Raw genomic sequence first — 43,373 nt, 5'->3', positions numbered from 1 at the left:
GCTGCGATCTTTTGATCTTGGAATTCACAATCAAAAGATCGCAGCCTTCGGCAGCTCCTACAGGGATTGTGTGCATTCAGTGGGTTAGAAGAACCCCAGCGGATTGATGTCGTAGCTCACCAGCAGGTTTTTCGTCTGCTGATAGTGATCAAGCATCATCTTGTGGTTTTCCCGGCCAACGCCGGACTTCTTGTAGCCGCCGAACGCGGCGTGCGCCGGGTACAGGTGGTAGCAATTGGTCCATACGCGCCCGGCCTTGATCGCCCGGCCCATGCGGTAGGCGCGGTTGATGTCGCGGGTCCACAGGCCGGCGCCGAGGCCGAACTCGCTGTCGTTGGCAATCGCCAGGGCTTCGGCTTCGTCCTTGAAGGTGGTGACACCCACCACCGGACCGAAGATTTCTTCCTGGAACACGCGCATCTTGTTGTGGCCCTTGAGCAGGGTCGGCTGGATGTAGTAACCGCTGGACAGGTCCCCCTCCAGGCGTTCGGCCGCGCCGCCGGTGAGCAGCTCGGCGCCCTCCTCCTGGGCAATGGTCAGGTACGAGAGGATCTTGTCGTATTGCTGCTCGGACGCCTGGGCGCCGACCATGGTGTCGGTGTCCAGCGGGTTGCCGCGCTTGATCCTGGCGATCTTCTTCATCACCTCGGCCATGAACGGCTCGTAGATCGACTCCTGCACCAGCGCCCGGGACGGACAGGTGCAGACTTCACCCTGGTTGAAGAACGCCAGCACCAGGCCTTCGGCGGCTTTTTCGATGAACGCCGGTTCCGCGTTCATGATGTCTTCGAAGAAGATGTTCGGCGACTTGCCGCCCAGCTCGACGGTGCTCGGGATGATGTTCTCGGCGGCGCAATGCATGATGTGCGCGCCCACCGGGGTCGAACCGGTGAAGGCGATCTTGGCGATGCGCTTGCTGGTGGCCAGGGCCTCGCCGGCTTCGCGACCGAAGCCCTGGACGATGTTGAGTACGCCCGCCGGCAGCAGGTCAGCGATCAGCTCGGCGAACACCATGATCGACAGCGGCGTTTGCTCGGCAGGCTTGAGCACGATGCAGTTGCCGGCGGCGAGCGCCGGGGCGAGTTTCCAGGCGGCCATCAGCAGCGGGAAGTTCCACGGAATGATCTGCCCGACCACACCCAAGGGCTCATGGAAGTGATAGGCCGTGGTCAGCTCGTTGATCTCGGCAGCCCCGCCTTCCTGGGCACGGATGCAGCCGGCGAAGTAACGGAAGTGGTCGGCCGCCAGCGGTACGTCGGCGTTCAGGGTTTCGCGCACGGCCTTGCCGTTGTCCCAGGTTTCGGTGACGGCCAGGACCTCAAGGTTCTGCTCGATGCGGTCGGCGATCTTCAGCAGCACCAGGGAGCGGTCCTGGGCCGAGGTCTTGCCCCAGGCGTCGGCAGCGGCATGGGCGGCGTCGAGGGCCTTGTCGATGTCGGCGGCGCTGGAGCGCGGGAACTCGGCGATCACTTCACCATTGACCGGCGAGGTGTTGGTGAAGTACTCGCCATTGATCGGGGCAACGAACTCGCCACCGATGAAGTTTCCGTAGCGCGGCTTGAAGGTAATGACGGCGCCTGGGGTTCCGGGTTGTGCGTAGATCATGGTGGGCCTCTGTCTGGGTCGATGCCTGTCGTACTGACAGGCGATGAGCCGATACTAGAGAGCCCCGCGTGCCAGACGAATGCGTCGTTGGCAGGAGGGTCTCTCGTTATTTGGTCGTAGGTTTCACACGAATTAATGTGGGAGCGGGCTTGCTCGCGAAGGCGTCGTGTCAGCCACAAAGTTGCTGAATGACACACCGCATTCGCGAGCAAGCCCGCTCCCACAAGGGATCAGTGTTTGGCGACAAGATCCTTGGGCAGCTTGAAGGTCCAGAGCATGCCACCCTGGTTGAAGTCCTTCACCCGCTTGGCCACTTCGCCGCCCCACAGCGGTACCGCGCCGCCCCAGCCGGAGAGCACCGAGACGTACTGTTCGCCGTCCATTTCCCAGGTCACGGGCGAGCCGAGCACGCCGGAGCCGGTCTGGAATTCCCAGACCTTTTCGCCGGTCTTGGCGTTGAACGCCTGCAGGAAGCCTTCAGGCGTGCCGGTGAACACCAGGTTGCCCTTGGTGGTCAGCACCCCGCCCCACAGCGGCGCGTAGTTCTTGTGGCGCCAGACTTCCTTGCCGGTTTTCGGATCGATGGCCCGCAGCACGCCGATGTAGTCTTCGTTCAACGGCTTGATGGTGAAGCCGGCGCCGAGGAATGCCGCGCCTTTCTTGTACGCGATGCCTTCGTTCCAGATGTCCATGCCCCATTCGTTGGACGGCACATAGAACAACCCGGTGTCCCGGTTGTAGGCCATCGGCATCCAGTTTTTCGCACCGAGGAACGCCGGCGCCACGAACACCGAGCTGCCCTTGACTTCCGAACCCGGGGCGCCGGGACGGCTGGCTTCGTTGTAGATCGGCCGGCCGTCCTTATCCAGGCCGGTGGCCCAGGTGATCTTGTCCACGAACGGGAAGCCACGGATGAATTTGCCGTTGGTGCGATCCAGCACGTAGAAGAAACCGTTACGGTCAGCCGTGGCCGCTGCCTTGATCTCCTTGCCGCCTTCGTTGTAGTTGAACGACACCAGCTCGTTCACGCCGTCGTAGTCCCAACCGTCGTGGGGCGTGCTCTGGAAGTGCCATTTGATGGTGCCGTCGTCCGGGTTGAGCGCCAGGCGCGACGAGGAGTAGAGGTTGTCGCCAGGGCGCAGGTGCGAGTTCCAAGGCGCCGGGTTGCCGGTACCGAACAGCAGCAGGTTGGTTTCCGGATCGTAATAGCCGCCAAGCCAAGGGGCTGCACCGCCGGTTTTCCACAGATCGCCCGGCCAGGTCTTGCCCGCCTCGCCGCCGGAGATGCCGTTCTCCACGGCTTTGCCGTCCTTGTAGACATAGCCCATATGGCCTTCGACCGTCGGCCGGGTCCACAGCAGATCACCGTTTTTCGGATCGTAGGCCTCGATCTTGCCCACCACCCCGAACTCGCCACCGGCCACGCCGGTAATCAGCTTGCCATTGATCACCAGCGGCGCGGCACTGATCGAGTAGCCTTCCTTGTGGTCGGCGACTTTCTTGCTCCACACCACCTTGCCGGTGTCCTTGTTCAGCGCCACGAGCTTGGCGTCGAGGGTGCCGAAGATCACCAGGTCGCCATACAGCGCGACGCCACGGTTGATCACGTCGCAGCAAGGGCGGATGTCATCGGGCAGACGCGCATCGTATTGCCAGAGCTTCTTGCCGGTACGCGCATCCACGGCGAAGACCCGGGAGTAGGAACCGGTCATGTACATCACGCCGTCCTTGACCATCGGCTGCGCTTGCTGGCCCCGCTGTTTTTCACCGCCGAAGGAAAACGCCCAGGCCGGGCGCAGCTCCTTGACGTTGTCGACGTTGAGGATATCCAGCGGGCTGTAGCGCTGCCCTTGAACGCCAAGGCCGTTGGTCACGACCTGTTCCGGGTTCTTCGGGTCCTGGAGAATGTCCTGGTCGGAAACCCCGGCCAATGCCTGGCCGGACAACAGCATGGCACTGAGCAGCAGGCTCAGGACGAAGGGCTGGCGACGTGCGGGTTGAGTCATGACGGCTTCCTCTGCGGATTTTTGTTATGTCCGGAAATTTTCCCGGTCTGGTGCAGATTCTTGGGCGCCACCGCCCTGGCAACAATTGCCCGCAATGAGGAGATTGCTAGTTCCTTGGTACAGGGTGGGAGGAGATGAGCAGCGATTTTGTACCCGACACAGCCCCCCCTGTGGGAGCGGGCTTGCTCGCGAAGAGGCCGGCACATTCAACATCGTTGTTGCCTGACACTCCGCCTTCGCGAGCAAGCCCGCTCCCACATTGGATCGGGGTGGGTCAGTTGTTTGCGGGGGAATCCACCCGCGTCATCCGCTCGCGCTCATAGCGCGGATACAGATGACTGACGCTGCGGATCAGTTCATAACGGCTCAGGTTGATCCCGGCGAAGCGTTCGGGGATGGGGCTGCGGATCATCTCGGCCATATCACTGCCATTGGCCGCGCCGTCGCGCATGAGCTGATCGAGCCAGGTCAGGTAATCGCGCATCTGCTCGAAGGGTTGTGGGTCGCTCGACACCGGCCCATGGCCCGGCACGACCTGCGTCCAGGGCAAACCTTGCAGGGTCGCGATGTCCGCCAGCCACACTGACAACCCCGGACTGTTGGGCGTGGTCAGCGCCCGCTGATAAAACACCAGGTCCCCGGCATACAGCACGCCGGTTTGCTGGTCGAGAATAGCCAGATCCGCGCCCGTATGCCCACCCAGGCTCAGCAGACGCAGATCGTGATTCCCAAAACTTTTCACGCCGGGTGTCAGCGTCTGCGTCGGCAACACCACTTCGGTGCCACGCATCCAGTCGCCGACCATCCGGTACATATTCTCGGCCATGGCATCGCCTTGCCGGTGCAACAGCTCGGTGGTGCCGGCCAGGGCGCCGATCGGCACGTCGGTGAAGGCCTGATTGCCCAGCACATGGTCCGGGTGGTGATGGGTCAGCAGGACCTCGATCACCGGTTTGTCGGTGGTGGCGGCAATGGCCTTGCGCATCGCTTCGCCGTAACGCCGGGACGGCCCGGTGTCGATCACCACCACACCGCGTTCAGTGACGATAAACGCGGTGTTGACGATGTTGCCGCCATTGGCCTTGGCGAAATTATCGGGGCTGCCTTCCAGCAGCCAGGTGTCCCGGGCGATCTGCCGGGGCTTGAGTGAGTAGTCGAGATCGGCCAGGGCCGGCAGACTGACGCTTAACACCATCAACAGGATCCAGCGCATGCCACGCTCCTTGGGGTCAGGGGATCGATGCATCGAACTCATTGCCGCTGTTGTCCCGTAGCAACAGACGCGTTTGCCCTGCCCCCTCGATGTCAAAGGCCAGGTTGGGGTTTTCGCTGACCGCCGGAAACAGCTCCAGCCGGGCCAGCACGTGTTGGTTGTGGTCACGCAGCTCGGCATGGTTGATGAAGAATTCCGGAATGCCGCTGACCATGCCGTTGTCCATGGGATGGGCCACCTGCATACGCAAACGGCTGAATCCGTCCCGGGGATAGCGCCCGCCGAGCACTTCGCCGATGTGTTCCTCCCAGCCCGGCTGGGTGCGCACCACACTCGGCGCGGTGCAACCGCCACCTGCGGCGTCAATCAGGGTCGAGCCGACATGCCACAGCCCGTCGCGGGTCAACACCGCCGCGCGCAGGGGCGTGGCCTGTTCGATGCGAATGCGCAACGACAGCCAGGGCAAAACCGAATCCAGCGGCTGGAAGTCGACGATTTTCGGCAACGGATTCAGTTCTGCCCAGGCGAGGATTCTCACCACCTCGCCCTTGAACGCCCGGGCGTCGATTTCCAGCGGCACCTGCCGGGCGTCTTCGGCAAACGGCGGCGCCAGCAGCTTGACCCGTTCATCGAAAACGAACGGCGCATTGCCCAGAAACTGCTGGTGATAGAAAGCCCACATCACCGATGGCACCGGGTCTTTGCCGGGATCGATCGCGCCAGCCTGTGCCGCCAGGCTCAACCAGCAGGCCAACAGACAACTCCCTCGCCATTTCATCGCCTGCTCCTTATTGATACATCTCAGGCGCGTCGTAACGCAGGCCGTAATGGCCGTAGATGGTCTTCACCGTACCCTCGCGGATCAGGCCTTCGAGCGCCTCTTCCACGGCATAGGCCAGTTGCCGGTTGCTTTCGTGCACCGCCATGCCGATTTCCCAGAGCTGCTTGCCCATGTTCGGGTAGGCGTTTTCTGCCAGCGCCAGCTGCGGGTCGGCCGCTTCGTGCACTTGCCAGTCGATTTCGCCGCGCATGGCCATCACCGCGTCGACCTCACCGGCCTTCATCGCGGCAAACGCCTGGGGCACGCCCGGATAGTGATGGGTCTTGCCGGCGAGCATGCCGTTGAACACCGAGGTCAGGTAGAACGACGGCACGCTGTCGACTTCGACACCAATCGGGTGCTGCTCGAACACCGCGACGCTGGCGACCTTGTCCAGCCTTCGGCGGTCATAGGCCACCTGCCATTGTTCGTTCTGGTACGGACCGAACATCACCACATGGCCGTTGACCAGTTCACCGAGCTCGTTGCGCTTCTGCGCGTAGTCGTGGTCGTAGGGCACGCGCATCATCAGGTCGGCCAGTTGCTGGTTGTGCAAGGCACTGGCACGCCAGATGTAATCGCGCAGGTCGTCGTCGAGCTTTTCCCCCGCCGGCGCCCAGATCAGCGTCAGGCGCACGCCGAGCGCCTTGGCCAGGGCTTCGGCCAGCTCGACATCGACACCCTGGGGTTTGCCGGCGCGCTCAAAGCTGTAGGGGGCGAAGTCCTTGTAGACCGCCACCTTCAACTCCCCGGCGGCGATCATTTCATCGTAGTTGCGAACCTGCGCCTGCGCCGCCTGGCAGCACAGCCACAGCGCGCTGATCAACACCGCGAACAGGCGCATGGGTCACTCCTCGACGTGCACAGTGTCCAGATAAGTGCGCACCGCCCACAGGGCTTCCTGGCTCAGGTAGTCGGCCATCTTCGGCATGTACACGCGACCGTCGCGCACCGCGCCATGGCGCACCCGTTCGACGAACCATTCATCGCCCGCCTCTGCGACATCGAGCATGCGCAGGTCGGGGGCGATACCGCCGGACTTGGCCTCCAGGCCATGACAGGCCGCGCAGTTCTGGGTATAGGCCGAAGCGCCGATTTCCACTGCCTTGTCGTGTTCCGGAGCGGTGCGATACGGGTTCACCGCGGCCCAGCCATCGGCATCGAGCTGCACACCGGTATCTTTTATCGGGGTCAGGCCCTGGGTGGCGACGGCCTGTGGCACCACGTTGCCGTGGGCCCAGACGGAACCTGCGCCGATCAAACTGGCCAATAGGCCGGTCACGAGCAAGGCGTTGCGTTTTGTTGTCATTGTCATGCCCTCTGGATTGCACGCAAAACCTCTTGGCAGAGGCTATGGCAGCCATCTTAGAAAGCCCTGCGCCCAGACCCCATGCTGCTTTGGTGGTCGCCACCTACTCCCTTGGTCGTAAGGCGATCGTTGGACACGGGACGCGGGCCCTGGAGCCGGTCGACGCCGATCAGGGTCAGGATCAGCAGAAACGGCAGGAGCAGTGCTTTGACGATACGCATGGTCAATCCCCTCCAGATCAATGGCCGTAGTTGCCCATGCTAGAACCGCGCCGTGTGTGGCGGGCTACTACCTTGGTACTGGCCCTTCGGTACTTTCTGCATATTTTCACTGCCCCTCAGGCTTCCTATGCTGGCGCTAACGGTCATGGAGAGCCTTATGCGCCAGCTTGCCCCTTACGCCCTGATCTACCTGCTGGCGATTGCCTGCGCCGCCGGCCTGGCCACCCAAAGCCAGGCCGCCGATGCCCCTTTGCAGGTGCGGATCGGCTACCTGGGTTATCGCCCCGACCCCGGCCCATTGCTGTCCAACGTCATCCCCGAACCCACCGATGCCGGGCTGCGCGGTGCCGAACTGGCGATCACCGACAGCAACAGCACCGGGCGTTTTCTCAACCACGGCTACAGCCTGGTTAGCGCCAGCGTCGACAGCCCCGAAGCCTTGCTCGAAGCGGCGAAGGCTCAGCACGAACAAGGCCTGCGCCTGTTTGTGGTGAATGCCCCCGCGACCAGCCTGCGCCAATTGAGTGCGGCACTGCCCGACAGTTTGCTGTTCAACGCCGGCAGTGCCGATGACAGCCTGCGCACCACCGCTTGCCTGCCGAACGTGCTGCACACCTTGCCGAGCCGGGCGATGCTCGCCGATGCGCTGGCGCAGTTTCTGGTGTTGCGCAAATGGCAACGGGCGCTGCTGATCGTCGGCCCGACCCCGGACGATCAAGCCTATGCCGCCGCCCTGCGCCGCGGGGCCAAGCGCTTTGGCTTGCAACTGGTGGCGGAAAAACCCTGGAGCTTCGATAACGACCAACGCCGCAGCGCCCAGGCGGATATGCCGCTGTTCACCCAGACCACCGAGTACGACGTGGTACTGGTGGCCGATGAACGCGGCGACTTCGGTGAATACGTGCCCTACCAGACCTGGTACCCGCGCCCGGTCGCCGGCACCCAGGGCCTGACCCCGGTGGGCTGGCACAAGACCGTGGAAACCTACGGCGCCGCACAGTTGCAAAAACGCTTTGAAGCCCTGACCGGGCGCTGGATGAATGACCGCGATTTCGCCGCCTGGATGGCCGTGCGCAGCATCGCCAGCGCCGTGAGCAAATTGCGCCAGGCCGAGCCGATGGCGATCCGCACGCTTGAAATCAGCGACCAGTTGCCCCTCGATGGTTTCAAGGGTCGCAAGCTCAGCTACCGGCCATGGAACGGCCAGTTGCGCCAGCCGATTCTCATCGTCCAGCCCCGGGCGCTGGTCAGCACCTCCCCCCAGGAGGGCTTTCTGCACCCGTTCAACGAGATGGACAGCCTGGGCTACGACAAACCCGAAGTCAGCTGCCGCTTTCCCTGATCCGAACATCACAACAACAAGGAATCCGCCATGCGCCGCACCCTGCTCTCGTGCACCTTGCTGCTCGCCGCTGGCCATGCCGTTGCCAGCACCGCCTGGGTCTCCAACGAAAAGGACAACAGCCTGAGCCTGATCGACCTGCAGACCCTGCAAGTCACCGACACCCTGCCCGTCGGCCAGCGCCCCCGCGGCCTGCTGCTGTCCCACGACAACAAGCTGTTGTACATCTGCGCCAGCGACTCGGACCGGGTCCAGGTGATGGACGTGGCCACACGCAAGATCATCAAGGAACTGCCCTCGGGCAAAGACCCCGAGCAATTCGCCCTGCACCCGAACAATCGCTGGTTGTACGTCTCCAACGAAGACGATGCGCTGGTCACGGTGATCGACACCGAGACCTCCAAGGTGCTCGGCCAGATCGATGTCGGCGTCGAGCCCGAGGGCATGGCCGTCAGCCCTGACGGACAGTGGGCGGTCAACACCAGCGAAACCACCAACATGCTGCACTGGATCGACACCAGCACCCAGACCCTGGCCGACAGCACCCTGGTGGACCAACGTCCGCGCTTCGTCGAATTTTCCCCCGATGGCGCGAAACTCTGGGCCTCGGCGGAAATCGGCGGCACCGTGACCATTCTCGATGTGGCCAGCCGCACCGTGCTCAAGACCCTGAACTTCCAGATCAAGGGCGTGCACCCGGACAAGGTCCAGCCGGTCGGCATCAAGCTCAGCGCCGATGGCAAGTACGGCTTCGTCGCCCTCGGCCCGGCCAATCATGTGGCGGTGATCGATGCCAGGACCTTCGAGATACTCGATTACCTGCTGGTGGGTCGACGGGTCTGGCAGATGGCATTCACCCCGGATCAGAAGCAGTTGCTGGCCACCAACGGCGTCAGCGGCGATGTCTCGGTGATCGATGTCGACAGCCTCAAGGTCAGCAAATCGGTGAAGGTCGGGCGCTATCCCTGGGGCGTGGTGGTGACACCATGAACGCCCTTGAAGTCAGTGACCTGAGCTTTGCCTACGGCGCCCGGGAGGCCCTGCGCAAAGTGAGTTTCAGCCTGGAGCCCGGACGTTTCGCCGCGCTGCTGGGGCCCAACGGCGCCGGCAAGTCGACCCTGATTGCCCTGCTGACCCGGCTCTATGATCTGCAGCACGGCGAGATCCGCGTCGGTGGCTGTTCATTGCGCAGCGCGGCACGCCCGGCACTCAGGCAGTTGGGCGTGGTGTTCCAGCAAAGCACCCTGGACCTGGACCTCAGCGTCGAGCAGAACCTGCGTTATCACGCGGCATTGCATGGCCTGTCCCGGCGCCAGACCGACCTTCGGGTCGACGCCGAACTGGCCCGCCAGGCCCTGACCGAGCGCCGCCGCGAACGGGTGCGCGAACTCAATGGCGGCCATCGTCGCCGGGTGGAAATTGCCCGCGCCCTGTTGCATGAGCCGCGCCTGTTGCTGCTCGATGAAGCCAGTGTCGGCCTCGACCCGGCGAGTCGCCTGGCGCTCAACCAGCACATCCGCAGCCTGTGTCGCGAGGAGCACATCAGCGTGCTCTGGACCACCCACCTGCTCGACGAAGTGCAGCCCAGCGATGACTTGCTGATCCTGCATCAAGGCCGGCTGGTGGCCAGCGGGCAGGCCGATGCCCTGAGCCTGGAGCACGGCGGTGACCTCGGTTCGGCCTTCACCCGCCTGACTACATCGGGAGCTGCCCAATGAACGCTTACTGGCAATGTTTCAGCGGTATCGTGCTGCGCGAATGGCTGCGCTTTGTGCTGCAACGCACCCGATTTCTCAGCGCCCTGGTGCGGCCGTTGCTGTGGTTGCTGGTGTTCGCCGCCGGTTTTCGCGCAGCGCTGGGGATCGCGATCATCGAACCCTACGACACCTACATCCCCTACGAGGTCTACATCATTCCCGGCCTGGCCTGCATGATCCTGCTGTTCAACGGCATGCAGGGGTCTCTGTCGATGGTCTACGACCGCGAGATGGGCAGCATGCGCGTGCTGTTGACCAGCCCCCTGCCGCGTACCTTCCTGCTGTGCAGCAAGCTGCTGGCCACGTCGCTGATTTCGCTGTTGCAGGTGTACGCGTTCCTGGCGATTGCCTGGGTCTACGGCGTGCGGCCACCGGCCATGGGCCTGTTGCTGGCGTTGCCGGCGCTGCTGCTGGTGGCGTTGATGCTCAGCGCACTGGGCCTGTTGCTGTCGAACGCGATCCGCCAGCTGGAGAACTTTGCCGGGGTGATGAATTTCGTGATCTTCCCGCTGTTTTTCCTGTCATCGGCACTGTATCCGCTGTGGAAGATGCGCGAAGCCAGCGAATGGCTGTACTGGCTGTGCGCGGTGAATCCGTTCACCCATGCGGTAGAGCTGGTGCGTTTTGCCCTGTACGAACGCTTCAATCCGCTGGCGCTGGCGGTGTGCACGGGGCTGACGCTGCTGTTCGCGTTGCTCGCCGTACTGACCTTCAACCCGCAGCATGCGGCCTTGCGTAAATCCGGGTAAATACATCCCCCTGTGGGAGCGAGCTTGCTCGCGATAGCGGCGGCACATTCAATAAATGAATTGACTGACATAACGCTATCGCGAGCAAGCTCGCTCCCACAGGGGTTCTTCATTAAGCAGGGGGAAGTTACTACTTTAGTACTGGTTTCCCTGTCTATCGTCGCATTCCCAACGCCCCCCGACTGGCATGTAATAGGTCCATAACTATAAGGACTGTACCCATGCCGCGTGCCCGAGACTGTCTACTGCGCCCTTCTTTCGCCGCCCTGTCGCTGTGCGTCGTACTGGGCGTTGCGCAAGCCGATACCCCGCTCTTCTCAGTTGACGGCTATCGCATCGACCTGTACCGCAGCCCGACGCCGAACCAGTTGCCGGGCGCGACCATCGTCGACACACCTGCCCTGCAATTACTGCTTGAGCAAACCCCGCGTCCGCTGCTGATTGACGTCTACCGCCGTCAGTGGCTGCAAGGGCAATTCATCGAAGACCAGCCCCATGAAAACCTGCCCGGCAGCCATTGGCTGGCCAATACCGGTGACGGTGAGCTGACGCCGCAATGGCAGGACTATTTCGCCGCCAACCTGAAAAAGCTGACCGCCGGCGACCCGACGCAACCGCTGGTCTTCTATTGCCGCTCCGACTGCTGGTTGAGCTGGAATGCGGTCAAGCGCGCAGCCACCATGGGCTATAAGACCCTGTATTGGTATCGCGATGGCCTGGACGCCTGGCAAGCGGCCAATCTTCCGGTTTCGCCAGCCAGGCCCGAACCCTTTCCCTGAGCTTTACGCGTGCGTGTCGATGCCACACCATAATCAAAATAATGAGGTGAAAGGCCATGTACAAAATCCTGATTGCCGACGATCACCCGCTGTTTCGCGAAGCCATCCACAACGTCATCAGCGACGGTTTTGCCGGCAGCGAAGTGATGGAAACCGCCGACCTGGACAGTGCCCTGGCCCTGACCCAGGAACACGACGACCTGGACCTGATCCTGCTCGACCTGAACATGCCCGGCATGCACGGGCTCAATGGCCTGATCAACCTGCGTAACGAAGCGCCGACCATTCCGGTGGTGATTGTCTCCGCCGAACAGGACAAACAGATCGTGCTGCAAGCCATCACCTACGGCGCCGTGGGTTTCATCACCAAGTCTTCACCCCGTGCCCAGATGACCGATGCCATCCAGCAGATTCTCAATGGCAATGTCTACCTGCCCCCGGACATCATCCGCACCGCCAAAAGCAGCACCCACCGGCGGATGAACGACACCCCGAGCTTCCCGCCCGAACTGCTCCAGGCCCTGACCCGCAAGCAACTGCAGGTGCTGGAACGCATGACCAAGGGCGAATCGAACAAGCAGATCGCCTACACCCTGGAAATCGCCGAGACCACGGTCAAGGCCCACGTCTCGGCGATCCTGCGCAAGCTCAACGTGCACAACCGGGTGCAGGCGATCCTGAGTGCCGGGGATATTGATTTCGGGTCTTATCTGCGGCGTTGAGTCGGCAAGACCGCGGCGCGCCCTTCGCGAGCAGGCTCGCTCCCACAGGCACGGTGCTGCCCCTGCTCACGAAAAGGACTTCACATTCACCGAAGATTTCAAGGTCGGCCAAGCAAATGACTCATCGCCGTCTTCAGCTTCATCGGCCGCACCGGCTTGTGCATCAGGGTGTGGCCCAGTTCGCGGATCTGCTGCTTGAGTTCATTGCTGTAGTTGGCCGTGATCATCATCGCCGGGAGCGGTGACGCACGCCGGGCATTGATGCGCGCCACAGCGTCGACACCGTTGCGATCGTTGTCCAGGTGATAATCGGCAATCAGCAAGTCGGCCTCGGCGTTGAAATTGTCCACTTGCCGCGCCAGGTCCTCCTCCGACAGCGCCGTCACCACCCGACACCCCCACCCCTCCAGCAAGGTGCGCATGCCGGCACAGATGGTCGCGTCGTTGTCCAGCACCCATATCCGCGCCCCCCGCAGGCGCTCGAGCATCGGCTCGCTCATCTGCAACGCGAGCTGCGGCTTTGGCGCGGTGGCGCTCAAGGGCACTTCGACCGAAAACATCGAACCCCGGCCCGGCCATGAACGCACATGAATGGGATGCCCGAGGATGCCGGCAATCTTCTCTACGATCGCCAGGCCCAGGCCCAGGCCGCGATCCTGATCGGGTCGCTGCACATCACCGCGCTTGAACTCCTGGAAAATCTCCTCCAGGCGATGCTCGGCAATGCCCATGCCGCTGTCCCAGACTTCGATCGTCAGACACTGATGATGCCGCCGGCAACCGAGCACCACGCGACCACTGTAGGTATAGCGAATCGCATTGCTCAGCAGGTTGCGCAGAATCCGCGCCAGCAGCTGGATGTCACTGCGCACCAGCGCCGAACAGCCAATGAAGTGCAATTGCAGGCCTTCACTGCGCGCCACCTGGGTGTATTCGGCGGCCAGGTTGTCCAGCAGTTCACTGAGGGCGAACGGCGCAATGTCGGCCTTGATCACCCCCGCATCGAGCTTGGAAATATCCACCAGGGTGCCGAGCAGGTTCTCCACGTCTTCCAGGGAATTGCTCACGTTGCGCACCAGAATCTCGCTGGACATCGGCTCGCGCCGTTCCAGCAAGGCACTGGTAAACAGGCGCGCGGCATTCAACGGTTGCAGCAGGTCATGGCTGACGGCGGCGAGGAACTTGGTCTTCGACAGGTTGGCCTGCTCGGCTTCCTGCTTGGCCTCGCGCAAGCGTGACTCCACCAGGCGACGCTCATCGATCTCGCGCAGCAACTGGTCGTTGAGGGTGGTCAATTCCGCTGTGCGCTCGCGTACCCGCAGCTCCAGGTTCTGATACGCCTGATGCAGCGCCTCGGCGGTGCGGCGGCGTTCGGTGATGTCGCGGATCAACACGAAAATCCCCACCACCTCGCCACTGGCCAGACGGTTGGGCACATAGGAGCGCAGCATGTAGCGCTCCTGGTTGTTGACGTTGGTTTCGGCAAACTCGAACGTCACGCTCTCGCCGGCCAGCGCCCTGGCCACGTAGGGCTCCAGCCGCTGGTAATGCTGTTCGCTGTGCACTTCGCGCAGGCTCTGGCCGAGCATCACGCCGCGGGGCCAGCAGTACCACTCTTCGTAGACCTTGTTGGTGAACTCGTAGACCAGGTCGGCATTGAGGTAGGCAATCAATGCCGGCACGTGATCGGTGATCAGGCGAATCCAGTGTTCGCTTTCACTCAGCGCCTCGGCGTGCTGGTAGCGCTCGGTAATGTCGGTGAAGGTGTTGACGAAACCGCCGGTGGGCAACGGATGGGTGCGGATTTCCAGGACCCGGCCATCGTACAGGCGCTGCTCGCATTCGTGCACCGGTCGTCCGTTGCCATCGCGACTGGCCGGGGTCAGCAGGTTCAGCTCACTGTCGGCGATCACCTCGGCAAACGGGCGATGGGCCGCCACCGGCGCCAGGCCGCTCAACTCCAGGAAACGCCGGTTCCACAACTCCAGGATGCCCTCGGCGCTGACCATCGCCACCCCTTGGGACAGGTTGTCGACCGCCCGTTGCAACAGGTGCGATTTCTGCGCCACCGCCTGCTCACGGCGTACGGTTTCGCTGAGTTTGACGTCGGTGATGTCGGTGAACAGGATCACCCGCCCTCCTTCCTGGGTCGGGCGCTCGCTGACTTGCAGCCAGCGCCCGTTCTGCAGGCGGTAAAGCAGGTTTTCGTCGGCATGCCCGCGCGGCTCCTCGGTGAACAGGGCGTTGTTCATCATCAGCCGCTTGACCTCGGTCAGGCGCATGCCGGCGTTGATCCGCACCCGGCTGTTGCTCCAGAACGCCTTGAAGCGACTGTTGAACAGCACGATGCGCTGGTCGGCGTCGAACAGCACGAAGGCGTCGGAAATGCTTTCGATGGCATCGATCAGGTGTTGGTGCGCCGTTTCCGCGCGCAGGCGGGCTTCGCTGAGCAAATGATTGCCGGCCTTGAGTTCGGCCATGGCCTGGTTCAGGGCATCGGTGCGTTCGCGGACTTGCTCGGCCAGCACCACCGAATGCTGGAATGCCGCGTACGGATCGTTGCCCCGGGTTCCCCCGGACTCGACCCGTTCGATCAGCGCGCCATTGATGCGCTGCAGTTTATGGTTTTCCAGGCGCAGCCCGGCCAATTCGGCCTGCAGTTCAGCGATGTCCTGGGGCACGGCCACGGGCAATGGCAACGCCGGTGAAGGTCTGGTTGATGTGCATGCCATTGAACTGTTCTCCATAGGTGTTGAAACCCATCACCCGTTGCTCGCGCAAAAACGAGCCGATCTGATCAAGACTGCCGTCGTCCTCGAGTTCCAGACGCCGCAGGAAACAGTCGCAACCGATGGTCAGCAGCAAATCACCCAGGCGCTCCTGCAACCCCTCGAACAGGCGCTGCAGGTTCGGCAGCATTGGCCCCGGGGTCATGGCGGTGAGGACGATGCCGTTTTCCACGGCGCAGTAGAAACTCAGGCTCAGGTCCGGATGTACCTGCTGGATGGCCCGCACGTAGTACTGCTGGTTGATCCGCACCGCCAACGGGTGCGCGGCGAAGACCCGGTGATCGAGCTGCGCCACCGGCACGCCGATGTGCCGGGCGTACTCCTCGGCGGCAGGCTCCGCATTGAGCTCGAAGACCCGGCGCAAGGTGCTGTCGGCCCCGGTGACCACCAGCTTTTCGGCGCGGGGCAGCACGTGGTGGGTGGTGAACACTTCAAAATCCAGCCAGGTATTGACCAGCACCACCACGGCCGCGCCGCTGTGGAACTCGCCATCGAAGTACACATGGGTATGGGTCAGGTAGTTATCGTCGCCGGCCGAGCCGCCGAAATGCGGAATGTCGCCCAAGGCCGCACTCAAGGCCGCCAGGACCATTTCTTCGCGGCTGGACAGGCCATCGAGCAGGGTCAGGGCAAAGCTGTTGCCCTTGATCGGGGCCAGGGTGTTGCTGCGACAGCCACTGACCAGGCGCTCGACCATTTGCTGGGCGTCGATCAGGCTGAAGTGCTCCATCTGGTCGATCAGCTCGATCGAGATGGAAAAGTGCCGGTGATCGAAACCCACCGCCGTCACGCAATTGCGCCCGTAGCCCAGCGGGGTGATTTCCCCGGCGCTGGTGCAGCCCGCCAGGCGAATGCCGCCAAAGCTTTGCTGCAAGGCCTGGCCCAGCGCCTGCAAGTCGTATTCGGCGGAACAGAAGAACAGCACGAACCCCAGGTGCGGGTGCAACAACTGTCGTGCCAGTTCCTGCGCGACCTGCCGGGCATCGGTGGCCTGGGACATTGCACTGACGACGCCTTCGCTCTGCTGCATCCTTACCTCCCGCAGGTGCGTGTGTATGAGGCACGAGTGTACGAAGTCTCTGGGGGGTGACGAATGCTACTTGGGTAGCGGGTAGCCGCTTCGATGGGATGAGACAAATAAAGCTCCCACACTAGTTTTGGTTATCCGCAGGTGTTGCGTACACCCGGTACCCTGTGGGAGCGAGCTTGCTCGCGATGGGGCCATCACAGCCAACATCCATGTCGCCTGACACCCAGCCATCGCGAGCAAGCTCGCTCCCACAATTATTTGTATTCCAGCCTGCTACCAGGTCAGCACCGCGCCCACGGCAAAGGTGTCGGTGTCTTCGTTCTGCTCGTCGGTGTCGTGGCCGTTGATTTCGAACTGGTTGTACTCGGCCACCAGCTTGAGGTTGTCGTTCACGTCATGGAACAACGCGATGCCGCGGGTCTCGTAATCCGCACCGCTGCCGACCACGCCGTTGCCGTCGTCATTGGTCTTGCCGTAGGACAAGGCCAGGCGGTTCTTGCCCAGTTTGTAGGAGCCCTGCATCAGGTAGCCGTCGCTGTCGACGTTGCGCAGGGTCGGCTCGCCGGCATTGTTGGTGAAAAACGGGTTGATGCCCTTGGCCTGGAAACCGGACCCGGTGAGGGACAAGCCGCCCATCTTCGCCTGCACGCCATAACCGACCCCCTTGGAGGTGACGGTCTCGACCGTGGAATCGGTGTTGTCCGAGGTCTGGTAGCTGCCGTTGACCCAGCTGTAGATCTTTGCCCCGGCCAGGTCGAACTGATAGGTGACTTCGCTCTCGGTACGCGGGTTTTCCTGATAGGCCTTGCCCGTCGGGCTGCTGTCGTTGGTGTCCACCGGGTCCATGATGCCGACCGCCACGCGCAGACCGTCCATCACCGGCGTGCGATAGGTGATCTGCGAGGTCGGGAACGGATACGGGTAACCGGTGCCGATGTTGCCGAACGATACCCCGCCGCCATCCACCAGCCCCAACGTATCGCTGACCTGGCCGTAACCGGCGAGCATTTCGTCGAGCAGGATGTTGGAACGGGCGAACAAGCCGAAGTCCTTGCCGATCAGCACCTCGCCCCACTCCGGGTTGGCCACGGTGCCGAAGAACTGCCGCACATCGATGGCGGTGTCAGTGCCGTTGGTTTGGCTGTCGTTGATGGTGACCCAGAACGAGGCACGGGCGCCGAGCTTGAGATCGTCTACCTGCTTGCCCATGTTGAACCCCAGGTAGTTGGGCAAAAAGCCCATCTTGACCCGTGACTGCCGACGGTCGTACTGATCGCCTGCGCGGTCGACATCGCTGTTTACGTAGAAGGCGTTGATGTAGCCGTCGGTGGAGAACGTGGTCTGGTCCTTGTCGTACAGCATGATATCCGCCTCAGCCATCTGGCTCAGGCCCAGGGCAGACAGGCTGGCGATAAAGGCTGGCAGAAAACGATGCGTGACGTTCTTATTGTTGTGCATGGCGCGCTCCGAAACGGGGGACTGAGTGTCGGAGGCGATTATCGAAACCTGACGGGCGGCGCCATACGCTGCCTTGGGGCTGGTTTTGAGGTGCTTTGGATTGGCTGGCGGCGCGTGACCGCTATGGCGTAAGACCGCTCGTCAGCGAGGCTCGCCACTTAGGGCGTAGGCCTGTGGACCCGACTGGCATCCACAGGAACCGCTACCGGCTAGGCGTTGGCCTTGAGCAACATGTAGGCGGCGACCACCACGCAGATGCTGGCGAACCCGATCTGCAACGCCCGCGCCGGCACCCGGGCGCAGAGCTTGCGGCCGATGATCATGCCGATGATGCTCGCGCCAATGAAGGTGGCGCCCACGCTGTCGATGCGCACGCCGGCATGGAACGCGCCGATCACCCCGATGGCCGAAATCAGGCTGATCACCATCAGCGACGTGGCGATGATTCCGCGCATTTGCACATCGGTCAGTTGCTTGAATGCCGGGACAATCAGGAAGCCGCCGCCCACCCCCAGCAACCCCGAGACCACACCCGTGACCGCTCCGAGCGCGGCGAGGGTCGCGGTGCATTTGGCGGTCCAGGAAAAGCGCCCGGTCTGTTGATCGAGCATGCAGTTTTTCTGGCCCCAGTTGGCGTGCCCGTGGTCGCTCGGGCCTTCGTCCTTGCGTTCACGACGCAACATCCGCCAGGCCACCATGACCATCAGCAGGCTGAACAGGATCATCAGGATTTTTTCCGGCAACTGATGGGCGAAATAAATGCCCACCGGCGAAAACACCGCACCGAGCGCGGCGATCAGCAACGCCGCGCGATACCGCACCAGGCCATGGCGCAATCCATCGATGGCGCCGACCGCCGCCGCACTGCCCACCGCAAACAACGCCACCGGAGCGGCCTGGGTCATGCTCCAGCCCAATCCCAGTACCAGGGCCGGCACCGCGAGAATCCCGCCGCCCGCTCCAGTCAACCCCAATACCAACCCCATCACCACGCCAAACAGACTTGCCAGCAACATAGGGAGTTCTCAGTCGACCCTGGACAGACGCGTCAGCCACTCGCGACCCTTGAGCATACCGTTCCAATAGAACCACGGTAGCAGTGTTGCCTTGAGCCACCACGCCGAGCGGCGCGGCGTCGTCGGGTCAAGGGGAAAGGTCGGCAGCAATTTGCCCGCATAACCGAACTCGGCCAGGATCACCTTGCCCTTCTCCACCGTCAGCGGACAGGAGCCATAGCCGTCGTACTTCAGCGGCAGTGGTTGTTGCTTGCGCAAGGCCAGCAGGTTTTCGGCCACCACCACTATCTGCTTGCGCACCGCCGCGGCGGTTTTTGCATTGGTGGTGCCGCAGATATCACCCAGTGCGAAGACGCCTGGATAACGCGGATGTTGCAGGCTGTGGGGATCGACCTCGCACCAGCCGGCGGCGTCGGCCAGCGGACTCCGGGCGACGAAATCCGGGGCCACCTGAGGCGGAACGACATGCAGCAGGTCAAAGGTTTTTGCCTGGCGGGTGACAGTGCCCTCGGCGTCCTTGACCTCGAACCACGCGGTTTTCGCCGGGCCGTCGACCTTGACCAGATTCGAATTGAATGCCAGCCGGGCGTTGTACTTTTCGATGTACTTCATCAGCGGCGGGACAAAGGTCGCCACGCCGAACAACGCCGCGCCCGCGAGATTGAACTCGACGTCAATGTTGTTCAGCACACCGGTCCTGTTCCAGTGATCACAGGACAGGTACAGCGCTTTTTGAGGCGCTCCCGCACATTTGATCGGCATGGCCGGCTGGGTGAACAGCACCTTGCCGCCGCGCAGTTTCTGCACCTGGTCCCAGGTGTAGGTCGCGTGCCGGTAGCTGTAGTTGGAGGTCACACCGTGCTGGCCGAGGGTCTCCTCCAGGCCTTCGATTTTTTCCCAGGCCAGGCGCAGGCCGGGGCAGACGATCAGGTTCTGATAGCTGACCGTGCGCGCGTCACTGAGGATCAGCCGGCAATGCTCTGGATCGATGCCGGTCACGGCAGCCTGCACCCAATTGACCCCGCGGGGCATCACCGACGCCATCGGCCGCACGGTGTTTTCCATGTTGTAGGCGCCACCGCCGACCAGCGTCCAGGCCGGTTGATAGAAGTGCCGGGAGTCGGGCTCGATCAGGGTGATGTTCAGTTGCGGGTTACGCTTGAGCAGGCTGGCGACAAGGCCTATGCCCGCCGTACCGCCGCCGATCACCACGATATCTGCACTGATGGATGGGCCCCAGTGTTGATCGTTCATTGCTTGTTCCTTTTGCTGCACTGTTACGAGTCAAACTACAAAACCTGTGGGAGCGGGCTTGCTCGCGAAAGCGGTGTGTCAGTAGACATTAACGTGGCTGACACACCGCCTTCGCGAGCAAGCCCGCTCCCACAGGTTCGGTGTGTTGGATAAGATCAAGGTTGAACCCAGCTTTTAAGCACCGCCCCGCAATACAGCCCGGAGAGGGTTTTCATCACCTGGATCACTTCGTGACTGGCGAGACCGTAAAAAATGTACTTGCCTTCACGACGGGTCGCGACCAGTCCTTCATCGCGCAGGATCCCCAGTTGCTGGGACAGGGTCGGTTGGCGCACGCCGGTCATTTTTTCCAGCTCGCCGACGTTGCGCTCGCCCTGGGTCAGCTGGCACAGGATCAACAGGCGATCCTCATTGGCCAGGGCCTTGAGCAGCGCACAGGCCTTGGAGGCCGAGGCGCGCAGTTGGGCGACTTCACATTCGGTCAGACTGGATTGCATTTGCAGGATGCCTTCAACGTCACTTAAGCTGCGAACATTATGTTTTTACATAAAGTGTTGCAACTGACTTTTCCACCCCTGCACAGGTTCGTGTCCATGCCCGCACTGATTGAAGCTTTCCTCGACCCCGCCTCCTCGACCTACAGCTACGTGGTCTACGAGGCCGATGGCGGGCAGTGTGCGATTGTCGACCCCGTGCTCGACTACGACGGTGCGGCCGGGCGTACCGCGACCACCCAGGCTGACAAAATCATCGCCTTCGTCCGCGCCCACACACTGCAAGTGCAATGGCTGCTGGAAACCCACGCCCACGCCGATCACCTGTCCGCCGCGCCCTATCTGCGCGAGCAGCTGGGGGGAAAAATCGCCATCGGCGAGTCGATCAGCAAGGTCCAGGACGTGTTCAAGGCGCTGTTCAATCTGGAGCCATCATTTCGCGTCGACGGTTCGCAGTTCGATCACCTGTTCGCCCCCGACGAATCGTTCATGATCGGCAACCTCAAGGCGACCGCCCTGCATGTGCCCGGCCATACGCCGGCGGACATGGCCTACCTGATCGACGCAGAACAAATCCTCGTTGGCGACACCCTGTTCATGCCCGACGTCGGCACCGCCCGCTGCGATTTCCCCGGCGGCAATGCTCGCCAGTTGTTTGCCTCAATTCGAAAATTGCTGGCCTTCCCTGCCAGCGTGAAGCTCTACGTCTGTCACGACTACCCGCCAGCCGACCGGTCGGCCCACTGCCAGACCACGGTCGGCGAACAACGCAAAAGCAACATTCATGTGCATGACGGGATCGATGAGGCCGCATTCGTCGAGATGCGTACACGGCGTGACGCGGGGCTGGGCATGCCGACGCTGTTGCTGCCGGCGATCCAGGTGAATGTGCGGGCGGGGAACTTGCCGCCAGCCGAGGACAACGGCGTGACCTACCTGAAAATCCCCGTCAATCAGCTCTAACCCCTCTGCGATCTCTTGATTCTGGCGAAAGGTGGATCCCTGAAGATCAAAAGATCGCAGCCTTCGGCAGCTCCTACAGAACGCGATCCTTGATTTCAGTTGCCCAACGTCAGGCCATTGGCCGCACCTGAAAATCCTCATCAATCAGCTATGACCCTGTAGGAGCTGCCGCAGGCTGCGATCTTTTGACTCTGGCGACCGATGGCTCTCTGAAGATCAAAAGATCGCAGCCTTCGGCAGCTCCTACAGAACGCGATCCTTGATTTTCAGTTACCCAACGTCAGGCCATTGGCCGGCAGCGGCAGCGCGGTTTTGTACCTCACTTGCTTGAGGGCAAAGCTCGATCGAATGTTCGCCACCCCCGGCACCTTGGTCAGAAAATCCATCATGAAACGCTCCAGCGACTGGATGGTCGGCACCAGCACCCGGATCAGGTAGTCCGGGTCGCCGGCCATCAGGTAGCACTCCATCACCTCGGGGCGGTCGGAAATCGCCTCTTCGAAATGCTGCAACGCCTCCTCCACCTGTTTCTCCAGGCTGACGTGAATGAACACGTTCACATGCAACCCCAGCAGGTCGGCATCGAGCAGCGTCACTTGCTCGCGGATCACCCCCAGTTCTTCCATGGCCTTGACCCGGTTGAAACACGGCGTCGGTGAGAGGTTCACCGAGCGTGCGAGGTCGGCGTTGGTGATGCGCGCATTCTCCTGAAGGCTGTTGAGAATGCCGATATCGGTACGGTCCAGTTTGCGCATGAGACAAAACCACCTGTTTTTTATGCTTATGCAGGTTTTTTATCTGCAAATGATCTTTAGCGCAACGAAACAGAGAGAAATATTCTTCTTGGGCGGGCCTATGATTGTTGTAGGACAAGATTTCTTCTACCGAACGAAATCTGTCAGCTCACTACAAGAAATTCACAAGATCGAGCGTAGAAGCCATGACCCAAGCGTATGAACCGCTGCGCCTGCACGTCCCCGAACCCTCGGGCCGTCCCGGCTGTAAAACCGACTTCTCCTACCTGCATCTGACCGATGCAGGCACGGTGCGCAAACCCCCAATCGACGTTGAACCGGCTGACACGGCTGACCTGGCCCGTGGCCTGATCCGCGTGCTCGACGACCAGGGCAATGCCCTTGGGCCTTGGGCCGAAAACGTGCCGGTGGAGATCCTGCGCAAGGGCATGCGCGCCATGCTCAAGACCCGCATCTACGACAACCGCATGGTGGTCGCCCAGCGTCAGAAAAAGATGTCGTTCTACATGCAGAGCCTCGGCGAGGAAGCCATCGGCAGCGCCCAGGCCCTGGCCTTGAACATCGACGACATGTGCTTCCCGACCTACCGCCAGCAAAGCATCCTGATGGCCCGCGACGTGCCGCTGGTCGACCTGATCTGCCAGCTGCTGTCCAACGAGCGCGATCCGCTCAAGGGCCGGCAATTGCCGATCATGTACTCGGTCAAGGAGTCCGGTTTCTTCACCATCTCCGGCAACCTCGCCACCCAGTTCATCCAGGGCGTGGGCTGGGGCATGGCCTCGGCGATCAAGGGCGACACCAAAATCGCCTCGGCCTGGATCGGCGACGGCGCTACCGCCGAGTCGGACTTCCACACCGCCCTGACCTTCGCCCACGTGTACCGCGCGCCGGTGATCCTCAACGTGGTCAACAACCAGTGGGCAATCTCCACCTTCCAGGCGATCGCCGGCGGTGAAGCCACCACCTTCGCTGGTCGCGGCGTCGGTTGCGGCATTGCCTCCCTGCGGGTCGACGGCAACGATTTCTACGCGGTCTACGCCGCCTCCGCCTGGGCCGCCGAACGTGCGCGCCGCGGCCTCGGCCCGACCATGATCGAATGGGTCACCTACCGTGCCGGCCCGCACTCGACTTCCGATGATCCGTCGAAGTACCGCCCTGCCGATGACTGGAGCCACTTCCCGCTCGGCGATCCGATTGCGCGCCTCAAGCAGCACCTGATCAAGGTCGGCCAGTGGTCCGAAGAGGAACACACCGCGGTCAGCGCCGAGCTCGAAGCCCAAGTGATCGCCGCACAGAAAGAAGCCGAGCAGTACGGCACTCTCGCCGGTGGCCAGATTCCAAGCGCTGCGACCATGTTCGAAGACGTCTACAAAGAGATGCCGGAGCACTTGAAGCGCCAGCGTCAAGAGTTGGGGATCTGACATGAACGATCACAACAACAATATCGAGCTGGAAACCGCCATGACCACGACCACCATGACCATGATCCAGGCCCTGCGCTCGGCCATGGATGTGATGCTTGAACGTGACGACAACGTCGTGGTCTTCGGCCAGGACGTGGGCTACTTCGGCGGCGTGTTCCGCTGCACCGAAGGCCTGCAGAACAAGTACGGCACCTCCCGGGTGTTCGACGCGCCGATCTCCGAAAGCGGCATCGTCGGTGTCGCCGTGGGCATGGGCGCCTACGGTCTGCGCCCGGTGGCCGAGATCCAGTTCGCCGACTATGTCTACCCGGCCTCCGACCAGATCATTTCCGAAGCCGCCCGCCTGCGTTATCGCTCGGCAGGCGAGTTCACCGCGCCGATGACCCTGCGCATGCCGTGTGGCGGTGGCATCTACGGTGGCCAGACCCACAGCCAGAGCATCGAGGCGATGTTCACCCAGGTCTGCGGTTTGCGCACGGTGATGCCGTCCAACCCGTACGACGCCAAGGGCCTGTTGATCGCCTCCATTGAAAACGATGACCCGGTGATCTTCCTCGAGCCCAAACGCCTGTACAACGGCCCGTTCGACGGTCATCACGACCGCCCGGTAACCCCGTGGTCGAAACACCCTGCCGCGCAAGTGCCGGACGGTTACTACACCGTGCCGCTGGACGTCGCTGCGATCACCCGTCCGGGCAAGGACGTCACCGTGCTGACCTACGGCACCACCGTGTACGTCTCGCAAGTCGCTGCTGAAGAAAGCGGTGTTGACGCCGAAGTCATCGACCTGCGCAGCCTGTGGCCGCTGGACCTGGAAACCATCGTCAAATCGGTGAAAAAGACCGGCCGTTGCGTGGTGGTGCACGAAGCGACCCGTACCTGCGGCTTCGGTGCCGAACTGGTGTCGCTGGTGCAAGAGCATTGCTTCCACCATCTGGAAGCGCCGATCGAACGCGTCACCGGTTGGGACACCCCTTACCCGCACGCGCAAGAGTGGGCGTATTTCCCAGGGCCGTCCCGAGTGGGCGCGGCGTTGAAACGGGTCATGGAGGTCTGAATGGGCACGCACGTCATTAAAATGCCGGACATTGGTGAAGGCATTGCAGAAGTTGAATTGTCGGTCTGGCACGTCAAGGTCGGCGACATGGTCGTCGAGGATCAGGTGCTGGCCGATGTCATGACCGACAAGGCGATGGTCGATATCCCGTCGCCGGTGCATGGCAAGGTGATTGCCCTCGGTGGCCAGCCAGGCGAAGTCATGGCGGTTGGCAGTGTGCTGATCAGCATTGAAGTCGAAGGCGCAGGCAACGTTAAGGAGTCGGCGCAACCGGCTCCTGTGAAAGAAGCGCCAGTCGCGGCACCGAAAGTCGAAGCCGTGGTTGAAAGCAAACCGGTCGCGGCCCCAGCGCCGAAAGCGGCTGTATGCCAGGGCCCGATGGTGGCTCGCGCGGCCGATGAACGTCCGCTGGCCTCCCCGGCCGTGCGCAAGCATGCGCTGGACCTCGGCATTCAGCTGCGCCTGGTGCGTGGCAGCGGCCCAGCCGGTCGCGTGCTGCATGAAGACCTGGACGCCTACCTGGCTCAGGGTCAGTCCAATGCATCGACGGTCAGCAGTGCTTACACCCAACGCACCGATGAACAGCAGATCCCGGTGATCGGCATGCGCCGCAAGATCGCCCAGCGCATGCAGGACGCCACCCAGCGCGCCGCCCACTTCAGCTACGTCGAGGAAATCGACGTCACCGCCGTGGAAGAGCTGCGCGCGCACCTCAACGAAAAACACGGTGCGACTCGCGGCAAGCTGACCTTGCTGCCGTTCCTGGTCCGCGCCATGGTCGTCGCCCTGCGCGACTTCCCGCAGATCAACGCCCGTTATGACGATGAGGCACAGGTCATCACCCGCCTCGGCGCCGTGCATGTCGGTATTGCCACGCAAGCCGATATTGGCCTGATGGTGCCGGTGGTACGTCACGCCGAAGCCCGCAGCCTGTGGGACAGCGCAGCGGAAATCTCGCGCTTGGCCACCGCCGCGCGCAACGGCAAGGCCAGCCGCGATGAGCTGTCCGGCTCGAGCATCACCCTGACCAGCCTCGGCGCTCTGGGCGGCATCGTCAGCACGCCGGTGCTGAACCTGCCGGAAGTGGCGATTGTCGGCGTGAACAAGATCGTCGAACGGCCGATGGTGATCAAAGGCCAGATCGTGGTCCGCAAGATGATGAACCTCTCCAGCTCCTTCGATCACCGCGTGGTCGACGGCATGGACGCGGCGCTCTTCATCCAGGCCATTCGTGGCTTGCTCGAACAACCCGCCACGCTCTTTGTCGATTAAGCATTTGTGGAGAAAGTCATGCAGACACTGAACACCACGCTGCTGATCATCGGCGGCGGTCCTGGCGGTTATGTGACGGCGATCCGTGCCGGCCAGCTGGGCATCCCGACCATCCTGGTGGAAGGCCAATCCCTGGGCGGCACCTGCCTGAACATCGGCTGCATTCCGTCCAAGGCACTGATTCACGTCGCTGAGCAGTTTCATCAGACGCAGCAGCACCATCAGCTTTCGGCCCTGGGCATCAGCGTATCGGCGCCGACCCTCGACATCACCAAGAGCGTCGAATGGAAAGACGGCATCGTCGATCGCCTGACCACCGGCGTTGCCGCGCTGCTGAAAAAGAACAAGGTCCAGGTCGTGCAAGGCTGGGCCAAAGTGATTGACGGTAAAACCGTCGAGGTCGGCGACACACGCATCCTGTGCGAGCACCTGGTGCTGGCCACCGGTTCGAAAAGCGTGAACTTGCCGATGTTGCCGATTGGCGGGCCGATCATCTCGTCCACCGAAGCCCTGGCGCCGACATCCGTGCCCAAGCGCTTGATTGTGGTCGGCGGTGGCTACATCGGTCTGGAGCTGGGCATTGCCTATCGCAAGCTCGGTGTCGAGGTCAGCGTGGTGGAAGCGCAGGAGCGCATCCTGCCGGCCTACGACGCCGAACTGACACAGCCTGTGCACGACGAACTGCGAAAACTCGGTGTAAAGCTTTACTTGAAGCACAGCGTGCAAGGCTTTGATTCAAAAGAAAATACCTTGCAAGTATTGGCCCCGAACGGCGCGACCCTGAACCTGGAAACCGATCAGGTGCTGGTGGCCGTCGGTCGCAAGCCGAACACCCAGGGCTGGAACCTCGAAGCACTGAACCTGGACATGAACGGTTCGTCGATCAAGATCGACAACCGCTGCCAGACCAGCATGCGCAACGTCTATGCCATCGGCGACCTGAGCGGCGAACCGATGCTCGCGCACCGGGCCATGGCCCAGGGCGAGATGGTCGCCGAGCTGATCAGCGGTAAATCACGCGAGTTCAACCCGACTGCCATCGCCGCCGTGTGCTTCACCGACCCGGAACTGGTGGTGGTCGGCAAGACCCCGGACGAGGCCAGGACTGCAGGCCTGGACTGCATCGTGTCGAGCTTCCCGTTCGCCGCCAATGGCCGGGCGATGACCCTGGAGTCGAAAAGCGGCTTCGTGCGTGTGGTCGCCCGTCGGGACAATCATGTGATTGTCGGCTGGCAGGCGGTGGGTGTCGGCGTGTCCGAATTGTCCACGGCGTTCGCGCAAAGCCTGGAAATGGGCGCGCGGCTGGAAGACATCGGCGGCACCATCCATGCGCATCCGACGCTCGGCGAGGCGGTGCAGGAAGCGGCGTTGCGGGCGCTGGGGCATGCGTTGCATCTTTGATTCAAGGCGATTGATGGTGGCTGTAATGGCCTCTTCGCGAGCAGGCTCGCTCCCACAGGGGAATGCATTTCAAATGTGGGAGCGGGCTTGCTCGCGAATTCTCAAGGTCAACGCGAATTATCTGCCGATCAGCCGATAGTCTGGGCTGCGATTTAGCCCAAGAATGAAGTATTGTTGTGCCCATCCGGAAAAACGTCAGAAGCCTTGAACCGTTTCGGCGGTTGTTAAGTGATAGAGGGTGTCATGGGTAACGAAAGCATCAATTGGGACAAGCTGGGTTTTGACTACATCAAGACCGACAAGCGCTATCTGTCGTACTTTCGCAATGGCGAATGGGACAAGGGCACCCTGACCGAAGATAACGTGCTGCACATCAGCGAAGGCTCCACGGCCCTTCACTATGGCCAGCAATGCTTCGAAGGCATGAAGGCCTATCGTTGCAAGGACGGCTCGATCAACCTGTTCCGCCCGGACCAGAACGCCCTGCGCATGCAGCGCAGCTGCGCCCGTCTGCTGATGCCGCAAGTCGACACCGAGCAATTCATCGAAGCCTGCAAGGCCGTGGTTCGCGCCAACGAGCGTTTCATTCCGCCGTACGGCACCGGCGGCGCGCTGTACCTGCGCCCGTTCGTGATCGGCGTGGGTGACAACATCGGCGTGCGTACCGCTCCCGAGTTCATCTTCTCGATCTTCTGCATCCCGGTCGGCGCCTACTTCAAGGGTGGCCTGACCCCGCACAACTTCCAGATTTCCAGCTACGACCGCGCTGCGCCACAAGGCACCGGTGCGGCCAAGGTCGGTGGCAACTACGCCGCCAGCCTGATGCCGGGCTCCAAGGCCAAGAAAGCCCACTTTGCCGACGCCATCTACCTGGATCCGATGACCCACACCAAGATCGAGGAAGTCGGTTCGGCCAACTTCTTCGGGATCACCCACGACAACAAGTTCGTGACCCCGAACTCGCCATCGGTACTGCCGGGCATCACCCGTCTGTCGCTGATCGAGCTGGCCAGGACCCGTCTGGGTCTGGAAGTGGTTGAAGGCGACGTGTTCATCGACAAGCTCTCCGACTTCAAGGAAGCCGGTGCTTGCGGTACTGCGGCGGTGATCACGCCAATTGGCGGCATCGACTACAACGACCACCTGCACGTGTTCCACAGCGAAACCGAAGTCGGCCCGGTCACCCAGAAGCTCTACAAAGAGCTGACCGGCGTGCAAACCGGCGACATCGAAGCGCCAGCGGGCTGGATCGTCAAGGTTTGACCTGACGCCAGACGCACAAAAGCCCCCCATCGGGTGACCGGTGGGGGGCTTTTTCATGGCACCGAATTCAAAAACTACCACCCGCCCCTGTAGGAGCCGGCTTGTAAGCGTATAGCCAACACACGTTCACATGACCGACGGTGTGTGGTTCAGCCCGTCGACGGCATCCAGTATTTGCCGTACCCGATCTGTAACGGACATGTCCCCCTCAAGCTTTAAGACCGCACAAGTAAGCACAGACAGCCATTCCTGATGCCTGGCCAGGCTTCGTCCAGGGACGCCTCCCTCATCATACTGAGCTGCCCAGGCCAGAAACTCCGGCTTTGCTTGACCGAAGCGTTTTGCCTCTCGACGTTTTAGTCTCTCTAACCTGAGTTCAACAGGAAGATAAAGGAACACCACGAGATCAAATTCATTCTCAAGCGGTTGACCCCAGCCCATAACTGATCCGGCAACCACGGCACGGCCATGAGAGCGCATTTCTTGTAGCAAGCGCTCTCCTCGCTGCGTTTTGTCCGCCAGATGCTGATATGGCGGGTTACTCGGCAGCCACAAAAAATCATCTGCTTCCAGGTGAGTTGTGCTCAGTTCCTTTGCTAAAGCATCCGCTAGGGTCGTGGTGCCGGAACCTGCCGCGCCTGTGATCAAGATGTAACGTGCCGTCTCTTTTGTCATTTCGCTTTCAGCCACTCTGAAACGAGTTTGCCATCTCCGATAAATTAACAGTGCCCCACTGATGCGGCAGCAGGCGAGCTATCTCACTCGGCAGCATTGGCAGGCGAGTAAGAACGTCCTTCAGATACGCATACGGATCATGCCCATTCATGCCCGTCCGCGAATGGGCGAATTCCGCTGTTCAGGGATTGGCCGGTGGCTTGATCGACGATCAGTCCAACTGCCCAACCCGTGCAGCATCCGGCCAGAACAACGCCGCCTGCCCCAAACGCACACCCTGCTGATCAACCAGCGTCCACACCTTGCCTTCATGAATCATGAAGGCATTGCCCTGCCGATCCACCCGATAGCCACTGTAGCCATGAGCAATGCCATAGGCCGTGACCTGCTCCAGAAGCGTCTGGCGCATGTCCCGGTCCAGCGGTGATGCACTGAAACGTGAAGGCATGCCGATGAACTGCTCGCGCGGATACTTGAAACTGGCGAGGGCCTGCTCGTTGGCGTAATAAAACAGCGGATCGGCCTCGGTGCCATGGGCCAGCAAAGCAAAAGGCGCGTGAGCATGCAGCCAGGCCAGGCGCTCGTCTTCGCTCAGCGATTGCGGAGCCGGCAAGCGCGCACCGGTCCAGTGCCGGTAAGCGACATCCAGCTGTTGAACCATCTCCAGAAATTCATTGGTTGGCGACATGGGCTTCCTGTAAGGCGGGTGAGTTCAAACACAACACCTGTGGGGGGCGAGCTGGCTCGCGACGGTGGCGTGATATTCAACATCATTTTTGACCGACTTGTCGCTATCGCGAACCAGCTCGCACAAGGACCCGGTACGGAACCGAACGCGGGGTGCCCGGATCACATCAGTATCGACCGCTGTCACGCCAGGGATGCACTGATGAACGACTCACCGGCACTGCGCAGTTTTATCCCGCCCTACATTCTCAACCGCATCATCGCCCACGGCTCAGAACCGCAGCGCACGGCGGCGATGATCACCCTGCATCATGTGCAAAACCTGCTGCCCAATCCCGGGCCACCTTCGCGGCCGCCGGAGCGGGCGATTCTGCCGCCGCCCGGAAAGCCGGGAGTGGCCCAGCGCAGCCTGCACGACGCCCAGAACAAAATGCTGCTGCCGGGGATGCCGGTGCGAATGGAAGGCCAGCCGGCCACAGGCGATGCGGCCGTCGATGAAGCCTACGATGCCCTGGGTGCCAGCTATGATTTCTTCTGGAAGGTGCTGCGCCGCGACTCGATCGATAACAAGGGGTTTGCCTTGGTCGGCAGCGTGCATTATGGCCAGGGATACGAAAACGCCTTCTGGAATGGCGCGCAAATGGTCTTTGGTGATGGTGACGGGGAAATTTTCCAGCGCTTCACCCGCTCGCTGGATGTGGTCGCCCATGAACTGGCCCATGGCGTGACCGAAAGCACGGCCGGGCTGATCTACGCCAACCAGTCCGGCGCCTTGAACGAGTCGCTGTCGGATGTGTTCGGCATCCTCACCAAGCAATTCGTCCTTGGCCACACCGTCGAGCAGGCGGACTGGCTGATCGGGGCTGACTTGCTGACGCCAAAGATCAATGGCAGAGGCCTGCGCTCGATGTCCCATCCGGGCACGGCCTACGACGACCCGCTGCTGGGCAAGGATCCGCAACCGGATCACATGCGTGAATTCGTCATCACCCAGGAGGACAATGGCGGTGTGCACATTAATTCCGGCATCCCCAATCGCGCGTTTTATCTGGCGGCCAGAGCGCTTGGCGGGTTCGCCTGGAAGAAAGCCGGGGTGATCTGGTACGACGCCCTGTGCGACAAACGCCTGAATCCGGACGCCGATTTCGATGCCTTCGCCCGGCTGACCGTCGACCATGCCGCCCAACGCTTCGGTGCGCGAGAAGTCGAGGCCGTGCGTCAGGGCTGGGCTCAAACGGGCATCGAAATCACGGAGACCCTATGAAAACCCTGCCTGCATTGGGCGACGACGCCCGGGTTCGCCTCTCCCGCCAGGGTGGTTTCGCGGCGATTCACGCCTTGAGCCGCCCTCGGGAAATCGAGTTTGCGCAATGCGACATCAGCCAGCGCACCCGCATCTGTTCGGTACTGGAGGGTTGCCTGACCCTGGACAGCACGGTATCCGGGCGTGGCGACCAGCGCTTTTACCAGATAGAGGTGAACTATCGGCTAGGCGAACAGGAAGACCGGATGGTGCTTAAAGTGCCGGAGGACCAGGCACCGGGAGAGCTGGTCCATCTTTGGGACACGGGGCAGTTGCTGTAGATCTCCCCGCCGCGACCGGTCAATCATCCCGCGTCAGCACTTCCAGCAATTCAATTTCGAAGATCAGGTTCGAGTTCGGCGTGATCTTGCCCATGCTGCGTTCGCCATAGGCCAGGTGCGCCGGCACCAGCAACTTGCGCTTGCCACCGACCTGCATGCCCAGGATGCCCTGGTCCCAGCCCTTGATGACCCGCCCGGTGCCGATCACGCACTGGAAGGGTTTGCCACGGCTGTAGGAAGAATCGAATTCGCTCCCGTCCTCCAGCCAGCCACGGTACTGGGTGGTGATCAGCGCGCCTTTTACCGCGGCTTTTCCGTCACCCATCTGAAGATCGATTACCTGAAGCTCGTCATTCATTCAATTCACTCGTATGCTCACTCGCCCTCAAGGGCCTGATGGGCGCCGTTTTCCCAGATTTGCCCGCGATTGGCAACCATTGCCATCTCCGCGCGCTGCGTTTAAAGCGGTTTGCTGAACTAAAATAATCAACTATTACCCGTACGGTTCAACGCCCTGATGGCCATGCCCGAATGATCCTGCTCTGGACCAGCGTCATCCTTGGTTCAATGACGCTTACCCTGATCGTCGCGCTGGTCTGGCGCGAACACTCGCTGCACAAGCAACTGGCGCAGTACCGCGCGATCATCAACAGCCTGTCCGAAGGCCGGAACATCCACCAGGATGGCGACGCCGAGCGCTTCAAGCGCAGCCAGTATTTCGCTCGCATCGGCACCTGGGATTGGGAGGTCGACACCGACCGCCTGTACTGGTCCGACGCGATCTTCGGCATGTTCGGGTTCAAGATCGGCGAAGTGACGCCCTCCTACGCCCTGTTCTGTTCCTGCGTGCACCCTGACGACCGGCAGAGGGTCCGGGCGGGCGAACTGCGTTGCCTGGAAACCGGCGAAAACCATGATGAGGAATACCGCGTGGTCTGGCCCGACGGCACGATCCGCTGGCTGCGGGAAACCGGCAACGTGGTCAAGAATGACCACGACGAAACGATCAAGATGATGGGCGTGGTACGCGACATCACCGAAGAAAAGGCCTCGGCCAACTACCTCAAGCACCTGGCCCATTTCGACCCGCTGACCGGTCTGCCCAATCGCCTGGTGCTCGAAGAGCGCCTGTCCGAAGCGCTGGAGCAGGCGCGCGCCAGCGCCACGCGGGTGGCGCTGGTGTTTGTCGATCTCAATGGCTTCAAGGCCATCAACGACCGTTATGGTCATGCAGCCGGCGACCGCGTGCTGGTCACCACCGCTACACGGCTCAAGCGCATCCTGCGCGGCACCGACACCGTCGCCCGGATCGGTGGCGACGAATTCGTGGTCATCCTCCAGGACTTGCCCCAAGGCAACAGCCTGCAGGACGAAGCGCGCAGCATCTGCCAGAACATCTTCGCCGAGCTCTCCCCGCCCATCACCATTGGCAACGACCAGCGCCACATCGGCACCAGCCTGGGCGTCGCCGTGTTCCCCGATCATGCGCCGAGCATTGACCGCCTGCTGCACATAGCCGACCTGGCGATGTACGAGGCCAAGCGCAGCGGGAACAATCAGTATCGGCTGGGCACCGAGAGCGTGGTGCGGTTGTATAGCCAATAAGGTTGCATCGGCCGACTACGCCGGTTCAGGAAATATTCGCGACTCTTTGCGGTTTGTAGATCAGGCTCTGTACCGATGGGGCAATGATCACCCCGGCAGACAGACAGCCCAACACCCTCCACGACTGGAGACACTCGAGCGGTGCTGATCGTTGTTCCTGCTAAACGCTCACTTTCTTCTTTCTACGCTGGAACCCTGGCGCTTTGACAGCAGGAAACACACCATCCCACTGCGCATCAATGCGCCAGATTCGTTCACTCAAGTCAGGATGACTGGCCAGCAAACGGTCCAGGGACGAAGTCCCGCCCGCGCAGAAGTACAGGTGACTGAACTCGTCTGCCCTGTCTGCGCTCATGTGCGAGCCTTGCGCATGGCCGCCAATTTTTTTCAATGCGCCGGCAATACTGTGTGGGTTACGGGTGTACTGCACCGCGGTGGCATCAGCCAGAAACTCCCGTTGCCGACTTACGGCGGCCTTGATCAGGCTGGCCATAAAACTCCCGGCAAACCCGGCGATGCACAAAACCACGCCGACCAGCAGGGCCACCAGCTTAAGACGGTTGTCACCGTTCTCACGGTTACTGACTCGACTCACTCTCAGCAGTATCAGACTGCCCGCCAGGCCAAGCACCAGCAAGCCGTTGACGGTCGCCAGCATGTGCATGTTCAGGCGCATATCGCCGTTGAAGATGTGGCTGAATTCATGGGCAATCACCCCTTGCAGTTCTTCGCGTGTGAGCAGCGATATCGCCCCCTGCGTCACACCGATCACTGCGTCCTGTGGAGTGAACCCGGCCGCGAAGGCATTGATGCTCTCATCCGGTAGCAGATAGATGGGCGGTACGGTCATGCCCGAGGCGAGAGCCATTTCTTCGACGACGTTGATCAGGCGCTGCTCTTCGAGCGTTCGGGCACCTTGATTGATCAGACGCCCGCCCAGGCTTTCGGCGATGACTTTGCCTCCGTGCCGTAGTTCTGCGTATTTGAACAAACTGCCCATCAGTACGACGGCGGTGATGACCGATGCCGTAATCTGCACCGCTTCCCAGTTGATCGCCAGAGCACCGCTGCCATCGTCGGCATGTTTGAGGCTGAAAACGAGGGAAGTCATGGTGATCAGGCTCAGCACCGCCAGGATCATCAATATCACGAGTAGCGCCGTTCGGTGTCTGGACTGACGCTGTTGTTGAAAAAAGTTCATCGGACCGTCCGTGGGCAAAGCGCGTCAGAAGGAAACCTGGGGGGCTTGTTGAATGGACGCGGTGTCGGAAAACTCCAGCGGTGTAGCATCGGCGGCATGGCCGAAGCGGGCTGCCAACAGCACGGCGGGGAAGCTCTGCTTGAGATTGTTGTAAGCCAGCACGGCATCGTTGTACAACTGACGTGCGAACGTCACTTTGTTTTCGGTGCTGCTGATCTCTTCACTCAGTTGCTGCATGTTCTGCGAAGCCTGGAGTTCGGGGTAGGCTTCCAGGGTGACGTTCAGACGCCCCATGGCGCTGTTGAGTGCGCCATCAGCCAGACTCAGTTGTGCAATATTGCGCGCATCACCCGGTTGCGCCTGAGCCGCCTTGAGCCCGGCCAACGCCGTATTGCGTGCGGTAACGACGGCCTCAAGGGTTTCGCGCTCGTGGGCCAGATAGCCCTTGGCGGTTGCTACCAGGTTAGGGATCAGGTCGTAGCGCCGCTTGAGTTGAACCTCAACCTGCGCGAAGGCATTTTTGATTTCGTTGCGACGGGCGACCAAACCGTTGTAGAGCCCGATCGCATACAGAATGCAGAGAGTCAGAACGGCCAAAATGACCAGCAGGATGATGCCGTTAGTACTCATGGTGTGATGTCCTTGTTCACGCAGGGGGAATATTGCGCAGGATGTTAACGGAATATCCTGTTTGATGTGAGTACGTGCATTGATCCGCTTTGCACATCAATGCATGCCAACAATGCAATTAACATATCGGCACCCCTGCTCCACTATCCGCCCTAATAAGAACCGTGCGCCGCGTCCAGCCGGCGCACGTCATAAAAGCGGTGGAGTACAGTTCAATGACAGCATCAATCCAACGGCCCGCGACTGCCGGTCGCTCCCGGGCCAGCGCAATCTTCCGGGTCACCTCGGGCAACTTCCTCGAACAGTTCGACTTCTTTCTTTTTGGTTTCTATGCCACGCAGATCGCTGCCGTGTTCTTTCCGGCCAGCAGCGAATTCGCCTCGTTGATGATGACCTTCGCCGTGTTCGGTGCAGGCTTCCTGATGCGTCCGTTGGGCGCCGTGGTGCTGGGTGCCTATATCGATGACGTGGGTCGACGCAAAGGCTTGATCGTGACCCTGTCGATCATGGCCAGCGGTACGGTCCTGATTGTGCTAGTGCCCGGTTACGAAACCATCGGTTTGTTCGCCCCGGCCCTGGTGCTGATCGGGCGGCTGCTGCAGGGCTTTTCCGCCGGTGCGGAACTGGGTGGTGTGTCGGTGTATCTCGCCGAAATCGCCACACCCGGCCACAAGGGCTTTTTCACCAGTTGGCAGTCGGGCAGCCAGCAAGTGGCGATCATCGTCGCCGCCGCACTGGGCTACGCCTTGAACCAGTGGATGGCGCCGAGTGTGATTGCCGACTGGGGCTGGCGCATTCCGTTCTTCGTCGGCTGCATGATCGTGCCGTTCATCTTCCTGCTGCGTCGCAACCTGGAGGAAACCGAAGAGTTCGCCACCCGTAAACACCGCCCGAGCATGGGTGAGGTGTTCCGCACCCTGGGGCAAAACTGGCTGATCGTGTTCGCCGGCATGATGATGGTCGCCCTGACCACCACCGCCTTCTACCTGATCACGGTGTACGCACCGACCTTCGGTAAAACCGTCCTGCACCTGAGCACGTCCGATGCGCTGCTGGTGACATTGCTGGTGGGTGTTTCGAATCTCATCTGGCTACCGATTGGCGGTGCACTCTCGGACCGTATCGGTCGACGCCCGGTGTTGATCGCCATGGCCTTGCTGGCCATCGCCACCACTTACCCGGTGCTGACCTACCTGGTGAACGCGCCCAGCTTCATCCACATGCTGCTGGTGCTGTTGTGGCTGTCGTTTATCTACGGCCTGTACAACGGCGCGATGATCCCGGCGCTGACAGAGATCATGCCTGTGGAAGTCCGGGTGGCCGGCTTCTCCCTCGCCTATAGCCTGGCCACGGCCGTGTTCGGCGGGTTCACCCCGGCGATGTCGACCTTGCTGATCCAGTACACCGGCGACAAGGCGGCGCCGGGTTACTGGATGAGCTTTGCAGCACTGTGCGCGTTGTGCGCGACGCTCATGCTCTATCGCCGCGCTTCGAATCATCTGCAACCGGTGGTGTCGTGAACCTGCCCTTGATCGAGAACACAATCATGAAAAAACAGTTCGGTTTTGCCGCCATCGCGTTGGTGGCCAGCCTTGGATTGAGCGGCATTGCCCAGGCTGAAGAGATCCGTGTGATGACCTCCGGCGGCTTCACGGCGGCCTACAAGATCCTCGGCCCGAAGTTCGCCGCCGCTACCGGCAATACCCTCGACACCGCACTCGGTCCCTCCATGGGCAAGGCGCCGGAAGCGATTCCCAATCGCCTGGCCCGGGGTGAGCAAGCCGACGTGGTGATCATGGTCGGCTACGCACTGGACGATCTGATCAAACAAGGCAAGGTCGACCCTGCTTCACGAGTCGAACTGGCGGATTCGCGCATTGGCCTGGTGGTGCGCGAAGGTGCACCGAAGCCGGACATCGGCAATGTCGAGGGCCTGAAAAAGACATTGCTCGAGGCGAAATCGGTGGCTTACTCCGACAGTGCCAGCGGCGTGTACATCGAGCAGCAGCTGTTCAAGCGCCTGGGGATCGAAGACCAGCTCAAGCGCAAATCGACCATGGTGCCGAAAATCCCCGTGGGCTCCGTGGTTGCCACCGGCGACTATCAGTTGGGCTTTCAGCAGGTCAGCGAATTGTTGCCGGTGCCGGGGGTCAGTTTCGTGGCGAAGATTCCGGAGTCCGTGCAATCGGTGACCCGGTTTGCCGCCGGCATCCCGGTAGGGGCACAGCACCCGGCCGAAGCCAAAGCCTTGCTCGAATACCTGGCCTCGACCCAGGCTCAACCGGATGTGAAAGCGACCGGACTGGACTCGGTCAGTCGCTGACCGACGGCTGCAGGACTTTCATCTCCACCACCAGCCGTTCCAGCTCCAATGCCGCCGGGGTCAGGGTTCGACCCCGGCGCTTGATCAGACCGACGCTGCGCATCACTTGCGGATCGGTCAGCGGCACCCGCGTCAGGATCGGATGATCCGCCGCCGGCATCGCCATCAACGGCACCGCCGCCACGCCCAACCCGGCCTCCACCAGACCGATCATGGTGGTCACGTGACGGGTTTCACAAATACTCGACCGCTGCGGCACCACGCCGGTCAACGCCTGATCCAGCAGAAAGCGGTTGCCCGAGGTTTTATCCAGGGAGATGTAATCCTGCCGATAGAACTCGTCCCAGGTGACACTGCTGCGCCCCGCCAGCGGATGATCGCGCCGGCACGCCACGACATACCCTTCCTGCACCAGGGGCTCGAAATCCACTTCGGCCTCCAGCGTGCCCATGAAGCTCAGGCCGAAATCCGCTTCGCCATTGACCACCGCGCTCAAGACGTCGTGGGCGCTGGAGTCCAGCACTTTGACCTTGATCCGCGGAAACTGCCGGTGATAGTGCGCAATCACCCGCGGCATGAAGTAGTAAGCCGCCGAGGGTACACAGGCGACCGTGACATGGCCGAGCCGGGTCGAAGCGACTTCGCTGATGCCCAGCAATGCCACGTCCAGATCATCCAGCAGGCGCTCGACGCTGGGCATGAAACCCCGTCCGGCCTGGGTCAGGCTGACCTTGCGCGTGGTGCGCTCGAACAGGCGCACGCCAAGGGCATCTTCGAGTTTTTCGATCCGCCGGCTCAAGGCGGGCTGGGAAATGCGCACCGTATCGGCGGCCTTGCGAAAGCTGCCCTGCTCAACCACGGCACGGAAGGCCTGCAGGTCATTGAGGTCGAAGTTGATCGCCATGGCGTTACCCGGAAACGAGGCAGATTGATCAGCTTATTCTATGAATGTAACCAATTGATGCAAAGCTCTATCGGCTGAGCCGGTCATTTTCACTGGGATTTGAATTTTTTCCAGATCAGTTGAAACGCCCGATCGGCCCTCATACACATGACGCGCAGCACAAGCTCGACCGGTTGAATCCACAGCCAGAAGCGGACAGTCGAGCGTGAGCCCGAACCCAAAACGCCGGCATCTCCCCGCCTGTTTTTTTGTTGAATAGTCTGTTTGAGGTATTACCGAGGGTTGAGTTTGATCAACCATGAGGCCAGTTTTTTCCCCACGTGTCTGCACGGTTGCTTCATCCAACAATCACAACGAGGCGCTTGATAGCTATGGAAAAAGTCATCTATCTACTGTGGCGTGATACTCAAGTCAGTCCTGATACCTTCACCCATCGCCTGCGCAGTGAAGTCGCCGGGCAATTGCTGGCACTCGGTGCCTGTGGTGTGCAATTGAACCTGTCCGATGCCGATGTGCAGCCCGCAGCCGGACTGCGCCAGGAAAACAACCGACCACTGCCCGATGCCAGCCTGTCGCTGTGGCTGGACAGTGCCAACGGGCCCGCTCGTCGTCCTTTCGACAGCGTCATCACGGCCGCAACGGCACGCATGGCTGCCTACCTGGTATGCGAATCGGTAGCCATCGCCAATACTCGCTTCCCTTCAACGCCCGGTGAACGTACTCACGGGTTCGCCCAGTTGGCCCTGCTGACCCGACCTCCGCGTCTGACGCCGCAAGCCTGGCTGGACATCTGGCGCAACCATCACACTGAGGTGGCCGTAGTCACGCAGGACAACTTCCAATACGTGCAAAACCTGGTGGTGTTGGCGCTGTCGCACGGTGCGCCAAGGATCGATGCCATAGTCGAAGAATGTTTCCCACCCGCTGCCATGACCGATCCCCGGGCCTTTTTCGATGCAGTGGGCGACGAAGCGAAATTCCAGCGTAACCTGGCGACGATGATGGACAGCTGCAGCCGATTCATCGATTTCGACAAGATCGACGTGCTGCCTACCAGCCAGTACTGTCTGTAAGACCGGGTAATCGCCAAGCGTGCCCCTGGATCACAGCCTTATTCAGACGACTGAGTGAGGTGGTTTTCAAAGCCCCTTTGCTGACTTCGATGGGATGACCGCGTCTAGCGCTGAGCAAGTCAGTCAACCCACATCGAAGTTCTTGAGAATACCTCCCACAGGCCCCATCGTGGATTTATCCGCGATGGGGCCTGCAACCGCGTAGCAACGGGCGGCCGGCAGCAAAAGCATCAAACCGCCAGGATAAAGTCCGCCTGATCGATACCTGCACTGCTGACACCGACGAGGCGAATAGAGTCCACGCCGATCCCGATCACCGTGTCCGCCCCGTCAGCCGCAATGCTCACGTTGGCAGCGAACGTCTCGCTGTTGATCCCCGTCCCCGCAATATTGAGCAAGTCCTGCCCTCCGCCCGGATTGAGGTCGAAGTCCTGGATCGAGTCGTTGCCGAAGCCTTCGGCAGCAAACATGAAAGTGTCGTTGCCGAGACCGCCATAGAACGTGTCGTTGCCCTGCCCGCCGAGGAACAGATCGTCACCCGCACCGCCGACCAGCGTGTCGTTGGCCAGACCGCCCAGCATCCTGTGGTTTGCCGCCGCGGCATCGTAGGCCAGTTCACTGCCACTACCCTCGGCGTTCGCCTGCAACCCCGCCGCCGCGTATTGGCCATTCAGCGCGATCTGCGCCGCCTGCGCACCGTCGCTCACCATCAGCAGGCCGCCGGTGCCTGTGTCATTCGCTGCATAAGTGATCTGCGTATCGGCGCCGAACGCCACATCGCCAAAGTCCAGCTTGTCACCTGCGGCAAAACCGCTGACGCTGCCACTGAACGCCGTCGACACATCGAGCTTGAGCGTGCCTGCCGCGCCGCTGTCGAACGTCACATGCTGATCGGAGGCCGCACCGAACTCCAGTATCGCCGAACCGCTGATAGTCGCGATTCCCGCGCCTGCGGCATCACCATGGATGGTGACATTGCCATCGTTCGCCCACAGGCTACCGCTGTTAACCAGCGCACTTTCAATCAGCAATCCGCCGCTGCCGCTGGCTTGCAGCACCCCCGTGTTGGTGACGGCGCTACTGCCGGTATCGATCACCAGCGCATTGACGCCGCTGGCAAGGATCAGGCCCGAGTTGACCAGCATCATCTGCCCCGCGCCCAACTGACCGGCGCCCGAGATGGTGTTGTCGGCATTGGTGAGTACCGTGTCCGCGCTGCCACCAAAAATCACGTTTTGCGCGTTGTCGGATAGCAGCACCTGGCCGCCACCGGTCAAGGTCGCTCCACGGAACAGAATCTCAAGGCTGGTCTCGTTGCCGCTGGAGTCGAGCTCGATGGTGCCGCTGTTATGGATGCTGCCACCGAACGGCATGATCGCGCCGTCGGCAATGGTGAGGGTGCCGGCGTTGTTGGTGAGCGGATCGACATCGAACTGGAAGTTCGCTTCACTCAAGTTCGCGGCATCGACACCTTTCAGGGTGACCGTCTGACCCGAGCTTATGCTGACCAATGCATTGCCATTGGCGTCGTTAGTGATACTCAAGTCAGCAAAGCCGGTGACGCCCGTGAAGCCGATCATGTCGATCTTGTCTGCCGTGGCATCGAAACTGTAGATCTGATTGTTGCCGATCGGCTGGGCGAAGACGAAGGTGTCGGTACCGGACGAACCGGTCAGGTTGTCGTCAGCGGACAGGGCGAAGATCGGCGTGTCGGGGGCAAAGGCCTCGACGTTATTGAATACATAGGAACTGCCCACACTGCCGTCGGCGTGAGTCCAGGTCATGTTGATGTGGAGTACCGCAGCGCCCGCGAAGCCTTCTGGTGTTGTCACGGTCAATGCTCCGGGATCGCTGGTCTGCACGGTCCAGGTGCCGTCGCCGTTGTTGATTCCGGCGTTTAGAGTCCAATTTGACGGAACGTCGGCAATTGTGACAACAAAGCTATCGCTCAGGCCTGCCGATGGATCGGCAATCGCAAGGTTAATTGCTTCTCCGGACACTCCCGCAGGGTAAGTCAGGCTAATGCTTGTTGCAGCACTCACGTTGCCTGCCGCGTCCATAGCCGTGACAAATAGCGTCTTGGTACCCGTAAACTTGCCAGCCAAATCAATATTGGCGAATTGACCGCCGGTGTTGGTCGTTCCGGTCCCAATTTCTGTGTCGCCGGCGCCAAACACGCCATTACCATTGTCCAGGTAAACCTTAATGAATGAATTAGCTTCGGCGCTCCCTGAAAGCTTATGGTTTGTACCGGAATTGTTGTAAGTCAGCCCAGTCGGTGAAGCTGGCGGTGTTGTATCAATCGGAGTTTCAACGACGTTCTGCACGTTTACCGTAATCGTCTGCGTATCGATTCCGCCACTGGCGTCGGCCACCTGAACATCCACAACGTAGGCGTTGTCGCCATCGGTACCACCGACATCCTGGGGACTCTCGTAATCGGGCGCCGAATTGAACGCCAGCACCCCATTCGAACTGATCGAGAACTTGCTGAAGTCCGTCCCGGCCGTATTCAGGATCGAGTAGCTCAGCGTCTGCGCCGGTAGATCAGCATCGGTCGCCGCCACTGTCGAGACCGCCGTGGTGTTCTCCGCCACGTTGATCGAAGCCGTCGCACCGCCACCGTTGGAAATGATCGTCGGTGAGTCGTTGCTGCCGAGGATATTCACGGTGACCGAAGTGAGGGTGCCGTCGGCACTGCTCACCGCGAAGGTGTCGGTGTAGGTGGTGCCGGCGGCGAACTCGTTGTGGGCGGAGTTGGCGACGTAGGTCCAGGCACCGCCGGTGCCAATGGAGAACTGGCCGTAGCTGCCGGCGGTGTTGGTTTGGGCGACGAAGGTGGCGGCGCTGTCGACGTCGCTGATGGTCAGGGTACCGGTGGTGGAAATGTCGACGGCGGCATTAGTCTCGGTGAGGTTGGCGATGTCGGCGGACAGCACGGCCGCATCGTTGGTGCCGAGGATATTCACGGTGACCGAAGTGAGGGTGCCGTCGGCACTGCTCACCGCGAAGGTATCGGTGTAGGTGGTGCCGACGGCGAACTCGTTGTGCGCGGAGCTGGCGACGTAGGTCCAGGCACCGCCGGTGCCGATGGAGAACTGGCCGTAGCTGCCGGCGGTGTTGGACTGGGCCTGGAAGCTTTCCGGGCTGTCGATATCGCTAATGGTCAGGCTGCCGCCGGTGGTCAGCGGAGCATTGGTTTCGCTCAGCGTAACGCTGGCCGAGGACAGCACGGCGGCGTCGTTGCTGCCAGTGACGATGATCGTCACCAACTGGGTGTCGACGCCGCCCAGGCCGTCGCTGACCTGCACGCTGAACACTTCGTTGTGACTTTCTCCCGCCTTCAGTGACTGCACCGCACTGGCGACCCCATTGGTGCCGTTGGCCAGGGTGTAGGTCCACTGGCCGCTGTTGTCGACAGCGATCGAGCCGTAGGTACCGGTATTTGACCCGGCAATGCTCCAGGTCGCCGTGGCGTCGTGATCGATGTCGGTCGAACTGAACTGGCCTGTCACGCTGAGCGTGGTGTCTTCCTGCGCCGCGCCGGCATCATTGCCCGTTGCGAAACTGAGTACGGGTGCGTCGTTGCTGCCGGAGATGGTGATGGTCACTTGCTGGGTGTCCATACCGCCCAGGCCATCGCTGACCTGCACGCTGAACACTTCGTTGTGACTTTCTCCCGCCTTCAGCGCCTGCACCGCACTGGCGACCCCATTGGTGCCATTGGCCAGGGTGTAGGTCCACTGGCCGCTGTTGTCGACGGCGATCGAACCGTAGGTGCCGGTTGGCGAGCCATTGATGCTCCAGATCGCCGTGGCGTCGTGATCGATGTCGGCCGAGCTGAACTGGCCTGTCACGCTGAGCGTGGCGTCTTCCTGCACCGCGCCCGCATCATTGCCCGTCGCGAAACTGAGCACGGGTGCGTCGTTGCTGCCGGAGATGGTGATGGTCACTTGCTGGGTGTCCATACCGCCCAGGCCATCGCTGACCTG

General features: G+C 61.4%; 39 protein-coding genes and 1 pseudogene. 18 read left to right on the top strand and 22 right to left on the bottom strand.

The window, feature by feature from the left end; genetic code table 11:
* Positions 1–84 precede the first annotated feature (84 nt).
* The 7 genes from exaC to AC07YV_RS25205 all read right to left on the bottom strand — a co-directional run bounded on the left by exaC (position 85) and on the right by AC07YV_RS25205 (position 7,174).
* Positions 85–1,605 (bottom strand): acetaldehyde dehydrogenase ExaC, encoded by a 1,521-nt coding sequence (gene exaC, locus AC07YV_RS25235; RefSeq protein WP_102701836.1) that lies wholly within the window; start codon positions 1,603–1,605, stop codon positions 85–87.
* A 230-nt stretch (positions 1,606–1,835) separates the two neighbouring features.
* A complete protein-coding gene (locus tag AC07YV_RS25230) occupies positions 1,836–3,611 on the bottom strand; it encodes a PQQ-dependent methanol/ethanol family dehydrogenase (RefSeq protein ID WP_102701835.1) in 1,776 nt (591 codons plus the stop codon).
* A gap of 274 nt (positions 3,612–3,885) precedes the next feature.
* The gene (locus tag AC07YV_RS25225) at positions 3,886–4,824 is read right to left on the bottom strand and encodes a quinoprotein relay system zinc metallohydrolase 1 (RefSeq protein ID WP_102701834.1); all 939 of its coding nucleotides are present in this window, start codon (positions 4,822–4,824) and stop codon (positions 3,886–3,888) included.
* A gap of 16 nt (positions 4,825–4,840) precedes the next feature.
* The gene (locus AC07YV_RS25220) at positions 4,841–5,602 is read right to left on the bottom strand and encodes a quinoprotein dehydrogenase-associated SoxYZ-like carrier (RefSeq protein ID WP_102701833.1); all 762 of its coding nucleotides are present in this window, start codon (positions 5,600–5,602) and stop codon (positions 4,841–4,843) included.
* 10 nt (positions 5,603–5,612) lie between these two features.
* On the bottom strand, positions 5,613–6,488 hold the full coding sequence (locus AC07YV_RS25215) for a substrate-binding periplasmic protein (protein WP_102701832.1): 876 nt from the start codon (positions 6,486–6,488) through the stop codon (positions 5,613–5,615).
* Between the two features lie 3 nt (positions 6,489–6,491).
* Positions 6,492–6,953 carry a cytochrome c-550 PedF gene (pedF, locus tag AC07YV_RS25210; RefSeq protein WP_102701831.1) on the bottom strand — a complete coding sequence of 154 codons (462 nt, stop codon included), beginning with the start codon at positions 6,951–6,953 and terminating at the stop codon, positions 6,492–6,494.
* Between the two features lie 56 nt (positions 6,954–7,009).
* Positions 7,010–7,174, bottom strand: coding sequence for a hypothetical protein (locus AC07YV_RS25205; protein ID WP_167399490.1), 165 nt, complete (start codon positions 7,172–7,174; stop codon positions 7,010–7,012).
* Positions 7,175–7,331: 157 nt separating this feature from the next.
* Between AC07YV_RS25205 and AC07YV_RS25200 the strand changes: the two genes are divergently transcribed.
* From AC07YV_RS25200 to AC07YV_RS25175, 6 genes are all read left to right on the top strand, one after another.
* Complete coding sequence (locus AC07YV_RS25200; protein WP_102701830.1) at positions 7,332–8,516, top strand: ABC transporter substrate-binding protein; 1,185 nt, start codon at positions 7,332–7,334, stop codon at positions 8,514–8,516.
* Between the two features lie 30 nt (positions 8,517–8,546).
* Complete coding sequence (locus AC07YV_RS25195) at positions 8,547–9,506, top strand: YVTN family beta-propeller repeat protein (RefSeq protein WP_102701829.1); 960 nt, start codon at positions 8,547–8,549, stop codon at positions 9,504–9,506.
* Positions 9,503–10,234, top strand: coding sequence for an ABC transporter ATP-binding protein (locus AC07YV_RS25190; protein WP_095967638.1), 732 nt, complete (start codon positions 9,503–9,505; stop codon positions 10,232–10,234). Before AC07YV_RS25195 ends, AC07YV_RS25190 begins: the two co-directional genes overlap by 4 nt.
* A complete protein-coding gene (locus AC07YV_RS25185; RefSeq protein ID WP_102701828.1) occupies positions 10,231–11,022 on the top strand; it encodes an ABC transporter permease in 792 nt (263 codons plus the stop codon). The genes AC07YV_RS25190 and AC07YV_RS25185 overlap by 4 nt, the downstream gene beginning before the upstream one ends.
* A gap of 221 nt (positions 11,023–11,243) precedes the next feature.
* Positions 11,244–11,801 carry a PQQ-dependent catabolism-associated CXXCW motif protein gene (locus tag AC07YV_RS25180; protein ID WP_102701827.1) on the top strand — a complete coding sequence of 186 codons (558 nt, stop codon included), beginning with the start codon at positions 11,244–11,246 and terminating at the stop codon, positions 11,799–11,801.
* A 56-nt stretch (positions 11,802–11,857) separates the two neighbouring features.
* The gene (locus AC07YV_RS25175; RefSeq protein WP_007976602.1) at positions 11,858–12,523 is read left to right on the top strand and encodes a response regulator transcription factor; all 666 of its coding nucleotides are present in this window, start codon (positions 11,858–11,860) and stop codon (positions 12,521–12,523) included.
* 98 nt (positions 12,524–12,621) lie between these two features.
* Here AC07YV_RS25175 and nahK read toward each other — a convergent pair whose 3' ends face one another.
* The 6 genes from nahK to AC07YV_RS25145 all read right to left on the bottom strand — a co-directional run bounded on the left by nahK (position 12,622) and on the right by AC07YV_RS25145 (position 20,567).
* Positions 12,622–15,255 carry a hybrid sensor histidine kinase/response regulator NahK/ErcS' gene (nahK, locus tag AC07YV_RS25170; protein ID WP_102701826.1) on the bottom strand — a complete coding sequence of 878 codons (2,634 nt, stop codon included), beginning with the start codon at positions 15,253–15,255 and terminating at the stop codon, positions 12,622–12,624.
* Positions 15,185–16,342: a nitric oxide-sensing protein NosP gene (nosP, locus tag AC07YV_RS25165; RefSeq protein ID WP_102701825.1), complete on the bottom strand. Its 1,158-nt coding sequence runs from the start codon at positions 16,340–16,342 to the stop codon at positions 15,185–15,187. Before nosP ends, nahK begins: the two co-directional genes overlap by 71 nt.
* A 273-nt stretch (positions 16,343–16,615) precedes the next feature.
* Positions 16,616–17,800 carry a porin gene (locus AC07YV_RS25160; RefSeq protein WP_102701824.1) on the bottom strand — a complete coding sequence of 395 codons (1,185 nt, stop codon included), beginning with the start codon at positions 17,798–17,800 and terminating at the stop codon, positions 16,616–16,618.
* Between the two features lie 209 nt (positions 17,801–18,009).
* The gene (locus AC07YV_RS25155; RefSeq protein WP_102701823.1) at positions 18,010–18,816 is read right to left on the bottom strand and encodes a sulfite exporter TauE/SafE family protein; all 807 of its coding nucleotides are present in this window, start codon (positions 18,814–18,816) and stop codon (positions 18,010–18,012) included.
* Positions 18,817–18,825: 9 nt separating this feature from the next.
* A complete protein-coding gene (locus AC07YV_RS25150) occupies positions 18,826–20,070 on the bottom strand; it encodes an NAD(P)/FAD-dependent oxidoreductase (RefSeq protein ID WP_102701822.1) in 1,245 nt (414 codons plus the stop codon).
* A gap of 155 nt (positions 20,071–20,225) precedes the next feature.
* Entirely contained in the window at positions 20,226–20,567 is a 342-nt protein-coding gene (locus AC07YV_RS25145; RefSeq protein ID WP_007976596.1) for an ArsR/SmtB family transcription factor, read from the bottom strand.
* A 96-nt stretch (positions 20,568–20,663) separates the two neighbouring features.
* Here AC07YV_RS25145 and AC07YV_RS25140 point away from each other — a divergent pair, with 96 nt between their 5' ends.
* On the top strand, positions 20,664–21,527 hold the full coding sequence (locus AC07YV_RS25140; RefSeq protein WP_102701821.1) for an MBL fold metallo-hydrolase: 864 nt from the start codon (positions 20,664–20,666) through the stop codon (positions 21,525–21,527).
* 266 nt (positions 21,528–21,793) lie between these two features.
* Here AC07YV_RS25140 and bkdR read toward each other — a convergent pair whose 3' ends face one another.
* Positions 21,794–22,282: a Bkd operon transcriptional regulator BkdR gene (gene bkdR / locus AC07YV_RS25135; protein ID WP_007976593.1), complete on the bottom strand. Its 489-nt coding sequence runs from the start codon at positions 22,280–22,282 to the stop codon at positions 21,794–21,796.
* A 185-nt stretch (positions 22,283–22,467) separates the two neighbouring features.
* Here bkdR and AC07YV_RS25130 point away from each other — a divergent pair, with 185 nt between their 5' ends.
* The 5 genes from AC07YV_RS25130 to AC07YV_RS25110 all read left to right on the top strand — a co-directional run bounded on the left by AC07YV_RS25130 (position 22,468) and on the right by AC07YV_RS25110 (position 28,699).
* Positions 22,468–23,703: a 3-methyl-2-oxobutanoate dehydrogenase (2-methylpropanoyl-transferring) subunit alpha gene (locus tag AC07YV_RS25130; protein WP_102701819.1), complete on the top strand. Its 1,236-nt coding sequence runs from the start codon at positions 22,468–22,470 to the stop codon at positions 23,701–23,703.
* 1 nt (position 23,704) lies between these two features.
* On the top strand, positions 23,705–24,763 hold the full coding sequence (locus AC07YV_RS25125; protein ID WP_015095444.1) for an alpha-ketoacid dehydrogenase subunit beta: 1,059 nt from the start codon (positions 23,705–23,707) through the stop codon (positions 24,761–24,763).
* A complete protein-coding gene (locus tag AC07YV_RS25120; protein WP_102701818.1) occupies positions 24,764–26,035 on the top strand; it encodes a dihydrolipoamide acetyltransferase family protein in 1,272 nt (423 codons plus the stop codon).
* Positions 26,036–26,053: 18 nt separating this feature from the next.
* A complete protein-coding gene (gene lpdA, locus AC07YV_RS25115) occupies positions 26,054–27,436 on the top strand; it encodes a dihydrolipoyl dehydrogenase (RefSeq protein WP_102701817.1) in 1,383 nt (460 codons plus the stop codon).
* A 243-nt stretch (positions 27,437–27,679) separates the two neighbouring features.
* Complete coding sequence (locus AC07YV_RS25110) at positions 27,680–28,699, top strand: branched-chain amino acid aminotransferase (RefSeq protein WP_102701816.1); 1,020 nt, start codon at positions 27,680–27,682, stop codon at positions 28,697–28,699.
* Positions 28,700–28,825: 126 nt separating this feature from the next.
* Here AC07YV_RS25110 and AC07YV_RS25105 read toward each other — a convergent pair whose 3' ends face one another.
* The 3 genes and pseudogenes from AC07YV_RS25105 to AC07YV_RS25095 all read right to left on the bottom strand — a co-directional run bounded on the left by AC07YV_RS25105 (position 28,826) and on the right by AC07YV_RS25095 (position 30,062).
* Positions 28,826–29,374, bottom strand: a complete 549-nt coding sequence (locus AC07YV_RS25105) for an AAA family ATPase (RefSeq protein WP_102701815.1) — start codon at positions 29,372–29,374, stop codon at positions 28,826–28,828.
* Between the two features lie 7 nt (positions 29,375–29,381).
* Positions 29,382–29,525 (bottom strand): annotated as a pseudogene (locus AC07YV_RS25100) (transposase domain-containing protein); the annotation flags it as partial.
* A 60-nt stretch (positions 29,526–29,585) separates the two neighbouring features.
* Positions 29,586–30,062 carry an MEKHLA domain-containing protein gene (locus AC07YV_RS25095; protein ID WP_102701814.1) on the bottom strand — a complete coding sequence of 159 codons (477 nt, stop codon included), beginning with the start codon at positions 30,060–30,062 and terminating at the stop codon, positions 29,586–29,588.
* Between the two features lie 201 nt (positions 30,063–30,263).
* Between AC07YV_RS25095 and AC07YV_RS25090 the strand changes: the two genes are divergently transcribed.
* Positions 30,264–31,325 carry a M4 family metallopeptidase gene (locus AC07YV_RS25090; protein WP_102701813.1) on the top strand — a complete coding sequence of 354 codons (1,062 nt, stop codon included), beginning with the start codon at positions 30,264–30,266 and terminating at the stop codon, positions 31,323–31,325.
* Complete coding sequence (locus AC07YV_RS25085) at positions 31,322–31,645, top strand: protealysin inhibitor emfourin (RefSeq protein WP_102701812.1); 324 nt, start codon at positions 31,322–31,324, stop codon at positions 31,643–31,645. The genes AC07YV_RS25090 and AC07YV_RS25085 overlap by 4 nt, the downstream gene beginning before the upstream one ends.
* A gap of 19 nt (positions 31,646–31,664) precedes the next feature.
* On the opposite strand, the gene AC07YV_RS25080 is transcribed toward AC07YV_RS25085, so the two are convergent.
* Positions 31,665–32,003: an FKBP-type peptidyl-prolyl cis-trans isomerase gene (locus tag AC07YV_RS25080; protein ID WP_102701811.1), complete on the bottom strand. Its 339-nt coding sequence runs from the start codon at positions 32,001–32,003 to the stop codon at positions 31,665–31,667.
* Between the two features lie 173 nt (positions 32,004–32,176).
* Here AC07YV_RS25080 and AC07YV_RS25075 point away from each other — a divergent pair, with 173 nt between their 5' ends.
* Positions 32,177–33,250, top strand: a complete 1,074-nt coding sequence (locus tag AC07YV_RS25075; protein ID WP_102701810.1) for a sensor domain-containing diguanylate cyclase — start codon at positions 32,177–32,179, stop codon at positions 33,248–33,250.
* A gap of 160 nt (positions 33,251–33,410) precedes the next feature.
* Here AC07YV_RS25075 and AC07YV_RS25070 read toward each other — a convergent pair whose 3' ends face one another.
* Positions 33,411–34,451 (bottom strand): M48 family metallopeptidase, encoded by a 1,041-nt coding sequence (locus AC07YV_RS25070; protein ID WP_102701809.1) that lies wholly within the window; start codon positions 34,449–34,451, stop codon positions 33,411–33,413.
* A gap of 24 nt (positions 34,452–34,475) precedes the next feature.
* Positions 34,476–35,081, bottom strand: coding sequence for a LemA family protein (locus tag AC07YV_RS25065; protein WP_102701808.1), 606 nt, complete (start codon positions 35,079–35,081; stop codon positions 34,476–34,478).
* 215 nt (positions 35,082–35,296) lie between these two features.
* Here AC07YV_RS25065 and AC07YV_RS25060 point away from each other — a divergent pair, with 215 nt between their 5' ends.
* Both AC07YV_RS25060 and AC07YV_RS25055 read left to right on the top strand, forming a co-directional pair.
* Positions 35,297–36,601 (top strand): MFS transporter, encoded by a 1,305-nt coding sequence (locus tag AC07YV_RS25060; protein ID WP_102701807.1) that lies wholly within the window; start codon positions 35,297–35,299, stop codon positions 36,599–36,601.
* A 26-nt stretch (positions 36,602–36,627) separates the two neighbouring features.
* Positions 36,628–37,404 (top strand): substrate-binding domain-containing protein, encoded by a 777-nt coding sequence (locus AC07YV_RS25055; protein ID WP_102701837.1) that lies wholly within the window; start codon positions 36,628–36,630, stop codon positions 37,402–37,404.
* Here AC07YV_RS25055 and AC07YV_RS25050 read toward each other — a convergent pair.
* Positions 37,394–38,308 (bottom strand): LysR family transcriptional regulator, encoded by a 915-nt coding sequence (locus AC07YV_RS25050; RefSeq protein WP_102701806.1) that lies wholly within the window; start codon positions 38,306–38,308, stop codon positions 37,394–37,396. The two genes, AC07YV_RS25055 and AC07YV_RS25050, sit on opposite strands and share 11 nt — an antisense overlap.
* 371 nt (positions 38,309–38,679) lie before the next feature.
* Between AC07YV_RS25050 and AC07YV_RS25045 the strand changes: the two genes are divergently transcribed.
* Positions 38,680–39,381, top strand: coding sequence for an EthD domain-containing protein (locus tag AC07YV_RS25045; RefSeq protein WP_102701805.1), 702 nt, complete (start codon positions 38,680–38,682; stop codon positions 39,379–39,381).
* Positions 39,382–39,611: 230 nt separating this feature from the next.
* On the opposite strand, the gene AC07YV_RS25040 is transcribed toward AC07YV_RS25045, so the two are convergent.
* A partial coding sequence (locus AC07YV_RS25040; protein ID WP_494990362.1) for a beta strand repeat-containing protein occupies positions 39,612–43,373 on the bottom strand: 3,762 nt, incomplete at its 5' end.

This window comes from Pseudomonas sp. GW456-E7 (assembly GCF_059424105.1).
The sequence above is the reverse complement of the archived record's forward strand: the minus strand, read 5'-3'. Positions and strand labels throughout refer to the sequence as shown.

Excerpts from the sequence above, each read along its gene's own strand:
- AC07YV_RS25125 (WP_015095444.1), top strand. The coding sequence starts at position 23,705 with ATGAACGATCACAACAACAATATCGAGCTGGAAACCGCCATGACCACG.
- nosP (WP_102701825.1), bottom strand. The coding sequence starts at position 16,342 with ATGCAGCAGAGCGAAGGCGTCGTCAGTGCAATGTCCCAGGCCACCGAT.
- AC07YV_RS25045 (WP_102701805.1), top strand. The coding sequence starts at position 38,680 with ATGGAAAAAGTCATCTATCTACTGTGGCGTGATACTCAAGTCAGTCCT.
- AC07YV_RS25065 (WP_102701808.1), bottom strand. The coding sequence starts at position 35,081 with ATGAGTACTAACGGCATCATCCTGCTGGTCATTTTGGCCGTTCTGACT.
- AC07YV_RS25175 (WP_007976602.1), top strand. The coding sequence starts at position 11,858 with ATGTACAAAATCCTGATTGCCGACGATCACCCGCTGTTTCGCGAAGCC.
- AC07YV_RS25190 (WP_095967638.1), top strand. The coding sequence starts at position 9,503 with ATGAACGCCCTTGAAGTCAGTGACCTGAGCTTTGCCTACGGCGCCCGG.
- AC07YV_RS25145 (WP_007976596.1), bottom strand. The coding sequence starts at position 20,567 with ATGCAATCCAGTCTGACCGAATGTGAAGTCGCCCAACTGCGCGCCTCG.
- AC07YV_RS25225 (WP_102701834.1), bottom strand. The coding sequence starts at position 4,824 with ATGCGCTGGATCCTGTTGATGGTGTTAAGCGTCAGTCTGCCGGCCCTG.
- AC07YV_RS25130 (WP_102701819.1), top strand. The coding sequence starts at position 22,468 with ATGACCCAAGCGTATGAACCGCTGCGCCTGCACGTCCCCGAACCCTCG.
- AC07YV_RS25095 (WP_102701814.1), bottom strand. The coding sequence starts at position 30,062 with ATGTCGCCAACCAATGAATTTCTGGAGATGGTTCAACAGCTGGATGTC.
- AC07YV_RS25150 (WP_102701822.1), bottom strand. The coding sequence starts at position 20,070 with ATGAACGATCAACACTGGGGCCCATCCATCAGTGCAGATATCGTGGTG.
- AC07YV_RS25085 (WP_102701812.1), top strand. The coding sequence starts at position 31,322 with ATGAAAACCCTGCCTGCATTGGGCGACGACGCCCGGGTTCGCCTCTCC.
- AC07YV_RS25050 (WP_102701806.1), bottom strand. The coding sequence starts at position 38,308 with ATGGCGATCAACTTCGACCTCAATGACCTGCAGGCCTTCCGTGCCGTG.
- AC07YV_RS25200 (WP_102701830.1), top strand. The coding sequence starts at position 7,332 with ATGCGCCAGCTTGCCCCTTACGCCCTGATCTACCTGCTGGCGATTGCC.
- AC07YV_RS25215 (WP_102701832.1), bottom strand. The coding sequence starts at position 6,488 with ATGCGCCTGTTCGCGGTGTTGATCAGCGCGCTGTGGCTGTGCTGCCAG.
- AC07YV_RS25155 (WP_102701823.1), bottom strand. The coding sequence starts at position 18,816 with ATGTTGCTGGCAAGTCTGTTTGGCGTGGTGATGGGGTTGGTATTGGGG.
- AC07YV_RS25205 (WP_167399490.1), bottom strand. The coding sequence starts at position 7,174 with ATGCGTATCGTCAAAGCACTGCTCCTGCCGTTTCTGCTGATCCTGACC.
- AC07YV_RS25220 (WP_102701833.1), bottom strand. The coding sequence starts at position 5,602 with ATGAAATGGCGAGGGAGTTGTCTGTTGGCCTGCTGGTTGAGCCTGGCG.
- AC07YV_RS25185 (WP_102701828.1), top strand. The coding sequence starts at position 10,231 with ATGAACGCTTACTGGCAATGTTTCAGCGGTATCGTGCTGCGCGAATGG.
- AC07YV_RS25075 (WP_102701810.1), top strand. The coding sequence starts at position 32,177 with ATGATCCTGCTCTGGACCAGCGTCATCCTTGGTTCAATGACGCTTACC.
- AC07YV_RS25070 (WP_102701809.1), bottom strand. The coding sequence starts at position 34,451 with ATGAACTTTTTTCAACAACAGCGTCAGTCCAGACACCGAACGGCGCTA.
- nahK (WP_102701826.1), bottom strand. The coding sequence starts at position 15,255 with ATGGCATGCACATCAACCAGACCTTCACCGGCGTTGCCATTGCCCGTG.
- AC07YV_RS25120 (WP_102701818.1), top strand. The coding sequence starts at position 24,764 with ATGGGCACGCACGTCATTAAAATGCCGGACATTGGTGAAGGCATTGCA.
- AC07YV_RS25140 (WP_102701821.1), top strand. The coding sequence starts at position 20,664 with ATGCCCGCACTGATTGAAGCTTTCCTCGACCCCGCCTCCTCGACCTAC.
- AC07YV_RS25160 (WP_102701824.1), bottom strand. The coding sequence starts at position 17,800 with ATGCACAACAATAAGAACGTCACGCATCGTTTTCTGCCAGCCTTTATC.
- lpdA (WP_102701817.1), top strand. The coding sequence starts at position 26,054 with ATGCAGACACTGAACACCACGCTGCTGATCATCGGCGGCGGTCCTGGC.
- AC07YV_RS25230 (WP_102701835.1), bottom strand. The coding sequence starts at position 3,611 with ATGACTCAACCCGCACGTCGCCAGCCCTTCGTCCTGAGCCTGCTGCTC.
- exaC (WP_102701836.1), bottom strand. The coding sequence starts at position 1,605 with ATGATCTACGCACAACCCGGAACCCCAGGCGCCGTCATTACCTTCAAG.
- AC07YV_RS25060 (WP_102701807.1), top strand. The coding sequence starts at position 35,297 with ATGACAGCATCAATCCAACGGCCCGCGACTGCCGGTCGCTCCCGGGCC.
- AC07YV_RS25195 (WP_102701829.1), top strand. The coding sequence starts at position 8,547 with ATGCGCCGCACCCTGCTCTCGTGCACCTTGCTGCTCGCCGCTGGCCAT.
- AC07YV_RS25080 (WP_102701811.1), bottom strand. The coding sequence starts at position 32,003 with ATGAATGACGAGCTTCAGGTAATCGATCTTCAGATGGGTGACGGAAAA.
- AC07YV_RS25105 (WP_102701815.1), bottom strand. The coding sequence starts at position 29,374 with ATGACAAAAGAGACGGCACGTTACATCTTGATCACAGGCGCGGCAGGT.
- AC07YV_RS25090 (WP_102701813.1), top strand. The coding sequence starts at position 30,264 with ATGAACGACTCACCGGCACTGCGCAGTTTTATCCCGCCCTACATTCTC.
- bkdR (WP_007976593.1), bottom strand. The coding sequence starts at position 22,282 with ATGCGCAAACTGGACCGTACCGATATCGGCATTCTCAACAGCCTTCAG.
- AC07YV_RS25055 (WP_102701837.1), top strand. The coding sequence starts at position 36,628 with ATGAAAAAACAGTTCGGTTTTGCCGCCATCGCGTTGGTGGCCAGCCTT.
- pedF (WP_102701831.1), bottom strand. The coding sequence starts at position 6,953 with ATGACAACAAAACGCAACGCCTTGCTCGTGACCGGCCTATTGGCCAGT.
- AC07YV_RS25110 (WP_102701816.1), top strand. The coding sequence starts at position 27,680 with ATGGGTAACGAAAGCATCAATTGGGACAAGCTGGGTTTTGACTACATC.
- AC07YV_RS25180 (WP_102701827.1), top strand. The coding sequence starts at position 11,244 with ATGCCGCGTGCCCGAGACTGTCTACTGCGCCCTTCTTTCGCCGCCCTG.